Here is a 57,671-nt window from a genome sequence, read left to right as displayed (position 1 = left end):
CGCACTGACCCTGCGCGCCGTCGGCGGCCTGACCACCGAGGAGATCGCCCGCGCCTTCATGGTCCCGCACACCTCGATGAGCCGGCGCATCTCCCGCGCCAAGCAGCAGATCAAGAACGCCGGCATGACCTTCCGCATGCCGCCGGAACCCGAACGCCCCGACCGCACCCGCGCGGTCCTGCACGTCCTCTACCTCATCTTCAACGAGGGGTACACCGCCACCGCCGGACCCGACCTGCTGCGCCCGGACCTGACCGCCGAAGCCATCCGCCTTACCCGCCAGGCCCACCGCGTCCTGCCGGACAACGGCGAAGTCACCGGACTGCTGGCGCTGATGCTCCTCACCGAAGCACGCCGCCCCGCCCGCACCCTGGCCGACGGCACCCTTGTCCCGATGGCCGAGCAGGACCGCTCCCGCTGGAACGCAGACCTCGCGAAGGAGGGCCTGGCACTGGTCGTCGACGCCCTGGCCCGCCCCGGCATCGGCCTCTACCGCCTGCAGGCCGCCATCGCCGCCGTGCACGTCGAGACACCGGAAGGCGGCGAGACCGACTGGCTGCAGATCCTGGCCCTGTACGACCTGCTGGAGCAGATCGCGCCCGGCTCGGCGGTGCGCCTGAACCGCGCGGTGGCGATGGCGATGGTCAAGGGCCCCCGCGAGGGCCTGCGACTGCTGGAACCGCTGGAACAGGACCGCTGGATGACCGCCAGCCACCGGCTCAGCGCGGTGCGGGCCTACCTGCTGGAGATGGACGGCGGTCTGGACAGGGCACGAGAGGCCTACCGGACCGCGGCACGACAGGCCGTGAGCGGGCCGGAACAGCGCTTCCTCATGGAGCAGGCGCAGCGGGTGGGGGCCGCACTGGAGGACAAGGCACGGTAGGGGAGCGCGGCCGGCCGGCTACCGACAGGTGACAGACCGATGACCGGCAGCAGGCGCGCCCCTCCGGCTCGACCGCCACCGTCGCCCGGGCGAGCGGGCCGAGCCTCTTCGAGCCCGCGCCGCCGCCGCTGAGCACTCTGACGGATGCTCGCGCGACAACCCGGCCCGCACCCTGGGAAGGAGAGCCGCCACGCCACCCCCAAGGGGAGTTCATGCCCGACACCGCGCCCATCGCCTTCCCCGGCGACCCCGCCTACGACGCCGCCACCGGCGTGTTCAACCTCGCCGGCCCAGCACACCCCGCCGCCGCACTCACCGCCACCGGCCCCGACGACGTGCGGGCGGCCATCAGCCATGCCTCGGCGCACGGCCAGGGCGTACGCGTCCACACCACGGGCCACTCCGCCGGCGCGGCCCCCCCGATGACCGGCGCCCTCCTGATCCGCCCCCTCCTGTCCGGCGGCGTCGAGATCGACCCCGGCCGCCGCCGGGCCCGCATCCCCGCGGGCACACCCTGGAGCGCCGTCATCCACGCCGCCGCACCCCACGGCCTCGCCGCACCCCACGGCACCTCGGGCACCGTCGGCGCCATCGGCTACCTGCTGCACGGAGGGGTGAGCCTCTACGGCCGCAAACTCGGCCTGGCCGCCAACCACATCCGCAGCGTCGACATCATCCTCGCGGACGGACACCTGCGCCGCGTGAGCGCCGAAGAGGACCCCGAACTCTTCTGGGCCCTGCGCGGCGGAGGAGGCGGCTTCGGCGTCGTCACCGCCGTCGAGATCGACCTGTTCCCGGTGCCCGAACTCGTCGCCGGCGCCGCCTTCTGGCCGTGGGAGCACGCCGAGGCCGTGGTCGGCACCTGGTACGACTGGACGCTGCACGCACCCGAGGAGGTCTCCACCTCCCTGCGCGTGATGAACCTGCCCGACCTGCCGGAAATCCCGCCGATACTCAAAGGCGGCCCGGTGGTGTGCGTCGCCGGCGTCGCCCTCGCCCCCGCCCCCGCACGCGACCTGCTGGACCCGCTGCGCAAGATCGGCACGCCGGTACTCGACACCTGGCAGGACTGCGGTCCCGAACTGGTTCCGGACGTCCACATGGACCCCGACGAGCCCGGCACCTTCATCGGCGACCACCTCCTGCTCGCCGAGCCGGGCCGCGAAGGAATCGCCGCGTTCCTGCGGATGACCGGCGAAGGCTCCGGCTCCCCCCTGATCGCCGCCGAACTGCGCCAACTCGGCGGACGCATGGCCGTCGCCGCCCCGGCCGGCGGCGCACTGAACCGCCTGGACGCACGCCTGGCCTACATGGGCGCCGGCGTCCCCGAACTGCGCGGCACACCGCAGGAGATCACCGAACACTGCGACAGGGTGCGCGCCGCCCTCGGCCCCTGGGACACGGGCCGGACCGCGCCCGGCTTCGTGAAGGGCCTGGACCGGCCGCGCGGGCACCTGTCCGAAGCCGACGTCCGGGCGGTCGAGCGGATCCGGGCACGCGTGGACCCCGAGGGCCTGTTCCGGGGCGACGCGATGCCGGAGACCACGATCGTGCCCTGACCTCGGCACGCACGAAGACGCCCCGCGCCCCCTGCCCTGCCATCGTCGAAGACATGCCCCAGGCGATCGCGGACATCTCCGGCCCCTCGACAGCTTCGTCGCCGGCCCGGCGACAGCCCCGACCGCCACACCCTGGGCAGGGGCGGCGAGCGCCTGCACCGATGGCTCTTCGCGCCCGACCCCCGGCACACCCCGGCCGCGGCGGCGACCGGGCAGGGGGCGCCGGCACCACGGGCGAGTCCTTCACCCGCACCGGCGCGGCCCTCATCGGCCGCCGCGTGCTCGACCACGGCCCGCAGACATGGGGCGACGAACCGTACTTCCCCGTACCGGACTTCGTCGCGACGGTCGCACCGGCCGCTGCCGCTGCCGCCGCGCCCGAGGTCCGGCGGCACCCCCTCGAATGCGCCACCACCACCGGCACCGTCACCGAAACAGTCGGACGAGCCGTCGCAGCGGCCGGAACACCGGGCAAGGACGTAGCGGTGCAGGGCGGCGGACAGACGATCGCCACTGCCCTGGCCGCCGGCGTCCAGGACGAACGGCACCCGCACATCGTGCCCGTGCCGCCCGGAGGCGGCCCCGCCCGCTGTCCGCACAGCCCACGGATCGCGCGATCACGCCCCAGACGACGCGCGCGTACCTCTCGTGGGTGTGACCCATGGACTCCCTCGCGTTCTCCCACAGGAAGGAAGGCACAGATGCTCTCCGACAAGGTGATGCTGGTGACCGGCGTCGGCCCCGGCCTCGGCCGCGAGATCGCGGTCCGCGGCGCCGAGGCCGGAGCCGACGTGGTCCTGGCGGCCCGCACCGGGACGGTCCTGACGTCGGTGGCCGCCGAGGTCGAGTCCCACGGCCGCCGGGCCCTGGCGGTCCCCACCGACATCCTCGACCCCGACGCCTGCCGAACCCTGACCGAGCGCGCCCTGGACACCTTCGGCAGGGTCGACGTGTTCGTCAGCAACGCGTTCGCACCCCCGGCGATGGGCGACCTGGCGACGATGGACCTGGACGCCGTGCGCGCCTCCCTGGAGACGGACGCCCTGGCCGCGCTGCGCCTGGTCCAGCTCCTGGCGCCGACCCTGAGCGGACACGCAGGATCCGTCGTGATGGTCAGCTCGGCGGTGGTGCACCACTCCCGCCCCCACTTCGGCGCCTACAAGGCCTCGAAATCGGCGCTGCACTCCCTGGCCGGCAGCCTGGCCACCGAGCTCGGCCCCAGCGGCGTCCGGGTCAACACCGTGGTGCCCAACTACATCTGGACCGACGGACTGAAGAGCTGGTTCGCGACGCAGGCCGCCGAGCAGGGAGTGACGCTGCAGGACGTCTACGCCCGGACCGCGGCCGCCTTCGACCTGCGCCGGCTGCCCGACCCGGGCGACGTCGCCAACGCGGTGCTGTACCTGGCCTCGGACCTGGCCAGGGCGATCACCGGGCAGAGCCTCAACGTCGACGCGGGCGAATTCCACTCCTGAGAGCGCCCCGCACGACCGTGCCGCACCGTCCCGGCAGGCCGCGAGGCGGTGCGGTGATCCGGCCGCTCGTGCGGGTGGGGGCCCTCGGCCACGGAGCGCGGACACCCGGTCGTGGGCCCCGACAGAGCCGTCACCCCCCGCCGCGGCCGGAGCGGTCGCCCCCACCGCGCGGGGACGGACCGGCCGCGGCCACAAGGCATCCGGTGCGTCCTTTGCAGCGGCGCGGCCCCACAACTCCCGCCCCCCGGGCCCGGGGTTCGGCTCGCGACGGCCACGCCGGCGCCGCACGGCCCCCTGGCAGAAGGCAGGAGCCCCGGCCCACCCCATCCGCCCACCGCCCGGTCACCAGCCGCCGGCCGTGTGCGCACAGCTCCGTGCCCGGCCCGCCCGCATCCCCGACGCCCCGAGCGCCGCCCACCGCACCCGGGACCGCCCGGCTGTGCGGGCCCCGGCGGACACCGCCGGGGCCCCACCCTGGCCGACCTCGGCACGCGAGAAGCGGCCCGACGGCCTTCCCACCCCCGGACCGGCAGGCAGGACTACGCCTCCGGAGCGGGCCGGCCACGCAAGCTCGCCAGCCTGAGCTGGGCGAACCCACGGTTGGCCACGGTAGTGAGCAGCACGGCCGAACTGGCGTGCGTACGACCGGTGGACAGGTCGCGCCAGACCCGTTCCAGACGGGTTCCCTCACGTACCGCCTGGCTACCGGCGGTCGGCTGGAGGATCTCGTCCACCGCCCGCCACGCCAGATCCGTGGCCTCCCGGCAGGTGAGCGCGATCCGCACGTCCTCCTCGGCGGTGAACGCCCCGACCGGCAGCCCGGACAGCTCGTGCCAGCGCCGCGACGCCGCGAGAACCAACGTCTCGGCGGCGTCGATCATGCCGCTGGCCTTCCCGTACCAGAGCTGGAAGTCGGGATCCTCCGCCCTGGGCAGGAACGGCGGGACGATCGTGGTGCGGGAGAACATCAGCTCCGTGTACGCGTCGAGCGCGCCCTGGCACATACCGACCGCGATGTGCGCGCCCTCCAGAGCCATCGAACTCGCCGGTGCGCCACCGTACTGCGGATGCGCGTGCAGCTCCCGCCCCGGAGTGCCCCCGGTCACCGAGATCTCCTCGAAATTGACCTCGATGCCGAAGTGGCCGGGAATGTGCCCGCCGCGCATCCGGATGCTGTGCGAACCGCTGCCCTTGAGACCCAGCTGCCCACCCCAGTCATCGAGCATCTCCCACTGATCGCGGGGCGCGATGAACAGCAGCCGGCGCGGCGGGTCCGCGTCATCCCCGGCGATCACGGTGTTGCCGATCAAGTGGGTCGCGTACGGCGCGCCGGAGCAGTACCTCCACACACCGTCCAGGATCCAGCCGCCGTCCTCGGCGCGCGTGGCCGTCCCGTACGGGGTGTTGACGAGCGGCGCGATGAAGTCGCCGCCGCGGAAGATCTCGGCCTGCGCCTTCTCCTGGAACATGCTGCCGGCGAACAGCGAGTGCGCGGCCCCCAGGCAGAACATCCAGCCCGTGGACGGGCAGGCACGGCACAGGACCATCGCGACCTGCAGGAACGTGTCGAAGCCCAACTCGTAGCCGCCGTACCGTCTGGGCACCGTTATGCGGTAGAAGCCCGCGTCGCGGAACGCCCGATGGGTGTCCTCGGCGTAGAAGGTCCGCTGCTCGGTCTCCTGCTGGCGCGCCACCAGGGCGGGCACCATGGCCTTGGCCCGCTCGATCAGCACGGCCGGGGTGACGTCGGCCTCGGACAGCACGGCCGCGCCCCGCGCGGCGTTCTCGGTGTCGGTCATGGCGCCGGCCCTCAGATCGCCGCGTCCGGGCCGGCGAGCAGATCGCCGATCACCTCGAGGAACCCGGCCGCCTGATCTTCGACCTCGGCCTGCTCGAAGAGGTGACGGCTGAAGCTGAGCCCGCCGACCACCTCGGAGTCGCTCAGGTGCATCGACCAGATCATGCCGTCCGGAGTGTCGGAGCCGAGCGGCTGGGGGATGACCCGCCGCCAGATCGCCGTGTACTCGAGGTCACCGATCCGCTCGCCCTGCGTCAGGTAGGGCGGCTGGACGGCCTGGAACAGGGTGGGCACCGCGTCGGGGCCGGCCGAGGACATCAGCTCGGGCGCCTCGGCGAGGACGTGCAGCAGCGGCAGCTCGTGCGAGAACGCGCCGACGCAGGCCTTCCTGGTGCGGGCGACGACATCACGGAAGGTCCGGCACCCCTCCAGATCGACCCGCAGCGGGGTGAAGTTGAAGAACGACCCGACCGTGGACTGGAAGCGGTGCTCACGCCCCGGCGTGAAGGTGGGCACCACGATGTCCGTCGCCCCGGTACGGCGGTTCACGAAGACGGTGAACGCGGCGAGCAGCACCATGAACGGCGAGCTGCGCGTCTCCTTGGCCAGCCGGGACACCTCCGCGCTCAGGCGCGCGTCGGTGGTGAACCGGTGATAACTCGTCGCGGGGGACTGCCCGGTGCGGTGCACCGGCGCGACCAGGATCTTCGCGCCGCGCAGCGTCTCGCGCCAGTACGCCCGTGAAGCGGCCACCGCCGGCCCGCCGGCCTCCTCCTGCTGCGCGGTGACGTAGTCCCGGTACTGGGCCACCTCGGGCAGCCGCGGCTCGCCGCCGGCCGCGCGCGCCGTGTAGCAGTGCGCCAGGTCCCGCAGGATCACCTGGATCGACCAGACGTCGGCGGCGCTGTGGTGGGCGCACAGCACCAGGACGGAGTCCTGCTCGTCGAAGCGGCCCAGAACGGCCCGCAGCAACGGAACCTGGTCGGCCGGGAACGACCGGGTCTCCGCCTGGATCATGAGCTGCTCGGCGCGCCGGTCCCGGTCCGCGCCCGGCGGCTCCTCCAGGTCGACCAGCTCCAGCTCCGGCTGCACGGCGGGCAGCACGCTCTGCGCGCCCCCGTCCTCCAGACGTACCAGGGTGCGCAGCGCCTCATGCCGCTCGACCACATCGGCCAACGCCCCACGCATGGCTCCCACGTCGACGCGGCCGTGGATCCGCCACGCGAAGACCTCCGTGTAGTGCGGCCCGAACGGGCCGGTTCTGAAGCCGCCCTGGGCGAACATGCAGAGAAACTGCTGCTGCAGGGAGAGCGCCGTGGTTGCCTGCGGGGACTGCGAAGTCGTGGTCATGGGGGATCTCTCCTCAGAAAAGACGGACGCTGCCGTTGCCGGGGGCGTCGATCAGCGCGTCGCGTATCGAATGCGGCGGCCACCGGAGCCATGCCGACCCCACCCCGGCCACCGCGGTCGGCCGGCACGCCGCGCATGCCGGCCGGGAGAAGCGTCGGGTTCGTCGCGACCGGCGTGAGGGCCGGATACCGCACACGTCCGTCACGGACGAAGCGGCCGGCCACGGCAGTTCGCGCCGTGGAAGACTCCGGCACGACCGGGCGCGACGGCTTGGTCCAGCCCTCCGCCACGGGGCCGCGTCTCGATTCTCATCACCGCGTGGAGCCCCGCGCATCTTCGTGATTGCGCCCCCGCCCACCGCCCCGGCCGGCAGATTCGACCCCAGGCCGCCGCCCCGGGTCGGTGTCGGTGGCCTGGGCGAGTCCGGCCCCGGCCCCGGGCGGCGGTCAGTGCGCCGAGCCGCTGCGGGGCATCGGCCTCGGTGGCGGCGTGGCCCGTCCGCACACCGTGGCGGACTGCCACCACCCCCGGCACCGGCGGCCTCGGCACGAGGAGTACACGTGAGACACCGGCAGCTCACAGGGGGCGTGCCGCAAGGGACCGGGGAACGGGCGCCAGGACGCGCCGCACGAGAACGTCGTCGCACCGAAGCCGCCCCCGTCCCGGCGAGCTGCCCGCGGCCGGGGCCGGCGACCCCCCGCACGCGGCCTCACGCTCCCGCCCGGTCCGGCACGTATCCCCGCCGGGCCGCGTCCGGCAGGTCAGTACCCGGGTTTGCGGACGGTGATCACCGCATAGCCGATCCGGTCGGCCCCCGGCGCGAAGAATTCCTCCAGCGTCTGCCGGAGTCCGTCGACGGCCACCTCGCCGAACCGGCCGGCCAGCTCCTCGCGCCGCGTATCCACGGCCTGCAGGTACTTGGGGCCCATCCCGAACACCCGCGGCCCGCACTGCAGGTACTCCGCCGGCTCGAACCCGGCCTCCCGCAACGTCTCCAGCCACTCGGCCACCGACAGCATCCGCTTCGCCCCGAAGCCCGCCGCGAACCGGCCGGCGGCCGCGACATCGAGGCCCTCCCGGGTGGGCTCGGTCAAGCACAACAGGCCGCCGGGGCGCATCGCCCGGTACAGGCCGGCGAGCGTATGCCCGAGGTCACCGACATAGACGAGGGACTCCATCGCCACCACCGCGTCGAAGCCGCCGTCCGGGAAGTCCAGCGCACCGTAGTCGCCGACCCGGAACGTGACCTGGTCGGCCAGCCCGGCCGCCCGGACCCGGGCCCGCGCCTCGGCCACCTGGCGGGTGCTGATATTGACGCCGGTGACCCGCACCCCGTACTCGGTGGCGAGCTGGATGGCCGGCGCCCCCAGACCGCAGCCGACGTCGAGGACCTGGTCACCCTCACGCAACCGCAGCGAGTCCGCCACCTTGCGGGTCAGCCGCCGCGCCGCCTCGATCAGCGGAGCCTCGTCCTCCTCGCCGTACCAGTAAGCCAGATGCACCTGGCCGTCGTTGAACACATTCGACATGTCGGACGACTCGTCGAACATCTCGGCGATCTCATCCGTCTCCGGCGTCCGGCCGGCGGTCGTCGCGCTGTCCATGGCTTCTCCTCTCGCGAGGGGACCAGATCCACCAAGCCCTGCCCCAGCGTCGCAGCGGCGGCAGGGCCGGGCATCTCCCTGCGTGCGCGGCCACCGCGACGCGAGACCCCGCCCCCCCGGCCCCGCTCGCGGCGTGCCACCAGCAGGCACCCGGGGCGGGCCCGGCGCCCGACCGGCCCGCCGGCCCACCGGGGCGCAGGGCCGCCGGGGGCCGTGGTCACAGCACGCCGCCCCCGGCTCCCGTCCGGGAGCCGGGGGCGGCAGTCACCCCGCTCAGGCGTCGCCGTCGGGCTTCGGCGCGAACCCGTCATGCAGGACCGGCCACATCTCGACCGGGCTCTCGCGCGCCCACGGCATCTGCGCCGCGATCTCGCGGGCCCGCTCGGCCGACTCCACCTCCAGGAGGTACAGGCTGCACACGAACTCCTTGGCCTCCAGATAGGGGCCGTCGGTGGAGAACGGAGCACCGTCCTTGTTCCGCACCAGCGAGGCCTCGCTCCGGTCACCGAGGCCGTAGGCCGCGAGCAACTCGCCGGAAGCCCGGTAACGGGAGTTCCAGGCGTCCTGCTCCGCGATCTCCTCGTCCAGCACCTCGGCCGGGATCGAAGCCCACTTCTCCTCGTTGCCGTAGATCATGAGCAGGTACTTCAAGTCAGCCTCAGCCTCCCCGGGCCACGCGCGACGACCCGAACGAATGTGTGAAATCCGGTGGAAGTGATCGGCTGGATCACGTTACTCACCTTACGGAAGGCCACTGTACGAGATCCGGCGCAGGACGCCCGGGCCCCGCACAGGGCGCGCCGGTACACCGTGCCGCAACCCCGCCACCTGCGGTCCGTGCCCCATTCCGCTCCACCCCAAGCCCCGTTGGGACAACGAGCGCACGCCATGTCCGGCCCACGGCCCGCACATCCGGACCACCACCCGCACCGGCCTCACGGCCATCGGCCCCCTCCGGCCGGGAGCCGGGTCCGCACCGTGGAAGACGCCCGCCGCGACGCCCCCGGACACCATAGGAACGACCACTCCTCACCCGCCCTCACAGGAGGCAGACGTGGACGACGACCCGCTCTTCGTCATCGACCCGGCCGGGACCGACATCCACGCAGAGGCGGCCCGGCTCCGGGCCCGCGGGCCGATCACCCGGGTGCTGCTGCCCGGCGGGGTCGAGGCCTGGTCGGTGACCGGCTACCACGCCGCCCGGCAGGTCCTGGCCGACGAGCGGTTCGCCAAGAACGCCCGCCGGCACTGGCCTGCCTACGCCCAGGGCACCCTCGGCCCGGACTTCCCGCTCATCGTCTGGGCCCGGATGGACAACATGTCCACCGCCGACGGTGAACCGCACGCCCGCCAACGCCGCCTCGTCGCCGGTGCGTTCAGCCCCCGGCGGATCGCCATGCTGCGACCGCGGATCCAGCGGATCGTGACACGCGCACTGGACGAGCTGGCCGACCACACGGCCCAGCGGCCGGGCGAACCCGTCGACCTCAAGGCGCGCTACGCACACCCCGTGGCCTCACGCGTCATCGGCGAGCTGCTCGGCGTACCCGACGGCGACCCGGACGGCATCCTGGACCGCGCCGGATACGTCGAACCCGACCCTCGGAAAGCGGCCGTGGAGTTCGCCTCGCTGCGGAGCAAGATCGAGGCCCTGGTCGCCCACAAACGCCTGGAACCGGGGGAGGACCTGATCAGCGATCTGGTCGCGGCCCAGCCGAGCGGGTGCCCGGTGACCGGGGCGGACAGCGGGTCCGACGCCGAACTGGTCGGCCTGGCCCAGCTGATGCTCAACACCGGTGCCGAACCCGCCAGAAACCTCATCACCAACGCCGCGCTCGCGCTCCTGACCCGGCCCGGCCAGCGCGCCCTGGCAGAGGGCGGCGCAGTGGACTGGGACGACGTGGTGGAGGAGACGCTGCGCACCGACGCACCGGTCGCGCACCTGCCGTTCCGGTTCGCGACGCAGGACGTCACGATCGCCGGCGTGACCATCTCCCGCGGCGACCCGGTGGTGGTCGGCTACGCCGCGACCGGCCGCGACCCGGAGCTGCACGGCGACGCCGCGGGGGAGTTCGACGCCCGGCACACGGACAAGCGGCACGTGGCGTTCGGCCACGGCGCCCACCGCTGCGTCGGCCCGGCCCTGACCCGGATGGAGGTGAGCATCGCCGTCGAGGAACTGTTCACGCGCTTCCCCCGCCTGCGGCTCGCGGTGGACCCGGCAGAACTGGCCGGCCAGGGCACCTTCATCATGAACGGCCGACTCGAGCTGCCGGTCCATCTGTGAGGCGCACCGCAGCACCCCGCACGCACTGACACGGCGGCCCTGACCGGCCGCCCCCGCACCCCCGCCCACCACCCCGACCTCGCCGGCACGAAACAACGGCCCGGCCCTCCCGGGACGGGTGAACAGGACAAGTGGCACCCCACGGGCGGCGGCGAACGGCCCGGCGTACGGGGCGACCCCTCGCCACCGCCGGGGGAGAGGCACCCCGCCCCCAGGACGCCGGAAGGCAGCCCCCGAGGGCACCCTCCCCGCACCGAGACCGCCCCCGGCGCCCCCCACGCCAACAACTGACACACCGTCAAAAACACGGCGAGCACCGGGCCGGGCCGAAAGCGCGACGGCACCCGTCCGCCCCCCCCGCCACACCCCCGTCCGGTGCGCAGGACCGGCGATCACACCCGCACTCCAGGAGATGCCGCAGGTGGACGCCGGTCGTCATTGTGTAGTTCAGGAAGCCGCTCGCCGCGAACCGGACCCCCGACGCGCCACGGCGTGCCGGTCGTCCCCTTCCCCTGCAGTGCCGAGCGACCGATGGAGGCTGTCCATGACCGACCCCGCGTACCGGCATGTGCCGGCGACCGACGCACAGCAAGGGCTGTGGCTGTTACGCGCGCTCGGTCACCAGCCGGCACCGCGACACCGGACGTACCGGGTGGTCGGCGACCTGGACGTGGCGGCGCTGGCCGTGGCGTGGCGGACCCTCGTGGACCGGCACGAACAACTGCGCTCGGCACTGGTGCTGCGGGACGGCACACCGGTGCGAAGAATCTGGGCGCGTGCGGGGACACAGGCGTTGTGGCTGCGCGAAGCGGACAGCGCACCGGCCTGCCAGCGGGAGTCGGAAACACCCGGCGGCGGGCCCGATCCCGACGGCGTACCCGAAGCACGGATGACGGTCACCCGTCACAAGCCCGACGAGCACCGGCTGCGCATCACGGTTCCCTGCGCGTTCGCCGACGAGGACTTCCTGGACACGCTGGTCGAGGAACTGACCGAACTCTGCGCCGGAAGAGCCCTCCTGACAGACACCCCCCACGGCGCAGCGACCGCCCCGCAGACCGCCTCCTCACCCGACGCACTGGCCTGGTGGCTCCGTACGCTGACCCCCCTGCCGGGCGAACTCCCCCTGCCCGCCGACCGCCCACGCCCGGACCGCGCCTCAGGACGCTGGGGAACGGTCAGCGCCCCGGCCGACCCGGAACTCGGCCGCGCCGTCACACACCGCGCCGAAGCCAGTCGCAGCAGCCCGTACGCCGTGATGCTCACCGCCTTCCAGATCCTCCTGCACCGCTACACCGGAGCCGACCGGGTCGCCGTCGCGGCACCGGTCCCGCAGGGCGGAGCGCACCCGGCCACCAACACCCTGATCCTGCCGGCCGACATCGAGGCCACGCACCGCTTCGACGACGTCCTCGCACGCGGCACGGCACTGGCCGCCGAGGCGATGGCCCGGCGTACCGTCCCGCTGGCGCGTGTGCTCGGGGCGCTGCCGCTCGTCCGCGACGCGCGACGGGTGCCGCTGGGCGATGTCGTGTTCGACTACCAGGACCGGCCCCGGCCGGCATTGACGATCCCCGGTACCGCCGTCGAACCCTGCCCCGAACACCACGGCCCGGCACCCGCCGATCTGCTCCTGCACATCGACGACAGCGGCCGCGGACCGGCCACCACCCTGCTCTACGACGCGGACCAGTACGAGCCCGAGACCGCGCGGATGATCCTGCGACAGTTCCGTACCCTGCTCCGGCACGCCGCCCGCGCTCCCCACACCACCGTCGGCGAACTGGCACTCGACAGCCCCGGCGAAACCGCACGCGCCGCCGACGAGAACGACCGGCGGGCCGACGACGGCGCGCCCGGGCACACGGTCGTGGACGCGATCAGCAGGCACGCCTCGCAGGACCCGGACGCGGTGGCCGTCGACGGCCCCGACGGCACACTGACCTACCGCGCGCTGCACACCACCGCGACACAGATCGCCCACGACCTGCGGGCCGCCGGGGTGCGGGCCGGTGATCCGGTCGCGGTACGGCTCCCGGTGGGCGTACGGCAGTACGCCGCCCTGCTCGGGGTGCTGTCGGCCGGCGCACACCTGTGCTGGTTCGGGACCGCCGACAACGGGGACCGCGGCCGGGCAGTCCTCGACGCGCTGAAGCCGGTGGCGATGCTGGTGGCCCCCGCACCGACCGCACCCCCGCACACCGCCGCCCCCGGCCCCGACCCACTCCTGGACCGGTACCGCACGACCACCGGCGCCCCCATCGTCACGGTGGGAGAACCCGGCCCGGCGCCGCAGGCATCCACCCCCTCCCCGCCCCCACCGCCGAGCCTCACCGACCGCGCCTACGTCGCCTTCACCTCCGGCACCACCGGCATCCCCAAAGGCATCGCGCACACACACGCCGCCCTCGCACAGTTCACCGCGTGGATGGCCGCCGAGTTCGGCCTCGGCCCCGGCGTACGCGTCGCCCAATGGGTGGCCGCCGAACACGACCCCGCCCTGGCCGAGACGTTCGCGGCACTCGGATCGGGCGCCACCCTGTGCCCCGTCCCCGAGAAGATCCGCGCCAACCCCGAACGCCTCCTGGACTGGCTGGCCACCGAACGCATCGGCGTACTCCAGACCGTACCGAGCTTCGCCCGCGAACTGCTCCGCGTCCTCACCGAGCGCCGCACCGCCGACCGACTGGGCACACTCACCACCCTGCTGCTGATGGGCGAAGCCCTGCCCGGCGAACTCGCCGACGGACTGCTCACCGCACTGCCACTGCTACGCCTGGCCAACCTCTACGGCCCCACCGAGACCGTCGCCGCGACCTGGCACCCCGTCCACCGGCGGCCCGCACACACCACCCGCGCACCCACCGGCCCGCCGGCGAAACCCTCCACCGCACCGGTCCCCATAGGCCGCCCCATCCCCGGCCGCGGCGTCCTCGTCGTCGACGCATCCGACCGCCTCTGCCCCGCCGGCGTCACCGGCGAACTGGTCATCACCGGCCCCTACGTCGCCGACGGCTACCTCGCCGACCCCCACCACACCGCCTTCACCCCCCTCCCGTCCCTCGACGCACCCTGCTACCGCACCGGCGACCTCGCCCGCCGCCGCCCCGACAACACCCTCGAATACCGCGGCCGCAAGGACAGCCAGATCAAGCTCTACGGCAGCCGGCTGGAACTCACCGACGTCGAAGCGGCCCTGGCCGGACACCCCACCGTCGCCGACTGCGCCGTCGTCGCCGGCGCCGACCGCGACGGCCTGGCCGCCCGCCTGGTCATCTGCGTCGTCCCCCGCACCTCACCCGACGGCACCCCCCAAGGCTCACCCGGCGAGTGGCGCACCCACCTGCGCCGGCGCTTCGGCCGCTCACTGCTCCCGGCCCTGTACCGCACCCTGGACCGTCTCCCGCGCACCGTCACCGGCAAGGTCGACCGCCCCCAACTGGCGCGTACCGTCGCCGCCGCCGAACGCGACGCGGCCGCCCGGCGCCCCGCGACCGGTACCGAGACAGACCTCGCCACGATCTGGACCGACCTGCTCGGCACGCCGCCGGCCCACGCCGACCAGAGCTTCTTCGCCGTCGGCGGCACCTCCCTGCTGGTCCCGCAGATGCTCCACCAGGTACACCGGCGCCTCGCGACCGACGTGACCGTCCCCCAGTTCTACGCACATCAGAGCCTGGCGGCTCTGGCAGCTCTGGTCGACCGAACCCGATGAAGGAGTACCCCGTGTCCACCACCCCCACCAGCGAGCCGGCCGTCCTGGACGGCGAAACGCTCGACATCCCCGCCGTCCGCCGCGTGGCCGAGCAACGGGCCGAGGTGACACTGACACCCCAGTCACTGGCCAAGGCCGGCAAGAGCCGCGCCGTCTTCGAGGACGTGGTCCGCGCCGGCACCCCTGTCTACGGCGTCACCACCGGCTACGGCGAGATGATCTACATGCTCGTCGACCCCTCGCGGGAGACCGAACTGCAGACCAACCTCGTCCGCAGCCACAGCGCCGGCGTCGGCCCCTTCTTCCCGCACGACCAGGCACGCGCGATCCTCACCGCACGCCTGAACGCCCTGGCGAAAGGCTACTCGGCGGTCCGGCCGGAAATCCTGGAGCGACTGGCCCTGTACCTGAACTCCGACCTGATACCCGCGATCCCGGAGATCGGCTCACTGGGCGCCAGCGGAGACCTCGCCCCACTGGCGCACGTGGCCTCCACCGTCATCGGTGAGGGCTACTTCCTCGGCCCCGACGGCCCACGCCCGGTCGCCCCGGTGCTGCGCTCGCTCGGGATCACCCCGCTGGAGCTGAAGTTCAAGGAGGGCCTGGCACTGATCAACGGCACCTCCGCGATGACCGGGCTGGGCGCGCTGATCGTCGACCGGTCGCTGGAGCAGGTGCGGCACGCCGAGATCGGCTCGGCGCTGCTGGTGGAGGCGATGCGCGGGTCGATGGGACCCTTCCAGCCCGAAGGCCACGACATCGCCCGGCCGCACCCCGGCCAGATCGACACCGCGGCGAACATGCGGTCCCTGCTGCGCGGCAGCGCGCTCACCGTCGAACACGCGGACCTGCGCCGCCAGGTCGCCGCGGCCAAGGACGACGGGGACGTCACCCGGACCGAGATCTACCTGCAGAAAGCCTATTCGCTGCGGGCCATGCCACAGGTGCTGGGCAGTGTCCGGGACACCCTGACGCACGCCACGGCCCGCGTGCGGACCGAACTCAACTCCGCGAACGACAACCCCCTGTTCTTCGAGGACCACGAGGTCTTCCACGGAGCGAACTTCCACGGCCAGCCGGTCGCCTTCGTCATGGACTTCACCACGATCGCCCTGACCCAGCTCGGCGTGCTCGCCGAAAGGCAGCTCAACCGGGTCCTGAACCGGCACCTGAGCTACGGCCTGCCGGAGTTCCTGGTAGCCGGCGACCCCGGTCTGAGCAGCGGGTACGCCGGGGCGCAGTATCCGGCCACGGCGCTGGTCGCCGAGAACCGGACGATCGGCCCGGCCAGCACCCAGAGCGTCCCGTCCAACGGCGACAACCAGGACATCGTCAGCATGGGCCTGATCGCCGCCCGAAACGCCCGGCGGGTGCTGGCCAACAACCAGTACATCCTGGCCGTGCAGTTCCTGGCCGCCGCCTCGGCGGTGGACGTCTCCGGGCGCTACGACGGCCTGGGACCGGCCGGCCGCGCCACCTACGACGCCGTGCGCTCGCTCGTGCCGCCGCTGAACCAGGACCGCTACATGGCCGACGACATCGAGACCGTCGCCGCCGCACTGACCCGCGGGGAGTTCGCCACCGCCGTCGAGGACTGCGGCGTGCAACTGCGTTGACACCGGCGTCCGCCGCCCCCGGGGCCCGGCGGACCGACAGGAAGGCAGGACAGCAATGCCCACTCGGCCGATGACCGGCGAGGAGTACGTGGAAAGCCTCCGCGACGCCCGCGAGGTCTACGTATACGGCGAACGGGTCAAGGACGTCACCACGCACCCGGCGTTCCACAACCCGGTGCGCATGACCGCCCGGCTCTACGACGCCCTGCACGACGAGCGCTACCGCGACGTCCTGACCTGCCCGGTCGACGGTGGCGGCGACGGGTACACCCACCGCTTCTTCACCACGCCGCACAGCGCCGAGGACCTCGTCGCCGCCCAGGGCGCGATCGCGGCCTGGGCCCGGCTGAGCTACGGCTGGATGGGCCGCAGCCCCGACTACAAGGCCTCCTTCCTCGGCACCCTCGGCGCCAACGCCGACTTCTACGGGGACTACGCCGACAACGCCCGGCGCTGGTACCGCGAGTCGCAGGAGAAGGTCCTGTTCTGGAACCACGCCATCGTGCATCCGCCGGTGGACCGCGACCGGCCGCCGGACGAGGTCGCCGACGTGTTCGTGCACGTCGAGGCCGAGACCGACGCGGGACTCGTGGTCAGCGGCGCCAAGGTGGTGGCCACCGGCTCCGCGCTGGCCCACTACAACTTCATCGCGCACTACGGCCTGCCGATCCGCAAACGGGAATTCGCCCTGGTGGCCACCGTGCCGATGGACGCCCCTGGCGTGAAGCTGATCTGCCGGCCGTCCTACACCGCGACCGCGGCCGTGGCCGGCAGCCCCTTCGACCACCCGCTGTCCTCACGGCTGGACGAGAACGACACCATCCTCGTGATGGACAAGGTCCTGATCCCCTGGGAGAACGTCTTCATCTACGGGGACCTGGGCAAGGTGCAGATGTTCACCGCCCGCTCCGGCTTCCCCGAGCGGTTCACCTTCCACGGCTGCATCCGGCTCGCGGTGAAGCTGGAGTTCCTGGCCGGCCTGCTGTCCAAGGCGCTGCAGGTCACCGGCGTGCGGGACTTCCGCGGCGTGCAGAGCCGGCTGGGGGAGGTGCTGGCCTGGCGGAACCTGTTCTGGGGGCTGTCCGACGCGGCCGCCCGCAACCCGGTCCCGTGGAAGGACGGAGCGGTGCTGCCCAACGGGGACTACGGGATGGCCTACCGGTGGTTCATGCAGGTCGGCTACCCGAGGATCCGCGAGATCATCCTGCAGGACGTGGCCAGCGGACTGATCTACGTCCCCTCCAGCGCCGAGGACTTCCGCAACCCGCAGACGCGGCCCTACCTGGACAAGTACGTCCGCGGCTCCGGCGGGGTCACCTCCATGGAGCGGGTCAAACTCATGAAACTGCTGTGGGACGCCATCGGCAGCGAGTTCGGCAGCCGGCACGAACTGTACGAACGCAACTACTCCGGCAACCACGAGAACACCCGGGTCGAGCTGTACGCCGGCCAACTGGCCTCCGGTCAGCTGGCCGGCTACGAGAAGTTCGCCGAGCAATGCATGTCCGAGTACGACCTGGACGGCTGGACGGTCCCTGACCTGGAGTCCTTCCCGGACCTCAACCACCTCGTCAACCGGCGCTGACACCACGGCACACCGGTACGACCGAAGACGCCACGGCCGACGACCGCGGCCGCATCCGCATCCGCGAAGAGGGGGAGGGGGACGTCCAGGGAGCTCATGGAGGGCACGAACGCGCCGACGCGGTCGAGAAGGTCGCCCAGCTCCACGGCAAGGTCCGGCGTCAGCGGCTCGACCACGCCCACAAGATCGCGCTGAGTCCGGTCCGCGCACACGACTTCATCGCACACGACTTCATCGCGCACGAAGACCTCACGATCCGCACCATGCAAAAGGCACCCGCACCCAGGCCCGACCCCGGCCGGGCAGGTGCGTTTCTGTCCAACGGGGCCGCCGCGAAGGCCGGGCTCAACCGCTCGATCTCCGATGCCGGATGGGGGGGGGGTGTTCCTGACGATCCTGCACGCCAAGGCTGAGAGCGCCGGACGGGAAGTGATCGCCGTGGACCCCCGCAACACCTCCCGGCGGTGTCCCGAATGCGGGCACACCGCGAAGGAGAACCGGCCTACACAGGAAAAGTTCCACTGCGTCTCGTGCGGCCACACCGCGCACGCAGACACAGTCGGAGCCGTCAACGTTCTACGGGCCGGGCTGGTCCCTCGCGACGCCAGCCAGGCATAGCGGGAAACCCCCTCGTTCACCAGGGGGAGGAGTCACGATCCCGGACGCGCAGTGGTCCGCCGTCGAGGTCCGGCCGTTCTTCGAGATGCCCGAGGAGGTCCGATGACAGAGCCGGCGACACGGACACCCGGCGCGACGTGACGCCCCCTCACCCTGCGCAGACGGTGCACCTCACCGTGGGACAAGCCCCCGCAGGACGTGCCCGGACGGTTGTGCCCGCCCGGGCCGCGGAAACCGGTGTGCCGACGCATGTCCTGATCCGCGCTCCGGCTCCGACCGACAGGTATAGGAAGAGGACAGCCCCGACGGGTGCTCCTCAACGGAAGAAGAGAGAACCATCATGAACAGCGACGTGGACCCCGCGGACATCGCCTGCCTGCGGGCCGAAGTCACCGGTGAGGTCTTCGTACCGGGCGACCCCGGATACGACGAACTCACCGATCTGATCGTCCACACCGGGCACCCGGCCGTGATCATCCTGGTCCGCAGCAACCAGGACGTGGCCCGCGGCATAGCGTTCGCGCGCGAGCACGACCTGGAGATCTCCACCCGCAGCGGCGGCCACAGCAACGCCGGCTTCAGCACCAACGTCGGCGGCCTCGTCCTGAACCTGGCACACCTGGACTCCATCGAGGTGGTGGACGAGTCCGAGCGCCTGGTCCGCCTCGGCGCCGGCGCGCAATGGGACCAGGTCGCGGCCGCACTGCAGCCGCACGGCCTGGCCTTCACCTCCGGCGACACCACCAGCGTGGGGGTCGGCGGCCTGCTGGTCGGCGGCGGCATCGGCTGGCTGGCCCGTAAGTACGGCCTGGCCCTGGACAGCCTCGTGGCCGCGGACGTCGTGACGGCCGACGGCCGCATCCTGACGGCCAGCGCCGAGGAGAACCCGGACCTCTTCTGGGCGATCCGCGGCGGCGGCGGCAACTTCGGCGTGGTGACCTCCTTCACCGTGATGGCACAACCCATTTCCCAGGTCTTCTTCGGCCAGATCTCCTTCGCCCCCCAGGAGACCGCCGCCGTCCTGAGCGGCTGGGCGGCACACATGGACTCCGCACCCGAGGAGCTCACCGCCACCGCCATGTGCTGGCCGACCTTCGGCGAGGCCGCCCCGCCCCTGGCCATCATGGTCTGCTACGCCGGCGAGGACGAAGAGGCCGCCAACGCGGCCATCGACCCGATCCGCAAACTCGGCACCGTCGTGGACGACCAGGTCCGCCCGATGCCCTACGGCGACGCCCTCCAGCCCGCGGGCGACCTTCCCCCGGGCTGGCGCCCGCGCGTCCGCAACCGCTTCACCCCGGCCCTGACCGCGGACCTGGTCACCACGATCCTCACCGCCCAGGCCACCCTCGAGAACCTGTACGTCGAGATCCGCAGCATCGGCGGCGCCCTGAACCGGGTGCCGCAGGGTGCGACCGCCTTCCCCCACCGCTCCACCCAGGCCATGGTCATGGGCGTACTGCTCGGCTCCCCCGAGGGGAACGAGCCGCTGCTGCCCGCCTACGAGGCGTTCTGGACCGCGCTGGCCCCCTCGATGTCCGGCGCCTACAGCGGCTTTTTGAGCGACATCCTCCCGGCGGACACCGAGGCGGTCTACCCGCAGCAGGTGTACGGACGGCTGGCCGCCCTGAAGCACGAGTACGACCCCTGCAACGTCTTTCACCTGAACGTCAACGTCCTGCCGGCCGGAGCCGACCAGGACTGACCCCCCGCGGCGCCGTGCATCACGCACGGCGCCGCGGCGCAGCCGTCCTCACACCGGCAGCACTCTCACCGGTACCCCGTTGAACACCGCGTTCCCCGACACCGGGTCCACCACCAGCTCATCGGTCAGCGCGTTGGCGTTGACACCGGCGTTTTCGCGCGCCACGGACTGCCCACTGTCCTGGTGACCCCACCCGTGCGGCAGACTCACCACCCCCGGCATGATCGTCTCGGTGGCCTCCACCGCCACCTCGACCTCGCCCGCCGCGGACCGCACCCGCGCCCGGTCCCCGAGACCGAAGCGGGCCACGTCCCGCGGATGGATCTGCAGCGTGCACCGGTTGCTCCCGCCCACCAGCGACGGCACATTATGCATCCAACTGTTGTTCGAACGCAGGTGCCGGCGTCCGATCAGCACCATCTGCGGGGCCGGGTCCCGCATCCGCTCCAGCAGCCGCGGCACATCGGCGGCCAGCACCGCCGGAGCCAGGTCGACCTTCCCCGACGCGGTACACAGGATCTCCTCCAGCCGCGGCTCCAGCGGACCGAGATCCAGACCGTGCGGGGCCTGCCGCATCGCCTCCAGCGACAGACCGTAGGACCCCATTTTCAGCAGCGCGTCCAATATGCGCTCGGTCCCGTCGGCACCCTCCAGGCCCTCACGCAGCTCCGGAACGGCCGCGAGCATCTGCCCGAGCAGCATCTCCTCGCACACCTCGGGGCCGACCTCGGGGCCCTGACCACTCAGGATCAGCAACAGCTTGGCCAGGATCGCGGCCTCGGAGCGCTGGTCCTCACCCAGCGGCAGCACCGGCGGGGAGAAGCGGGCGTAATTACGGACCATGATGATCTGCACCAGGAAGTCGAAGTGCGGACTCTGCAGGATCCGCGGCGGTGGCAGGATCACGTTCGCGTGCCGGGTCGTCTCGTTCAGGTAGGGGTCGACACAGACCATGAAATCCAGCCCGGACAGGGCCCGCGCCAGACGCGGGGCACCCGGCGCGGACAACGCCGGATTGCCCCCCACCGTCACCAGCGCCCGGACCTGCCCCTCCCCGGGCGTCTCCATCTCGTCGGCCATCGTGGCCACCGGGAACTCGCCGAGGACCTCCGGCAGACCGCGCACCCGGCTGTGCCACGCACCGGTGGCGAACGGCTGCCCGCTGCGGAAGATCTCCAGGCCCGCGGTCTTGGCGAACATGACGCCCCCCGCCCGGTCCAGATTCCCCGTCAGGGCATTGATGACGTCGACCAGCCACTGGGCCGTCGAGCCGAACTCGGCCGTGCAGGTACCGATCCGGGCGTACACGCACGCCGACGGCGCCGCCGCGACCTCCCGCGCCAGCCGCACCGTCGTCGCCGCCGGCACGCCGCAGGCCGCCTCCACCGCCTCCGGAGTGAAATCGCCAGCCAGCACACGGAGTTCGGGGAGACCGGTGACCTCCACGTCCAACGAGACCAGCCCCTCGGCCAGCAGCGTGTGCACCATGCCGAACAACAGGTACGCATCCGTCCCGGGACGGATGAACAGATGCTCGTCAGCGAGCTCGGCGGTGCGGGTACGCCGCGGATCGACGACCACGACCTTGCCGCCGCGCCCCTGCAGAGCCCGCAGCCGGCCCTTGAAGTCCGGCGCCACGCACAGCGACCCGTTGGACTCCACCGGGTTCGCCCCGAGGATCAGCATGTAGTCGGTGCGGTCGAGGTCCGGGACGGCCACGGCCATCGGATCGCCGAACATCAGGCCGCTGGCGACATGCTTGGGCATCTGGTCGACGGTGCTGGCCGAATACACGTTGCGGCTGCCCAGAGTCCGGGTCAGCGGCTGCCGGTAGAGGAACCCGGCCATCGTGTGGAACGTCGGGTTGCCGAAGTACAACGCCACCGCGTCCCGGCCGTGCGCCGCCATGATCCCGCCGAGCCCCCGGTGCACCTCGGCGAACGCCTCCTCCCAACTGGCAGTCCGCAACTGCCCGTCGACCCGGACCATCGGACGCGCCAGCCGGTCCGGATCCTCGTCGAGCCGGCCCAGCGCCGCCCCCTTCGGACACAGGAAACCCTTGCTGAACGGGTCGTCCTTGTCACCCTCGACCCGCAGCACGGAGCCGGCGTCGTCCAGGGTCAGACGCAACCCGCAGGACGTCTCACACAGGGGACACGTCCGCAGTGCAGTCTTCATGCTCGCTCCCGAGTTCGGGGTGGGCCGACGCCCCGGGCCCACCCCCCGGACCACCACCGGCCGGGCCTCCCGGCCATGGAAGCAGAGCAGCGGGACCACACCGGCGTCACACGGTCCGGATCACCCCCAGACGCTAGCAGCGACGCGGCACGCACCCTTCTTGCTGGATGCGCAGGGAGCACACCGGTTGGGCATTCCCGAAGATGTCGGCCACCGCCGGGCAAGCGATCGTGGGGCGGACCGCCGAAGAGAGGACTCGCCATGGCTCCGAACGCCGAGCCGGCCACCGCCGCCGCACCGCTGACCGCCTTCCGCGAAGCACAATCCCCAGCGCTGGCCGAGGCGTTCAGCCGCCTGGTCGGCACCTTCTGGACCGACGGAGCACTCCACGACCCCGCCCGCGCACGGGACGCCGTCCCCGATCTGCTGGACGCCTGGAACGACACCGACACCGCCCACCGCGGCTACCTGGCGATCACCCTCGGCCTGCTCGCCGAAGCCGAGTACCCCCTGCTCGACGGCCCCGTCGCCACCGCCGTACGCCAGGGCATGGACTCCTTCCTCGACGAGATCCGCACCACCACCACCGTCACACCGCTCACCCTGGCACTGCTGTACCTGCTCTCGCACTTCCCCGACGACCGCACCCGCATCCGGTCCGCATTCAACGACGTGCCGCTGGACCCCGACGACCGCACCCGACTGGACCGCGGACTGACCCGGCTGAACCACCTCGACCCCGACCTGGGCCGGGCCTGGCCCTCCCCCTTCGACTGGGACATCGACGAGCACGAACGGGACTTCGACCGGGCCTGGATAAAAACCCTGACACCGGAGCAGATCACCGCGACCTGGGACGACGACACCCGCACCCTCTGGGCCACGGCCGGCGCCAAAGCCCTGTGGTCGATGGCCCACCACATGCCCACCCCGGTCGTCGACCACAACCCGTACTGGTCGGCCCCCCACGAGCCCCCAGGAACCCCCGACAGCACCACATTCGCCCGGCACCGATCCGCACTGTGCTGCACCTCCTGCCACAGCACCCTCACCTTCCAGGACAAGGGAGCCCGCTGTCAGGGCTGCGCCACCTTCTACCCCCTCGCCCCCGGCGGCATCCTCGACCTGTCCCGCCGGGAGCGCCCAGGCGCCGGCGTGAGCGACGCCACCGAAGACGTCGAGGCCGACGTACTCCAGAACGCCGCCGTCATGAGCACCGTCGGCCGGCACTACGAGGCCGGACTGCGCCCCGCCTTCCTGCGCATCATGGGCCAGAACTGGGACGGCACCGTCACACCGGCGATCGAGGACGCCTACATCGCCGACCGGCTGCGCACCGCCGCCACCCGCACCGACGCCCCCGTCCTGGACCTCGCCGCCGGCGCCGGCCGCTGGACCTGGGTGGTCGCCGACACCGTCGGCGCCGACCGGGTCATCGCCCTCGACCTCAACGACGCCATGCTCCACTGGCTGCGCGGCCGACTGCCCCACGTGGCCGCCGTCCGGGCCAGCGCCCTGGAACTCCCCGTCGCCGACAGCAGCCTGGCCGCCGTCAACTGCTGGAACGCCCTGCAGGCGATGCCCGACGCGGCCCAGGCGATCGCAGAGATCGGCCGCTGCCTGAAGCCCGGCGGCACCTTGACCCTGATGACCTTCCGCTGGGCCGACGACCCGGTGTACCGCTACTTCCAGCGCTCCCACATCTTCCCCGCCCGGCCCGAGGGCTACCTGCTGTTCGAGCCGCAGGAGATCCGGTCCTGGCTGGCCGCCGCCGGACTGGACGTGGTCGAGGAGTCCGGACCGGGGACGTTCGTGTTCCTCACCGCGAAGCGGGAGGGCTGAGGCATGGGAGACGACGGCCGGATCGTCGTCGACATCCTGCTCGCCGACCACCCGTTCGAGGGCTTCCTGGACCCCGTGCGCCGACGGGCCGCGGAGTTCGGGGCGGCGCATCCCGACTACGAGATCCGCATCTCGACGTACCGGTACTGGACCGGGACCGGCCGCGAGGACTTCATCCACCTCCTGGACCAAGGCCGCGTCCCGGCGCTCGTCGACGTCTTCTTCACCGAGACCCAGCACGCCCGCGACGCGCTCGCCGCGACCGGCGGCCCACTGTTCACCCCGGTGCAGCGAGCGGTCGGCGCACGCCGGCAGATCCTCGGCGAGCCCGTGGTCATCGACGACCTCGTCGACAGCGCACGCCGCTACTACAGCTACGACGGCGAACTGGTATCGATGCCCTTCAGCGTCTCCACGGGCCTGCTCTACACGAACATGACGATGCTGCGAGCGGCCGGAATCACCGAGGTGCCGCAGGACTGGGACGGCCTGGAAGCCGCCTGCCGGGCCGTCGTGCAGACCGACGGCGGCCCTTCCCACGCCATCACGTGGGCCGTCGACGGATGGTTCTTCCAGGGCGCCGTGTGCCAGCAGGGCGGCCTGCTGGCCGACCACGCCAACGGCCGCTGCGGCCGGGCCCGCACAGTGAACCTGGCCTCCGAGGAAACCTTGGCCTGGGCCACGTGGTGGCAGCGGCTGCACAAGGACGGCCTGTACCTCCACACCGGCGCGGCCCAGGACTGGGCCGGCACGTTCGACGCCTTCATCGAGGGCCGGGTGGCATTCCTCTGCAACTCCTCCGTGATGGCCCAGCCCGTGGTGACGGCCGGAGCGCAGGCCGGCATCGAGGTCCTCACCGGCGGCCTGCCGCACAACAGCGCCGTGCCGTACTGCGGCGACGTCCTGGGCGGCGACTCCCTGTTCCTGGCCGCCGGCCTGCCGCCGGAAGTGCAGGACGGCGCGCTGGCATTCCTGCAGTACCTGCTCAATCCGCGAAGCGCCGCCGCCTGGCACAGGTCGAGCGGCTTCATCCCGGTGACCCACGGTGCGCACCGCCTGCTGGAAGCAGAAGGCTGGTTCGCCGAGAACCCGCACCACCTCCAGGCACCGAAACAGCTCGACGCCTCCGACGGAACGCCGGCCGCGACCGGCGCGCTGGTCGGCGAACTGGCGACCATGCACGCCGACCTGGTCCAGGCGATGAGGGACGTACTGGAGCGGGACGCCGACCCCGCCAGGCGCTTCGCGCAGGCGACCGTCACGGCGCAGCGACGGCTGGACGACTACAACCGACGGCACGCCCCGCACCGGCCCGAAGCCGCCGAACCGCCACCCCGCACGCCGGACCGCGATTCCGGCACCGCCTGAGACACCACCCCGGACGCGACCGGGCAGAACGACCCATCCGCTCCGCGGCCGATGCCGGCGCCGACCCGTCCACGGCCGCGCGGACCGCGGACCACACACCGCTCCCGCGGCCGGGCCGGCGGCGCCCCGCACCGGCGCCGCCGACCCGCCGACCACCCGCCCACGCACCCCCCGGGGGCACCCCCGTGAGCACTGCCTCGTACGGCGCCCCTCTCTCACCCCCGCACAGCCGCCTCGCTCTCCGTCTCTCCCGACGCCGGACCAGCGGCCGAGGCGTCATACCGGCGCAGCGCCGGGAACGTGCAGGCCAGGAGCACCGCACCCACGACGCAGGAGATACCGCCGCTCACCACACCGACGACGGGGGAAGTGAACTGGGCCACCGCGCCCGCCCGGAGATCACCGAGGCGGGGGCCGGCCGCGCTGACCACGAAGTCCAGGCCGCTGAGCCTGCCTCGCAGACGGTCCGGTGTGCTGACCTGGAGGACCGTTGTGCGGAAGACGTCACTGACGACGTCGCACGCGCCCGCAGCCATCAGCATCAGCAGCGCCACCCACAGGGCGGTGCTGAGCCCGAAGCCGATCAGGACCAGCCCCCAGAGCGCGCCCGCCACCATCATCGCCCTGCCCTGGCGGCGGGTGCGGCCCAGCCACCCGGAGAACACCGAGGCGAGGATGCCTCCCACGGCCGGGGCGGCGTAGAGCAGGCCCAGCGTCTGCGAGCCGCCGTCGAAGCGAGTCTCGGCGAGGGCGGGGAAGAGGGCTCGCGGTGCGCCGAGCACCATCGCGTTCAGGTCGACCAGGAAGACGGCGGCGATCAGCGGGTGCCTGCGGGCGAAGCGCAGCCCGTCCACCACCGCGGCGACGCCGGGGCCCTGGCCGCCGCCCTCGGGGGGCATCGCGCGGAGCCGGAGCACCGCGTACAGACCCAGGAGGAAGGTGGCGGCGTCGAGCACGTAGGCCGCTTCGAGGCCGGCGGTCGCGATGACGACACCGGCCACGAGTGGTCCGACGGTCATGCTGGCCTGGAAGGAGAGCTGGGACAGTGCAGCGGCGGCAGGGAGGTGTTCCGCAGGCAGCAGCCGCGGGATGAAGGCCCGGCGGGCCGGCTGGTCGAGGGCGAACAGGCAGGAGTGCAGAACCGAGAGCGTGTACAGCAACGCCAGGCTGTGCAGGCCGAGTACGGCCTGCACAGCCAGCAGGAGAGCGACGGCACCCAGGCCACTGCTGGTGATCAGCACGAGTTTGCGCCGGTCGATGGCGTCCGCCAGCGTGCTGCCCAGCACCCCCAGGACGACCAGAGGGACGAAGGTGGTCAGGCCGAGCACCCCGACCGCCAGGGTGGAGTGTGTCAGGGCGTACACCTGGAAGGGCAGGGCCACGGCCGTCATCTGACTGCCGATCGCCGAGAGCGACTGCCCGGCCCACAGACGGCGGTACTCGGGGGACACCCTCAGGGGACGGGTGTCGGCCAGTAAACGTCGGCGTGGTGCGCGCTTGGAGGGTCGGACTTCGTCCACTTCGGCTCCGTCTATCTGGGGTCATGCGGCTTCCGGGGCGGCTCAGGCACTCGGCGGTGCCCCGCTCGTGCCGCCCTCCGGTCCGACGAGCGGGGCGGCGCCCGCCATCGCACGCTGGATCAGCCGCTCACCCGAACCATGATCGAGTACGTAGTTGTGCAGCAGCCGCACATTGTCCCAGACGGCGATGTCGCCCTGCTCCCACTTCCAGCGGACGGTCCGTTCGGGGACCAGGGTGTGGGCGAGGAACAGCTCCAGCAGGGTGTCGCTCTCCAGCTGGGAGAACCCGTCGATGCCGGTGACGCAGTTCGGGTTGAGGACGAGGGTCCTGCGGCCGGTGCCCGGGGTGAGGGCCACCAGGGGGTGGGTGACGACGGGCAGGGCGAGCAGCCGGTCCCTGCTCTCCTCGTCGCTGCCGGGGAGCAGCCAGTCGGCGTACAGCAGTTTGGCGTCGTGCGAACAGCTGAGCCGGGAAGCGAGGTCCTGCAGGGGACGGGCCAGACAGCGGTAGGCGCCGGCAAGGTCCGCGAAGAGGGTGTCCCCGCCGAACGGCTGCACGGTCACGGCCTGAAGCAGCGAATAGACCGGCACGTCCCGGAGAAAGGTGCAGTCCACGTGCCAGTTGGTGGCGTGCCGGTTGTAGCGGTCGCGGCAGCGCATGTCGTCCGCGGTCACGCCGCCGGTCTGGTTGGCCAACACGTGCGGATGGCCGGCGAGTCCGGGTTTGAGGGGGTGCGCGGGTTGCAGAGGGCCGAGCAGGGAGGCGAGGCGAGTCAGGTCCGCCGGGTCCGTCGACTGGCCACGGAAGAACAGCACTCCGTGTTCTTCGACGAGCCGGGCGACCGCCCCGGCCGTCGCACCGTCCACTGCGCGGACGTCCACGCCGGCGACCTCGGCGCCGATGCTGCCCGTGAGGCGCCTGACCCGCAGGCCGGTCCCGTGTCCGATCACGCTTCGCGTCACCTCGGCACTCCTCTCATCACGGCGTTCTCCATGGCGCCTTGCCCGTAGACACTGACCACACCGCTCTCCCCGGAGGGGAAGTAGCGGGCGTAACAGCCGCCCGGCCGGTGGCCGAACACCATGGGGCTCAGGACGGGCGCGACGGCGACCCGTTCGGCGTGGGTGCCCGACGCTTCACACATGTCGAGTTCGTAGGGCACCGACTCGGTGTACTCCTGGACGATCGTGTCCCCGTCACCGAGGGCGCGTTCCACCTCGGCCGCCCACTGCGCGGGAGTGCTCAGCCGGCCGATGAGAACTTCGCGGCCCATCATGCCGATGGCCTTCTTCAGGACGAGCCGTTCCCGGGCGGACACGAGCAGGTCGGGCAGGTCGACCCGGCGTCCACGCCATTGCGCCTTGACGTCTCCCACGACTCTGCTCCAGGGGACGTACCGCCGTGTCAGCGCGTGGTCCGCCTCCGTCATCCAGGGCAGCCCCTCGGAGAGCCAGGCGAGCACCTTCTTGTTGGCCAGCAGATAGCTGCTCTGGGGCGGAAGCAGGAGGCATCCCGCGTCCAGCACCGAGCGCACCGGGTCCAGCGACTGTCCGCGGTTGATCCAGTCGGCGGTGGCGAAGTAGCGCAGGCCGACGGGGAAGTCCAGCCGCTCCGGCGGGCCCAGGCCGTGTGGCAGCCGGTCCGGTTCGAAGAACTCGGCGCGCAGACCGCGGCGACGCAGGACCTCGGCCTCGATGTCGTAGTAGCGCGAGGTTGCCGCCTGGTCCTGTTCGTACGGGCTGCCCACCAGGGCGACCGCCCGTTCCAGCCCCAGCTCCTCGCAGACGTTCTCGAAGAAGGCGGCACGCGCCTCCAGGGGGTCGTGGCCGGTGAACGGAGCTTCGTCCTGACCGCCGTACACCTCGGTCCAGAAGCGGGACAGCAGGTGGGTCTCGGTGGGGCCGCCGAACGCGCCGCTGACGTTGAACTCGATGAACTGCGGTCCGTGCGGGCCGAGGATCACGTCCGGGCGGGCCATCGCGGCGCAGAAGCGTTCCTCGAACAGGTCGTCGTCGGTGAAGAGCGGGTAGTCGTCGCCGTCAGGTGCGAGGCCGAGCGCCGCGAGTCTCCCTGCGCGGGTCGGCGCCGACTCCAGAACCGCGCGTCTCAGCAGGGCCAGGAGCCCCGCCGCGGCGACGAACAGCTCGTCGTACACGGGGCCGGGCAGGACGAACGGCTCCAGGGGAGCTCGCTCGGTGTCGATGCGGGTGCCACAGTCGCGCAGTTCGTACCGGAGCATCCGCAGTACCTCGGGCACCGGGTGGCGGCGGACGAGGGTGGGGCGGCCGATGCCGGGCCGTGCGAGTGGCCGTTCGGTCACTGGTACTACCTCCATCGGGTCGGCCGGGCATGGGGCGTGCCCGCGAGGAACTGGTCGAGGTCGACGAACCGAGGTTCGGCCAGGCCCGGGGTCCGCCAGCGCAGTTCGGTCCGGGGTGGCCGGTCGTGGTCGTGGAAGTAGACGGGCCTCAGCAGTCCCCGGCCGTCGACGGCGACCGGTGGATTGCTCACCAGGAAATCGCGCAGCGGCTCGCTGTCGCGGCGGGCTCGAAGCCAGACCCGTTGCCCGCCCCAATGGTTGGTGGGGAGCGAGACCTCGGGGTGGATCTTCCGCTTGAACTGGAAGGTGCCCTTGCTGAGGAACGGCTCGCAGCCCCCCAGGTCCACGACGTCCGCACCGTGGCGGGCCGCCCAGTCGAGCACTTCGATGTACAGAGCCATCGAGACGCCGGAGCGGTAGTGGGCGGTGTCGCCGTTGAGCACTCCGGCCAGCCGAATCACCAGCTTGCGCCGGGCCGGCTCCCATCTGCAGAGCATGCCCGCCACGCGAGTGCCGGAGTCACGCAGGAACAGGAGGGCACCCTGGCGGAAGATGCAGGAGTAGGCGCTGCGGCGAGGCTCGGAGCGGGCGGCCGCACCGTGTCTGTGGGCCATCGTCGGCCGGTGCATACGGTCGTAGAAGAAGGTGAAGTCGGCCGCACTGGTGGAGCGTTCCAAGACCCATGCACGGCGGGTGCGCTGGCGGCGGTAGTGGCCACGGTCCTTCGCCGACACACGTGCCAGCGGCGCCGTGCCCCCGCCGACCGGGACCTGGAGCGAGAGGCGCAGCGGCAGCAGCAGCGCCCGGTGGTCCGGGAGGCGCCGCGCGCCGGCGGCGGTGCACGCGATCACCAGCAGATCAGGGGTGCCGGCGTGGCCCGCGGCACCGGTGGTCCGCCGGGCGGCGGGCCCCGCGTGCGGCTCGCGTCGTTCCTCCAGGAACGGCAGGGTCAGCCCGACGCTCGCCGCAGGGCCCCGGCAGCCAATGGCCAGTTCCCCCTCGGCCGTGTGGGAGACGAGGCTCGCCGGGCGTATGCCGCGCAGAGCGTCGACGGCGCGGTGGGCACCGAGGACGACGCGGCCGTCGCCGTTTCGCCAGCGGTAGCCGAGCCCGTCCCACAGCGCGCTCACGGTCATCGTTCCTCCAGCCGAGGCGGTGGGGTCTGGCGGTCGGGTCGCGCGGCGCGCCGACGCAGTCGGTCACGTACGGCCTTCAGTTCGGCCTGTGCCTCGTCGAGCACGGTGGCCGCGAAGCCCTCCGCGAGGGCGGGGGCGTGCGCGGTGACGGCGGCCGGGGCCGGTCCGGTGAAGCGGACACGGCCGTCCTCGACGATCACTCCGTCGCCGGCCCCGACGCGGACGTTCCACGCGATGGCCTCCTGCTCGGTGAGGCCCGGCGGAAGGACGAGCGTCACCGCGCTGTCCCGGACGGCCACGGGGTAGCCGCCGGGTAGTCCGTGCGGACCGGGAAGCGAGGTGTGCAGGGGTAAGCCGTGCGCCAGCGAGGTGATCAGGAGGGCCGCGGTGTGCCCGGTGACGAGGTTCAACCGCTCCCGGTCGGTGGCGCGCTGGCGCGTCAGCAGCGCGGTCACGTCGGTGAGGGGCGCGTCGTCGAGCCAGGCTCGCGCCTCGTCGGCGGGGTGGAGGGGTGCGTGCAGGTGAACGTGGTGGGCGAGGACCTTGAGCCGGGGGGTGGGGCCGAGGCTGAGGGCGTGTCCCAGGGACGCCGCCACCAGGCCGGTGTTGCCGATGCCGCAGAGCACCGGTAGATCCAGCGCCTTCAACAGGGGGTTCACCGCGTCGGGGAAGCAGGCGTTGACCAGCAGGGTGTCGGGGGCGGCGTCGGCTACGGCGCGGGCAGCCCGTACCGGTATCTCCGCCTGCAGCGGCAGGGTGAGGCCGAACCCGGCCTCGGCGATCAGGTCGGTCCAGCCACTGGGCTGCCGGGTACGTTCCCAGGGCGACTGGACGGAGGCGCACACGAGGAGCATCCGGGGGCTCGTGCGAGCCAGCAGTGCCTCGACATCGTGGCTGCCCGGATCGATGCCCGCCGCGTCGAAGCGGACGGGTGCGCCTGACGTGAGGGCTCTGCTTCCGGCGAGGTAGGCGATCTCGTCCGCCGCCCGGGCGTCGCGGCCGGCGACGGTCACGCGCAGCGGCCCCGACCGGGTGCAGGCCAGTGAGCAGCACACGGAGCGAGCCAGGCCCCCGGTACCCAGCACGACCAGGTGGGGCGCGCCGCTCAACGCTTCCACACCGCGGCGGCTACGTCCTCGACCGAGCGCACCACGTGACAGTCGGCGGCGTCGACGGCGTCGTAGTCACCGCGCGCGTACGTGCCGCTGCCGTGGACGACGACGGGGCCGTCACGGACGAGGTCACGGTCGATGGCGTTGAGGACGCCGGTCAGTGCCATGACGAGCGACCACTCGGTGAGTGTGCGCGGGTCGTCGGGGAGCCGGGCCGCAGAGCCCCCGAGCAGCCCGGAGATCAGGGGGTAACGCTCCAGGCATTCCTGGAGGGAGACGACGATGCCTGCCCCGCCGTGTCGGTCGATCAGCTCGTTCATGGCCGGGGAGGTCGCGGGCCGGTGGGTGTAGAAGGTCGGGTCGAGTACTTCGTCGAGGTGGTGCACGGTGCGCGGGAAGGCGGGGTCCTCGTGCTGGAAGTGGAGCCCGGTGGCCGGGTCGAGGGTGTAGTGCGGCAGGTGGGAGCGGTCGAAGCTGCCGTACTTCCATCGGAGCACCATGTCGGGGGTGCTGAGCTGCTGCACGAGGAGGGAGGCGGGCCGGCTCTCGGGCGAGGACTCGCCCGCCTCCTCCAGGACCGAACGGCCCTGGTGGTAGCCGAGCAGCCCGAAGGCGCTGGAGACCGCGTGCGCGTGCAGCCTCTTGGGGCCGTGGTCGCAGGGGGCGACGCGGTTCTCGAAGAAGGCCCGGGCGGCGTCGGCGACCAGGTAGTTCTCGAGTTCCAGGGAGAACCACAGCCGTCCGCCGGTCTCCCGCGCCCAGGCCTGCGCATGGGCGTCGGCGAAGGCGCGGGCCAAGGGCTTGACGTCCTCGGCCCGCTCCGAGTCGAGGAGCAGCAGGGGGTTGAGTGCCTGGAGTTCGCTGTCCGTGGACAGCCGGGAGCGGCGCAGCTTGTCGTGGCTGGACAAAGGGGCCAGCGTGGTGATCCGCAGTTCGTGTGGTTCGGCCAGGCCGGCGTCCAGGGCACGCAGGACGGCGTCGCGCAGTGCGGTGCCCTTGTTCCCGGAGGTCGGGGTGCAGAGCATGACGGGTGTGCCGGTGCGCCGGATGTGTTCGACGGCCCGCGCGACGATGAGGAGAGAGGCGAACGTCTTCGTCGTCCCGGTTTCCGGGTTGCCGGTGAGGTCCAGGAGGGTGAGCGGGTGGCCCCGGTAGTGCCCGAGGGGCTGCCAGCGCGCCGTGGCCGCGGAGTAGTACGCGCGGGTGGCCGGGTCGAGCGCGGGGAAGGCGAAGGCCGGGCGGAACCCCTCGGCGCCGGGGCGGGCGACCGGGTCGGTCACGCAAGCGGCCACCACTGCCGGCAGGCGCTCGTAGTGGTCGGTGATCAGGTTGCCGGCCGCGGTCCCGGTGCCGGCCGCCGGAAGTGGGGGCGACGTCATCGGCTGGGTCCTCCCCTGCTTGGTGGTCATCCTTTGACGCCGACGACGAGCGCGTGCTCGTACGGCAGCCCGGTGTACGAACGGACGCTGCTGCAGCCGACCTCCGTGAGCCACTGCGCGTAGTCCTTGGGCGGATAGGCCATGCCCTCGCCGCTCGCCAGGACGTTGAGGAAGAGCGAGAGCCGGGCGGAGAGCAGTCCGCTGTTCTCGTCGTCGGGGGCACACATGTTGTAGAGGAAGATCTTCCCGCCCGGAGGGAGCGCCTCGTAGGCCTTCGTCAGCAGCTTGACGCCGTGCTCGGGGGAGAAGACCTCCATGGAGTGGCTGAACAGGATGCCGTCGAAGCCGCGGGGGAAGTCGTCCTCGAAGAGGTCGCCGGGGTGCGTCAGCACACGGCCCTTCACATCGTCCGGGAGTCCGCTCTCCGCGTGTCGGCACACGCTGGGCATGTCGAAGATGGTCACCGTGGAGTGCGCGTACTGCCGGACGAACTTGATCGCGGTCGTACCGTCACCGCCGCCGACGTCCAGCAGCCGGCCGACCTGGGCGATCTCGGCGTTGTCCAGGAGGGCGTGGGCGAAGAGATGTGTGAAAGGCCCGATGGAGTCGTGATAGCTCTCCACCAATTCCGGGTCGTTCGCCAGCCGGTCGTAGAGCGTGTTTCCCGGCCCGGGATAGGAAGCGAGTGCCGCCTCGTTCGTTCCAGCCCGCAGGGCAGTGGTCAGGTGCGGAAAGGCAGGATACTGAAACCTTCGCCAGCCGAGAAGTGTGTCCCGCCACCCCTCGGGGCGGTCCGTGACCAAATGCTCCTCGGCGACCTGAGAGTTCACATATCCGCCGTCGCGCCGTTCCACCAGTTCGGTGGCGCATAACGCCAGCATCAGCACGCGCAGTTTGTGCGGCTCGATTCCGACGTGTCGGAGCAGTTCCTCGAAGGTGGCACCCGGGTGGCGCGAAACGAAGGGGAGGACGTCGAGCTCAAGCGCCGTGACGACGGCATTGAAGAGTGCCGGCCCATTGACGATGAGCTGAAATCTCTCGTATACGCGGTCGAATTCTTGCGAATCGCTCATCAGCTATGCAGCCCCTTTCAAGGGTGTGACTGATGTGAAATCGAGCAAGACCTCAGGGAGGCTACACGCCGTCTCGGACAAGGTCAACGGCGCTTCCGGCGGCAAAGAATGACCGGATTTCGGCTTTCGCGGCCGAAAGTAATCCGGTGCGGGGTCCGGTGGTGGTTGAATCAAGCCATTCCCGAGGGAACTCCAGCCAGGGGAGTGGGCGGGGTTGACATCGAGATCAAGCCCCCTTGAGCATGTGGAAATAACGCGAAGCCTGCGACTCACCTTCATTTGAACGCTTTCCGACGCTTGATGCGAGGAGCGCGCGTGACAGGTTCCGAAGAAGATCGCAAGACCATCATTTTCCTTGTGCAGCAGGGCGTTTGGGAAATGCCCCTGGAGTCGATGCCGCTAGCTTCCGGGTATCTGAAATCGACCCTCATGGCCGACGAGGACATCAGCCCCCACGTCGATGTCTCCATCAAGAACTTCCGGGGCGGCACCACGAACGCGGCCATGGCCGAGAAAATCTTCAGCGCCGGCTCGCCGGACATTCTCGCCTTCTCCGTGCTGGGGTGGAACTACCAGTCCTTCGGCGCTCTGGCCGCCACCTTCAAGCAGCTCAACCCGGCCGGCCTCGTCGTATTCGGCGGCACACATGTGGCCAACCAGGCGGCCCGCGTCTTCCGGATGTTTCCCGAGGTGGACGTGGTGGTCAACGGCGAGGGAGAGCTGACGTTCAGGGAGCTGGTCCGGGCCCGCCTGACGGACGTGGACCGGCACGCCCTCGGCTCGGTCGCCGGGATCTCCTACCGCGGACCGGACGGCGAGACCGTCACCACCGAAGAGCGCCCGCGCCTCGACGACCTCGAACAGATCCCCTCGCCCTTCCTCACCGGGGCACTGGAGCTGACCGACGAGAAGGGCGAGTTCCGGTACGACGTAGCCCTGATGGAGACCAACCGGGGCTGCCCCTACAAGTGTGCCTTCTGCTACTGGGGCGGCGCCGTCGGCCAGAAGGTCCGCGCCTTCTCCCTGGAGCGGCTCCGTCGCGAGCTGGAGCTGTTCGCCAAGCTGAAGGTACACACCATCGTGGCCTGCGACGCCAACTTCGGGCTGCTGCCCAACGACCTGGAGTTCGTCGAAGCGCTGATCGAGACCCGGAATGCCTACGGCTTCCCGCGAGCCCTGGAGACCTCCTGGGCCAAGAACAAGTCCAAGACGTTCTTCAAGATCGTCCAGCGGATGAAGGAGGCCGGCATGCACAGCTCCTTCACGCTGGCCCTCCAGACCCTCAGCGACAGCGCCCTGGAGACCATGAACCGGCGCAACATGAAGGTCAACGAGTGGGAGGACCTGGCGGCCTGGCTCGACCGGGAAGGGCTGGACTGCTACGCCGAGCTGATCTGGGGTGCTCCTGGGGAGACCGTGGAGTCCTTCATGGAGGGCTACGACCGCCTCGCCCGGCGTGTGTCCAGGATCGCCGTCTACCCCATCCTCCTGCTCCCCAACACCGACTACATGGAGAAGAAGGAGCTCTTCGGGATCAAGGCGATCCGCGGAGACCACGACGACTTCGAGTACGTGCTCGCCCACGACACCATGACCTTCGCCGACAACCAGTACATGCAGCGGTTCCTCTTCTGGGCCCGGGTCGTCGCCGAGAACGCGGTGTTCCGCTACATATGGGGCTCGCTCCGCCACTTCGCCGGCCTGACCCAGTCGCAGGTGCTGACCAAGCTGAGCGACTGGATGGCGAGCGTCGACGATCCGGCGGCCGTGCCGCTGCGGGAGTACTGCGCGACCGCCGCCGGAGGCACCGAATCCTTCGGCGCGGCGATCAGCTACTTCTACACCGAGCGAGAGGCCGTGCGCCTGCTGCACCGGTGGTGGGACGAGTCGATCCGCCCTCTCGTCCCCGAGCGGTTCCGGCCGGTCCTCGACGAGGTGTTCCGCTACGACCTGCTCACCCAGCCGGTCTTCCGCCCGGAGCGGTCCGCCACCGCGGACGAGGAGCTGGCGGTCGAGGAGATCCGCGACGAGCAGTACTACGTACGCAGGGACGTCCGGCTGGCCTACGACGTCCCCGCGATCGTCGCCGCTCTTCGCGCGGACAGGGAACCGGACCTCTCCCCGTCACCGCGCGTCCTCGACCTCTACTACCGGACCGGGTCGGAATCCGCGGTCACGTCGACCAACCACGAGATCGTCATCCACTTCATGGGGATGACGAAGGAGCACATCCTCGCCAACGCCAACGCCAACGCCAACGCCAACGCCAACGCCACCAACGCCACCAACGCCAACGCCGACGCCGACGCCGACGCGGGCGGCGCGACCGCCGACGCGGCCGGCGAGGAGGACAGCCTCCGGAGCGGCTGACCCCCCAGGACACACCGAAGCGTCTCTACGGAGGGAACGCCTTTGACACGGCTACTCATCGGCAACGACTTCAACGAAGACCTCTTCACCCGTATCGCGGCCTCCTGGTCGGTGCAGCGGCTGGCATGGTTCGCGCAGGACGGCGATCTCCTCGTCCTGCCCGTCCACCCCGAGGAGGACTTCCTCGCCTACGTCACCTCGCACACCGGCACCCGGCGCTCAGCCATCGAGGTGGTCGTCCCGGCGGCCGGGCGCGCGGGGGAGGACCTGCTGACCGCCGACCGGCTGGCGGCCCCGGCCTTCCTCACCGCACTGCGCCGGGCGCTGGCCGGCCGTCCCGTCACCGACATCCTCGCCCTGTGGCCGGACACCTCGGTGGCCACGCTGGCCCGCGCCCTCGGTGCCGAGCACGCGCTCCCGGGCTTCGGCTTCGCCGCCCAGAGCGGTGGTGCCCTGGTCAACAGCAAGGCGGTGTTCCGGGCAGTGGCTGCGGGCGCCGGCGTGCCGATTCCCGAGGGCGCGGTCTGCGCCACCCCGCAACGCGCCGAGTCCGCGATCACGGGACTGCTCGACGCGAACGCCACGGTCATCATCAAGCAGGACTACTCGCTCGGAGGCAAGGGCAACGAGATCCTCAGCCGCACTCCCGGCATCCAGCCTGTTGGCGCCCGCCGGACACTGACGCTCACGAGGACGTCCGAGGTGCGAGGCTACCTTGACGAGCGGTGGGCGGAACTGAGCCGGAACGGCCGCGATCCGGTCATCGTCGAACGCTACTACCCGGACAGCACGTCTCTGTTCGCCGAATACCTGGTCATCGACAACGCCATCGAGTTCGGCGGCACCGGAGAAATGATCATGGCGCCGCTGGCCACGGCGCAAGTGGTACCCGCGCAGGGACTCAAACCCGACGCCGCCGCCGAACTCATCGAGCAGGGGCGGCGATTGTGCGCCCCACTGCACGCCATGGGGTACCGCGGACGTCTCAGTGCCGACGCCGTCCTCACACGTGACGGCGAACTGTTCTTCACCGAGTACAACGGCCGCGTCACCATGTCGACCCACACCTACGCCGTCGTCGGCGCCCGGCTGGCCGGCCTGGACCGCACGGACGACCGGGTCGTCGTCGAGCGCATCTGGCCCGGCGGCTGGTCGGCCCGCTCCTTCGCCTCCGCCGTCTCGGCACTCACCGAGGCCGGCCTCGCCTACGACCCCTCGACCCGCACCGGGGTGGTCTTCAGCAGTGCCCTCGACCTGAGGGACCACTCGATCATGCAGTGCGTGATCGCCCAGGACCTGACCCGCGCCGCCGCCTACGAGCACCGGCTCAAGGAACTGTTCGGCCCCGGCGGCACCGCCTCGTACACCGACCCCACCGGCAAGGAGAACACAGCATGCGGTTGAACAGCTTCGACGAATGGTCTCCACTCAAGGAGATCATCGTCGGATCGGCCGTGAACTACACCTCTCATGAACGGGAGTTGTCGTTCGATCTGTTCTTCCACGACAACCTCGGCCGCTCCGAGTGGTACTACCCGCGCCTCAGCGCCGGCGGCTCCGCCGGGACCGGCCAGGCAGCCGCCGACCGCTCACCCATCAAACAACGGTACGTGGACGAACTCATCGAGGACGTCGAAGGCATCGTCTCCACCCTGGAGTCCCTGTCGGTGAAGGTGCACCGCCCGATGGACATCGACACGTCCACCGGGCAGATACGCACCCCAGCCTGGTCGGCGGCCGTCGTCCCCCCGTTGAACGTCCGGGACAACACCCTGGTCCTCGGGAACGAGATCATCGAGACCCCGCCCATGATCCGATCCCGCTACTTCGAGACCCAGTTCCTCACCCCGGTCTTCGCCGACTACTTCCGCCAGGGCGCCCGATGGACCGTCATGCCCCGGCCGCTGATGACGGATGCCTCCTTCGACCTGTCCTACGCCCGGAGCAGCAACGTGGGCGGTCCCACAGAGCCGATCGAGGACCCCAAGTCCTCCGTCTACGACGTGGGCTTCGAGATGATGTTCGACGCCGCGCAGTGCCTGCGCCTGGGCCGAGACGTCATCGTGAACATCTCCACGGCCAACCACGCCATGGCCTGTGACTGGCTGGAACGGCACCTGGAGGGCCGGTTCCGCATCCACCGCGTGCACCGGCTCAGCGACAGCCACATCGACAGCATGGTGCTGGCGTTGCGGCCCGGCACGCTGCTGGTGCGCAACAAGGAAGTGCTGGACTTCCTCCCCGACGCACTGCGCAACTGGGAGCTGATCGTGCCGCCGCCGCCCGGCAAGAACAACTTCCCGCAGTACGAGGACGACGACCTGGTGCTCACCAGCCCGTTCATCGACCTCAACGTCCTGTCGGTCGACCCCTCCACGGTGCTGGTCAACAGTGCCTGCCCAGAACTCATGCGCACCCTGGAACAGCACCGGTTCACCGTCGTCCCCGTACGTCACCGCCATCGACGGCTCTTCGGCGGCGGCTTCCACTGCTTCACGCTCGACACGGTCCGCGACGGCGGCCCCGAAGACTACCTCGGTCTCGGCTGACACCGGCAGGAGCAGACCATGACACAGACCAGCGGTCCCCTCGCACGGATCATGTCCGTGGGGACCGCCGTGCCGTCGACCTCGTACACGCAGGAGGAACTGCTCTCGGTCTTCGACGTGACCGATCCCAGGATCCGGTCCGTCTTCCTGAACAGCGCGATCGAGCGCCGCCACCTCACTCTGCCGCCCCGCGACCCGGACGGCACCCCGCACGCGGAGACGCAGGGCGACCTGCTCCGTAAGCACACCTCCAGCGGGCTCGCCATCGGCCGCGAGGCGATCGAGGCGTGCCTGAGGCGAATGGACGCGGACCCGGACGAGGTGGCCTTCCTGTGCTGCGTCTCCTCGACCGGGTTCCTCACCCCAGGCTTCAGCGCGCTGTTGATCAGGGACCTGGGGCTGCGGCCCTCGTGCGGGCGGCTCGACGTGGTCGGCATGGGCTGCAACGCGGGGCTCAACGCACTTGCCGCGGTGACCGGCTGGGCGAGCGCGCACCCGGGACGGCTCGCCCTCGTGGTGAGCGTCGAGGTATGTTCGGCCGCGTACGTCTTCGACGGCACCATCGGAACCTCCGTCGTCAACAGCCTCTTCGGGGACGGCGCCGCCGCCGTCGCCGTAGTCGCGGACCCCGGGCCGCCGGCGCCCAGAGCGCACGCCGACACGGAGCCGTCATCCGGTGAAGGCCCCGCCGTGCTCGGCTACGCGAGCCGCATCATCACCGACGCGATCGACGCGATGCGCTACGACTGGGACGAGGACCACGGACGGTTCTCCTTCTCCCTCGACCCGGAGGTACCGTACGTGGTCGGCGCCCACGCGGAGGAAACCGTCGGCCGGCTGCTCGACGACGCCGGCCTGCACCGCTCGGACATCTCGCACTGGGTGATCCATTCGGGCGGCAAGAAAGTCATCGACGCGGTCCGCGTGAACCTCGGCCTCACCCGCCACGACGTGCGCCACACCCTGTCGGTGCTCAGCGACTACGGAAACCTCTCCAGCGGCGCCTTCCTGTTCTCCTTCCGGCAGCTGTGGGAGGAGGGAACCGTGCGGCCCGGTGACCACGGCGTGATGATGACCATGGGCCCCGGCTCGACGATCGAGACCGCACTGCTGCGCTGGTGAGACGCGCCCACCGCCACGACCCCGTGACTGCCACGGGAGCGCACGAGATTGGGGAAGCATGAACGAGCATGTCGCCCGGGACGCAGCCGATTCCATCGACGGGCTCGGCCTCCTTCTGACGGTCGACGGAACCCGCCCCCTGGACGAGCTGACCGCGTCGGTGAACTCCGTGTGCGCCCGGGCGGAAGAAGACGGCGCCCAGAACGTGGTCGTCCTGCGCCTGCGGTCCGCCCCGCCCGACCGGTCCTGGCCGGGCTGGGTGCGCATCGGGGAGGTGAACCGGTGGGAGCGCGCGGTCCGCAGAATCGAGCGGCTGGCGGCGGTGACCGTCGCGGCGGCGGAGGGAGTGTGCGGCGGTCCTGCACTGGACCTGCTCCTCACCAGCGACTTCCGGATCGCCTCCCCCGACTTCCGGCTGCTGCTGCCGGTCAACGACGAACACTTCTGGCCAGGCATGGCGATCCACCGGCTCGTCGGCCAGCTGGGAACCGCCCAGGCCCGCCGACTGGTGCTGTGGGGGCACGAGATCACCGCCGACCAGGCCGTGTCCCTCGGCCTGGTGAACGAGATCGGGCACACCATGGAAGAGGCGCTGCGCGCCACCGTCGTCATGCTCGGCCGTCTCAGCGGTGCCGAGGTCGCGATACGCCGCAGTCTGATCCTGGAAGCCTCGGCCACCCCCTACGAGGAAGCCATCGGCACGCATCTGGCCGCCTGCGACCGCGAGTTGCGCCGACTGGCCCGCAACGAGGAGACCGCCACATGGTCATGACCCCCGACCGAACGACCGCCGGAACCACCTCCTCGCCCGCAGCCCCCCCGCTGGGCGGCACCCTCGAGGAGGACGCCTCGGTCCTGGCGGAGCAGACGGAGCGCGCAGAACGGATCCTGGCGCGCCTGCCCGCCCCGGCGGACCGTGACGCCGGGCAACGCAACCGGACGGCGGCCGTGTTCGACTCCTGCCGGCACATCCGCGAGCAGTTCATGCGCCGCCACACGGACGCGGTCTACGACGCCTTGACGGACGGGCGCACACGCCGGCACCGGCTGACAGAGCTGGTGTTCGCCGCCGCCGAGCGCTTCCCCGGTCTGGTCCCCGACCGTGGGCAGATGGACGAGGAGAACGCCCGCCCCCAGGCACACAAGGAAGGCAGGGAGATCGATCAGGGGATCTTCCTCCGCGGCATCCTCCGCTCTCCCACGGCCGGCGCGCATCTGACGGACACCATGCTGATGGCCTCGCCCCGCGCCCTCGCCCTCATCGACCGCTACCGCCGTGACGGACGCGCCGATCTGGGACCGGTACTGCTGGAACGCCGCGCCGCGGCCGGACACCTCACCGTACGCAACCCGCACTGTCTCAACGCCGAGGACAACGCGCTGGTCGACGCGATGGAGACGGCCGTCGACCTGGTCCTGCTGGACGAACGGACCCATGTGGGCGTCCTCAGAGGCGATGTGATGACCCACCCCCGCTACGCCGGTCGGCGCGTCTTCAGCGCCGGGATCAATCTGTCCGACCTGCGCGACGGCCGGATCTCGTTCCTCGAGTTCCTGCTGCGCAGGGAGCTGACCTACCTGAGCAAAATCTTGCGTGGTCTGCTGCTTCCGCCTGCCGAGGCCACCTACGCAGTGCCCTCCGTGCAGAAACCATGGGTGGCCGCGGTCGACTCGTTCGCCATCGGCGGAGGCATGCAACTGCTGCTGGTCTTCGACCGTGTCATCGCCGCCGACAACGCCTACTTCAGCCTTCCGGCCGCTCAGGAGGGCATCGTGCCCGGGGCGGGCAACCTGCGCCTCGGCCGGTTGACCGGTTCCCGGCTGGCACGCCGGGTCATCCTCTCCGGCAGGAGAATCCGGGCGATCGACCCGGAGGCGGCTCTCGTCTGCGACGAAGTGGTGGCCGAGGACGCCATGGACGCCGCGGTCGAGGCCGCCGTGCAGGACCTGGACAACTCCGCCGTGGTCGCCAACCGTACGATGCTCGCCCTCGCCGAGGAGCCGGCGGACCAGTTCCGCCTCTACATGGCCGAGTTCGCCTTCACCCAAGCACGCAGGCTCTACAGCGAGGACGTCATCGGCAAGGTGGAGCGGTCCCGGCCCCGCCCGGTCGCCCGGAGGCAACCTCCTTCCTGAGGAACCCCGCCAGCCGGGCCGTCCCTTCCTCGATCCGGTCCGGCTCCAGGTAACTGCACGACAACCGCAACTCGTTGTCACCCTTGCCACTCGCGTAGAAGTGCGACATCGGCGTCCACAGCACACCGTGCTCCGAGGCGGAGGTCTCCAGCAGGGCGGTGTCGGCCGGCACCGGAAGCCGCATCCGTACGAAGAAGCCCCCGGCCGGACGCGACCAGCTCACCCCCGGTGCCGGCCCGGACTCGGGTGGCAGGTGCCGGTCGAGCGCGTCCAGCAGCAGCGCAAGGTTACGGCGGTACAGCTCGGACTTGCGCTGTGCGAGGGCCTTCAGCGACCCACCGTGTTCCAGGAGCATGCCGCCCACCACAGCCTGGCAGATCGGCGAGGTGTTGACGGTCACCATGCTCTTGCTCACCGCCAGTTCGTCCGCGAGCAGCCGCCGGCTGCCGTCACCGGTCCGGATCACCTGGTCCGCGACCACGTAGCCGACCCTGGTACCCGGCAGACACACCTTGGCGAAGGTGCCCAGATAGACCACCCGGCCCTCGGCGTCCAACGCCTTCAGCGGGGGAATCTCCTGCCCCGGCGGTGCGGTGAAGCCGTAGGCCCCGTCCTCCAGCAGCAGCAGGTCTTCCTGTCCGGCCAGGTCCAGCAGGCGCCGACGAGCGGCGAGACTCGTCAGGCTCCCCGACGGATTGGAGTAGTCCGGGGAGATGTAGAGGGCCCGGATCCGCCCGCCTCGGGACCGCGCGGCACGGCACTGCGCCCGCAGCGCGTCGACGTCGACGCCGTCCTCGGCCTCGTCCACGCAGACCACCGGGACGTCCAGCAGACGGGCCGCGCCACGCATGCCGACGAAACAGGGGTCGACGACGGCCAGCAGGTCCCCTGGCCGGGAACACAGGGCATGCAGCGTGAGCACCATCGCCTCCTGCGCACCCACCGTGACCACCACAGCGTCCGCCCCGGCCTCGATCCCGTGATCACGGCGGAGCGCGTCCGCCACGAGTTCGTTGATCAGCCCCCGGCTGGGTCCGTACTCGTACAGCAGACTCCGAGCCTGCTCCCGGCTCAGAGAGCGCTCTGCGACCTGGTGGGCGACCCAGGTGTCGACGTGGCGGGCTACGTCGAGGTCGTCGAGGAAGGCGAGATGTGGGGCGCCGGGAGCGAACGAGATCGCGTCGGGATACCGGCTCATGATCTCGTTGAGAAAACTGATCGAGCCGAGCACCGGATCGCCGAACGCACCGTGCAGATCGCTCTGTCGGAGCTCGAGCACGATCCCTCCTCACGCCGCTCCTGAGACCCTCCCTACCCTCGGACAGCCGTGGACAAGCGAGCAGGGCGACGCTCCCTGACATGAGCATCGCACCCTTGCCCCCCCAGAGGAACGAGTGCTGAGAACCGCCCCCGTCCGGTGCTTCGGTGCACGGCTCCCTGCCCAGCGGGCAGAGCCGAGGCCGGGGCGGGCTTCTCCTCACCGTCGAACAGGAACGCCGAAAAGAAACCAACGACATCGCGTGGAAACCGGCCCCTGCCCGGACCGGCAGTCCGGCACCTGGCGAAAAGGATCCGCCGAAACCTGATCCGGCCGAGAACCGCTGCCCGGGGACCGGCTGCACTCCGGCCGGGCGAAGACAGCCGGCACGCCCCCGGGAAATCCGGACGACGTCACCCGGTCATCCGGCCGCACCGGCTCAGTACCCGTCCACTTTCAGCTCCGTGATGCCGGCGTAGAGCCAGCTCCACACCGTGCCCGTGGCAGTGTCCCGGTCGGACAGGTCCGGGGACAGCTCCGCCAACTCCGCCAGGAAAAGCTCCGTCACGTCTTCCTGGTCACCCTCCACCGGGTACGGGTGCCAGCAGGCGTTGCGGTAGCGGTCCACGGCCTCCAGGGCACGGGTGAAGACGTCGAGGTCCGGGGCGAGCGGCACCAGTACCTCGCCGCAACGGCGGGTCAGATTGCTCTGGATGTGCACCGTGCCGTCGTGACGGTGCAGGTACAGCTCGCCGTACTCGGTGGCACCGAAGCCGATCAGGTCGGCGGCCACCACCCCGCCGGGCAGGCTCCGGTCCGGCAGGGCCTCCTCCTCCGGTGGGCGCATGGCGTCGACCGGGTAGGTCTCGTACTGAGCGCTGTGGCACACCCACCAGGCGGGCAGACCGACCTCCCGCAGATACCGCCTGCTGCCCGCGTGGACGAGCCCCTCGGGCAGATCACTCTCGGCAACGCGCACCACCTGCCGCGCGCCGCCGAAAGCGTCGTCGACCCGGGCCGCGGTGAGCGGACCCGTCGGCCGCCGCACGGCGGGGGCCGGTCCCGGCGGTGCCTCCTGTGCCGACGTGGGGTCCAGGCCCGCCCCGGACGGCCAGTCCCGCAGCGCGTCGGCGTCCGTCTCCACGACCGCTATCCCGTGCACACTCTCGACGAGATACCGGGTCCCGCCCCCGTCCGTCGCGAAGGCCACGGCGTCCTCCCACTCCTGCGGGAGAAACAGGTCCAGGTCGTACATCGCGGGGGCCCCGGCGGCCCCGATCCCGGCCGGTGCGTCGGTCAGTATCGCCCCGTCCACGCCGGTCACCCGGTGACCGGTCGCCGCGTCGAGCCAGACAGGGCCACGCTGGTCGGTCACCTCGACGAGTTCCCGGCCCCCGCCCACACACCGGCGCACCCGGAAGTAGTCGCCGTTCAGGCTCGGACGGACCGGGAACCAGCAGGCCGGCCGCCACCACGCCCACACCGTCCGCCACGGCATGCCGGTACCGGCCGCCGCGATCCGGTCGGCGTACGCGTCGTGACCGGTGGCCTTCGCCGCGAAGTGCAGCCAGGAGGCGAACTCCGCGGGCGTCACCTCCTCGCCCCCGAAAATCGCCTCGGCCTGCAGGAAGACCTCACCCCCCACGCCACGGGCCCGGTCCTCATGGCGCAGGTGGTCACGCAGCGCCGCACGGTCGGCGGTGAGCAGCCGTACGGGATCCGCAAGTACGCCGTCAAGATCGTCAGTCATGCGCCCATGCTGCCAGCCGGCGCCGACAACCGGACACACCCCCGACCTCCGACCCCTCCCCGCGCGCGAACTCGCGCCACGATCTCGCCGACAGCAGCGCTCCGTACAGGAGTTGACCACTCCCGGGAAGGGACCACCGCCAGGACCGACTGCCGAAACACGCGTGTCGCGAGGCAACGCATTGTGCGATCATCACGTGCGCCCTTCACAGGTCCCACACGCACGACAGGTACGCGCCCAGCACGCCGAGCCCGCCCGTCGTCCGCGGACGCTCCAGCGCACTCTCCACTTCACCGCTCCGGGGGGAACGGAATGTCTCATCGCTCGTGTACGGCCGCGAGATCCGCGACGTACACCGCTCTGCTGATCGCACTGGCGGTCATGCTCGCATCGGTACTGCCCACGGGGTCGGCACAGGCATACGCCACCGGCACCACGACCACCACCACCACGGACTGTTCCGCCCTTCCGCTCTCCTCCTTCGGCGAAGCCGCACCCGACGAGGGCACGGTGGACATCCCCGCAGACGGGACCGTCTGCTTCACCTTCACCGTGCAGCGGCCCGGACTGCACCGGCTGCTCCTGAACGGAAGCGGCAGTCACCACACCTACCCCTCGGTGTTCGACGGAGAGAACCCGGTCGACTGCTACGACCCCGAGTGGGGCGCCGGCTGGTGCGACCTGACCCGTCAGGGCACCTACACGCTCCGGCTGCTCAACAACTGGGCGGATCCGAGCAGACTCACGCTCGCCGTCGTCCCCCTCGCCACCGACGAGGGCTGCGCCCCCGAGACAGGCACCCGCTGGGACACGCCGCCGCTCACCGGATCGGCGGCCGGGCCCACGGCCGTCCAGTGCCAGCCGTTCACGGCGAAGCCCGGAGAGCGGATCACGAACGACCTCAGGACCGTCGTGTACGGCCAGGGCACCTCCTGGATCACCGACGAGACCGGTGCCCGGATCTGCCCGCACTTCAACGAGGACGACAGCGACGGCTGCGTCCTTCCCGGTGACGGTCCCTACCGTGTCCTGTCCCAGGTCAGCGAGTCGGAGAACACCTTCCCCGCCGCGTACACCCTGAAGATCCGCAGACTCTCCGACCCGGCCGGGTGCGCCCACGTCCCGCTGAACGCGTACAACTCCGCGCCCACCGCGGCAGGCGCCTCCACCGGATGCAAGATCTTCACCGCCCCGGCCGCCGGACGTCACGACGTGTACGGCGTCGCCTCCGGCGCCCGCACCGTGCTCGGTGTGTACGACCAGGCGGGAAAGACCGTCTGCACCACGTGGTCGGGATGCGACCTGCCCTCGGCCGGGGACTACACCGTCCTCACCGACGCCCCGACCCTGATCATCGACCGGGCCTCCACGACCGGCTGCGTGCCCGCCGAACTCGGTCTGTACACCGGCGCGTTCACGGCGGGCGGCGAAATCGACTGCCTCTCCCTGCCGCTCCCCGCAGGCGCCCGCATGGCTGCGCTGAAGGCTCTCAACGGTCCCGAGCCCCGGCCTGACGTGACGGTCGTCGACGCCGACGGAGTCCAGCGGTGCGAGGCTTCCGCCCTGTCGGGCGGTACCTGCGAACTCACCGGGAAGGCGCCCTTCAGGGCCCTGGTCTCGACCGATGACACGGATCCGCCCACCGGTGCGTACACCCTCGCCCTGCACCGGACGGACGTGGCGAGCCGCTGCCCGGCCATCCCGGCCGGCGACTTCTCCGCCACCAGCCCCACCGCCCGTCTCTCCACAGGTGACGGTGTCTTCTCACACTGCCTGAGCATCCCGGCCGACGACCACAGCGCGCAGGAGAACCTGCAGCTCCAGGCCGCCCCGGGCACGGCGTCCACCGCCCAGTTCTCCGTGCTGGACGCCACCGGCGAGGAGGTCTGCTCGATCTACTCGTCGCTCTCCACCTGGACCACCTGCGAGCTGGCCCCGGGCATCGCTCACACCGTGCTCTTCACCGGCCGCGACACCGACGCCGACTACACCCTGACCCGACGGGACGTCACCGCCACCGCGAAGGGCTGCGTCCCGAACCCGGCGAGCCGGGTCGGCGGCCCGTCCACCGGCGGCGCGCTGGGCGCCCCGGGCACCCTGCTCTGCCGTCAGGTCACCACAACCGACGCGAAGGACACCCTGCACCTGAACGTCCGTGACGCCCTGGGCACCGCGAACGTGGTCGCCTACGGGGCGGACGGGGAGGCCCTCTGCAACAAGAACGCGGCGTGTGCGGTCTCCGGCTCCACCAGCTACCAGGTCATGGTCACCGTGCGGGCGGGCCTGAAAGCGGCCCCCGCGTACCGCTTCGACGCCCTGCGGGTCGCCACCGCGGCCGGCCCGGCCGACGAGTGCACGAAGGTGCCCAACGTCAGTTACGGGTACGGCCCGTTCACCGGGACGCTGGAGGAGTCGCACAGCGCGGCGTGCGCGGTGCTGCCCACCGCGTCCAACGACCGCTTCGACATGAAGATCAGCGATACCGAGGGCGCGGCGGCGACCGCGGTCCCGGCGCTGTACGACGCGAGCCTCGACAACGGCTGCATGCGCTTCCTGCCGGACGGCTACGAGTGCTACGTCAACGAGCCGCGCAGCACGGAAGTGACTCCGAGCATCCTCGTGCTGTCCCTTCCCGAGACCGCCTCGCGGACCTCCTACGAGGTCGAAGGGGTCTGCACGTCCATCCGCTGCGGTCCGGAGAAGGTCACCGTCGGTCAGGTGTCCCCGCTCACCGGCGTCACGGGCACCAAGGTCACCGTGCAGGTCTCCGGCACGGCCCTGCACAAGGACGACAAGGTACGGATCTACAGGTCCGGCAGGACCGTCGAGGCGGCCACCACCTCGGTGTCGGCCGACCGCAGGACCCTGACGGCCGTCCTCGACCTGACCGGGCTCGCCGCCGACACCTGGGGCATCAGCGTCGTCACCCACAACGCGTGGGAGTACGGCCAGGGCTCGTTCACCGTCACCGAGGCACCGCTCCTGAACCGCACGCCTCCGGTGGTCTCGGGCACCGCGAAGGTCGGCAGCACGCTGACGGCGAGCACGGGCACATGGTCGGGGCACCCGACGTCGTACGCCTATCAGTGGAGCGCCGACGGCAAGGCGGTGGCCGGGGCGACCGCGTCGGCGTACACCGTCCCGGCGGCGCTGCTCGGCAAGAAGGTCGGCGTCAGCGTCTGCGCCCGCAGGGCCGGGACCCCGGACGTGGTGGGCGTCTCGGCGCCGGTCATGGTCGCGCAGGGCGTGGCGCCGAAGGCCACGACCGCTGCGAAGATCAGCGGCAGCGCGAGGGTCGGCTCCACGCTCACGGCCGTGCCCGGTGTCTGGTCGCCGGCCGCCACCTCCTACGCCTACCGGTGGAAGGCGGACGGCAAGGCGGTCGCGGGGGCGACCGCGCCGGCGTACACCGTCCCGGCGGCACTGCTCGGCAAGAAGATCTCGGTGAGTGTCACGGCCCGGCGCACCGGACACGCCAGTGGCAGCTCGACGACGGCGGCGGCGAAGGTGGCTGCCGGTGTCGCACCCAAGGCCACCAAGGCACCCACGATCTCGGGCACCGCGAAGGTGGGCAAGGTGCTCACGCTCGCCCGTGGAACATGGACGCCTGCCCCGACCTCGTACACCTACCGGTGGTACGCGAACGGCAAGGCGATCGCGGGGGCGGCCAAGACCTCGCTGACACTGAAGACCGCCCAGCGGGGCACGAAGATCACGGTGAAGGTGACCGCACGCCGCACCGGCCACAGCAGCGGTTTTGCCGTCAGCAAGGCCACCAGGGCGGTCGCCCGCTGACTCTGTGGTGCCTTCCGCCGAGCGCAGCGGCCGGGCCCTCCATCCCTGTCCCCGTGGGCCTCTTCGATGACGAGGACCCCGCGGCCGATCACCCGCGGATGGGGGGCCGGCCGCGTCTCTCCGGTGGCGCCCCGCTGGCGCCGGGACGGTGACATGCGGCATGAAGAGTCCTCTTGTCGTCGCGCGGGGTACCGTCACCGCGTTTGGCCACGCTGGCCGGTGCGGCGCTGGCCGGCGACGAGGAGAGGGAGGGCAGTCACCGGCACCGGCCCTGCGGCCGTCCTGGCCGACCTGGTGGCGGACCTGCGCTCGGTGTGAGGCCGTCACGGCGGCCGGCCTCACGTGACGTGCCGAGGCGTACCCGCGCTTGCTCTCCCGCGGGCGCGGTCGCACGTGCCCCGGCCCCGCCGGGCAGTGAGACCCGGGTGCGGTGCAGGGGCACGTGGCGGTCCGACGCCGGCGACCGGGCCCTGCCCGATGCGCCCGCCGATACGTGATCCACGAGTTCTCGGCGCGCTCCGGCGCAGAAGCCGGCCAACTACCGCAGGAAGGCCCGGTCCGCCACTCCCTTCGCGGACACCCCCAGACCGCCCAGATACTCCACCCTCTCCAGCCCCCGGCCGGGTACCGGCCCGATATTCTCCCCGGATGCCGCAGCAACCGATGTCCGACGGGAGAAGCTCAAGCCCTGGTACCGCTACGCCTGCAAGCGCCCGACCTTCTCCGACGCCTACCTTCAGGCGTTCAACCCGGGACAACGTCACTCTCGTCGACACCGCCGGGACCCACGGCATCGAGCGGATCACCGGGCACGGCGTCGTGGTCGGCGACACCGAGTACGAACTCGACTGCCTGATCTTCGCCACCGGATTCTCCGTCGGTGTTTCCGGCGTCCACTCCGGCCGGCTGCCCGTCCGCGGCAGCGACGGCGTCCACCTCCAGGACGCGTGGCGGCAGCGGGGACCGCGCACGCTGCACGGGTTCACCTGCAACGGCTTCCCCAACCTCATCCAGCTGGGCGGAACGCAGAGCGCCAGCAGCGTCAACTACACCCACGTCCTGGACGAACACGCCGTCCACGCCGCGGCACTCGTCGCCGCCGCGGAAGCCGATGGTGCGGTCATCGAACCGCCCCGCGAGGTGGGGGACGCCTGGACCGCCGTGTGCCCCCAGGACGCCCCCGACCACGAGTGGTTCCACGCCGAGTGCACCCCCGGCTACAACGCGGAAGGCCGTGGCCGGCTCAACGGCCCGACCTCCTACCCGCACAGCGCGGTCGCCTTCCACGAACTGCTGAAGCGCTGGCGGGACGAGTCCCTGGACGAGGTGCTCCGCACCAGGACCGCCGCACGCCACTGAGGAGGCGGCCCGCTGCCCCTCACCGGGAAACGGGCTCTCCGCCCGGCGCCTGCTGCGATGCCGCGCGGTGTGCCGCCGGCCCGTGGACCGTGAGGCTGCCGAACCGGCCCGCTCCCGGCTGCGGCGCTGCGGCGTTCGCGACCGCCCTCATGCAGCAGATCACCGCCTCCGACAACGTCGCCGAAGCCGTCGCCGCACGCTTCGCCCGCTTCCTCCAGGAGGGCGGCCACCGCTACGCGTCCTCGTGGAACAGTCCGTCCCGCGCTTCAGGACCCCACCGAGGCACCAGTGGCGCGAACCCGCGGGTGTGCCCCGTGACTCCGGGCGATGAGCCCGCAGGTTCGTACTCAACTCACCGAGGGATGAGGCTGATCGCACCACCCCGCTCGGCGAGGAGTCAGCCCTCCTCCTCGAGTTCCCGAGCCGGAGTACGGGCGGCGGGTGTTCCGGCTCGCGGGGCAACGGCGTCGTGCCGGTGCGATGGAGCCGAGGTCTTCGCGCCTTCCCTCCGGTCGATCAGGGCGGCGAAGGCGTCGAGGACGCGTTGCAGACCGAAGGCGTAGACGTGCTCGGGGTTGTGGGCGCTGCTGTGTGCGGCGCCTGCTGCTGCGCCGACGCGGACGGCTGTGGGGTAGGCGTTCTCGTCGAGGACCCGGGCCAGGAGTGGGGCGTTCAGCTCCCACCATTGCTGGTCGTTCAGGGCGCTGTCGTGCTGTGCGGCGCGGGCGTCGGCGTCGGCGCGGGCGCATGCCTGTACGAAGGTGAGCAGGTGGGTCAGGCAGTCATCCATCTCGACGTCGCTGAGGCCGAGGCCGTCGAGCCCAGCCAGTTCGTGCTCGTACTTGGCCATCTGCCCCGGCCCCAGTGGAGGCCTGACGGTGGAGACCGCCGCGGCCCATGGGTGGCGTTCGAAGAGGGCCTTGTTCTCCTCGGCGACAGCGGTGACGCGTTGGCGCCATGGCTGTCCGGTGGTGTCGGCGCGGGGCATGCGGGCGTAGGCGGCGTCGAGCATGAGATCGAGGAGCTCGGCCTTGCCGGGGACGTAGGTGTACAGCGTCATCGGCACCACGCCGAGGCCCTTGGCTACCCGGCGCATGGTCACCGCGTCCAGGCCTTCGGCGTCGGCGATGGCGGTGGCAGCCTCGACCACCGCATCGATACTCAGCCCCCGCCGCGGTCCTCGGCGACCTCCGGAGGGGGAGTCGCGCCACAGCAGTTGCAGGGTGCGGGCCGGGTCGCCCGAGCTGGTTCGTTCCTTCGACACGGAGGCATCCTCTCGCAACCGAACTCCGTACGATGTACATTGTACGTCGTACGGAGAATGTGCTCCGTGTGACTGAGAGGAGCTTGCATGAAGATCACCTCTAGTTCCGTGTCGCTCAACGTCGACGATGTCCCCGCCTCCAGCGCCTTCCTCGTCGAGCACTTCGGGTTCCACGAGGAGATGGCCGCCGACGGCTTCGCCTCCCTGACGCGCGATGACGTCGGCATGAATGTCATCTTCTTGCGGCGAGGGCTACACACCCTCCCGGCAGACCAGCGCAACGAGCACACCGCAGGCCTGATCCTCGCCTTCGTCGTCGAGGACCTCGAAGGCGAGCTGGCGCGCCTGCGCTCCGAGAACGTCGCGATCACCATGCCGCTGACCGACGAGGAGTGGGGCGAGCGCGCCTTCCAGGTCCGCGACCCCAATGGCGTCATCGTCCAACTGGTCGACTGGAACGCGCCGACCAGCCGCTGAGACGACCGGCGGCGCCGCCCGAAGCGATGACGCCCAGCCAGGACCACAGGAGCGCCGCGAAGGTGCCGACGCGGTGCCGTCGGGCCCCAGGATCCGCCGGCGGCCCGGTTGCCGGACGCACCTCGGCCGCGCCGGCCCGCCCGGCTCCACGGTGCCGGGCCCCGCCGGGACGTGCTCCGGTCCCTGATGACGGCGCGGCCGGCCCGGACCAGCCGGGGAGCGGGCGTGTAGCCGCCCGTATCGCGTACAGGGTCTGCGGATCTTTCGGGGTGATTGGCCCCTGGCCTGGTGGCGTACTGGTGGGGCGTGCTGATTCCGCACTCTGCCGTGCTGTCGTCGTAAGCTCTTGAGGACTGCGCAAGTCGAGGGAAGTGTCTGGCGTGTGGGCCTGGCACGATGGGTGGATGACTCTGCAACGTCCTGGCGGATCGTTCCTTTCCTTTTGGTCGAAGGATTCGGTCCTGTCCGTCGGCTCTGTGGGATCTGTTCTCTCGGTCGGGTCTGTCGGCAGTGTCCTGTCACTCGGCTCGGTGGGCAGTGTGCTGTCCGCCGGGTCGATCGGTTCAGCGCTTTCCCTGTTGTCCACCGCTTCCTGGCTCAGTACCGGTTCGCTGCTCTCCGCGCGTTCTCGCTGGTCTGTTTTGTCCTGGGGTGCTCGCCATGGCTTTCGGACCACGATGGCGCACGCTGGCTCCGCCGCGCACTCCTCGCCCTCTGTGTCGTGCGCGTTTCGCGCCTATCTGTCAATGGAACCGGGACCCTTCGGGCGTCCGGACACACCGTGGTGAGCGCACCACCTCGTCGTGGTGTCCTTGTCGGTGGGGGTGGGGCTGGTGCGGGCGTCGGCCGGTTTCGCGGGGCTGCGAAGCCGGCAACCTGCGCGTGAGCGGTTACGGCCGGGGTGGTCAGGACGCGCTGGGGGCTGCTGGGTCAAGGCCGCGGGAGGTGACGAACTGGGCGCTGCCGTCGGCCAGGCGGTAGGACAGCCCCACCACGGCGGTCCGGCCGGCGGCTACTGCGTCGGCCAGGACGCGGGAGCGTTCCAGGAGGAGGTCCACGGTGTGTTCGATGTGTTCGGCGAGGATTTCCTCGGCGCTGTCGCGTCCGGCGGCGCGGGCGGCCAGCACGCTCGGGGTGACCCGCTCGACGATGTCGCGGACGAAGCCGCCGGGTGTCTGCCCGTTCTCCAGGGCGGAACAGGCTGCGGCGACGGCGCCGCACGAGTCGTGGCCGAGAACGACGGCCAGTGGCGCGTTCAGGACATTGACGCCGAACTCGAGGGAACCGAGGACTTCGGTGCCGGCGACGTGTCCGGCGGTGCGTACGACGAACAGGTCGCCCAGACCGCGGTCGAAGATGATCTCGGCGGCCAGCCGGGAGTCGGAGCATCCGAACAGCACGGCAAAGGGCTGCTGGGACGGCGCGGTCTTTGTGCGGCGGGCGGCGTCCTGGTTCGGGTGCTCAGGAACGTCTGCGACGAAGCGCTGGTTACCGGCCATGAGCAGATCGAAGGCGTCGTGGGGCGTCAGGGTCTGGGTCATGGACGCAGCCTACGAGGCGGTGTCTACCGAGGCAGCGACTGGTCCCGCCGTGGCTCCGGGGCCGACGACATCGCCGGCCCCGGCGTCAGGTCCGGGCGCTGGGTTCGGGCTGTTTCGATGTGGGGTCTCGGTGCGTGGCGAGGCTGCCGGTTTTAGGGGTCAACGGCTCGCGTTGTGGGTCCGCTCCCGTGGCGGAGGTCGCCCGGTATGGTGCGGGCGGCGCCGTGTTCACCGGCCTATGAATCCCGAATCGCCGATGCTGCTTCCGGGCTGCGCTCGACCGTGCGGCTGCTCACAGCACCTCGTGCAGTGCCCGCCATTGCGGAGGCCGGCACGCACCGGTGTTGGGCGAAGGGGCCCGGCATCCAATATCGGGCGCTTTCCCCTACGCCCATTCGATGCCCAACTTCCGGAGTGCGTCCAGTTGTTCTTCGGTGAGCTTGTCTCGCCTGGCCTTGGTGTTGCTGTACCAGATGCCAAGCTTGGTTTCGGTCCCGTCGGGCAAGTTCTCCACCGCCTTCCGGGGTACGGGCCGGTGGGCGCCTTCCCGTTCCACCCACTGTGTGAGGGCTGTCAGGCCCCGCTGGAATGCCTGCTGCGCCTTGCCTGGGTCCTTCGCTGCCCGATCGGCCGCCGGGGCGGGAGACGTCTCCTCAAGCGGCTTGATGCCCAGTTGGGACAGCCGCTGCTGCTGCTCGGTGGACAGCTGCGCCCAGGTGCCCGGGTTCTTCTGCCGTTTCAGCCATGTGCCCAGGTCGTCGCTCTCGAACAGCACCCCCGGTTCGATGGCCGGCAGAAAGCCGTCAGCGTCGACCAGGTCCGCCAGCACGCGGTAGTGGCGTTGCCAGTTCAGGGGCCATGGGCAGTTCCAGTCCTCATCGACTGCGGCCAGCTGCTTCGCGCGTACGGTGGCCCGCTCCGCGTTCTTGCCCAGGCCGCCCTTCCGCCGGAGGTTGGCCATGTGCTGCCCGATGGGCATCATCGCCTCGTGTTCGCCCCATACCGCGTCCTGCCGGGGTGCGAGGTGCCCGGTGGCCCGCCGGTAGGACCGTAGTGCGGCGAGTTTGTTTTCCCATGCCTCTTCGACCGGTTCCCAGACCATTCCGGCTTCCGGGGCGTCCAGCAGGGTCTTGCGCCGCTCCTCCAGCTCACCCGCCCGCAGCGCCTTCCGCTGCTGATGGACCCATCGGCCAAGCGGAAAACCCTTCGTGACCCCCACTTCGACCTCGACGTCGTAGGCAACGGCATGGACGCCGGTGATCTCGTTCTCTGCCCGCCACCGGATGAGGGCCTGGTAGCCCTCCAGCCATACCAGCGACTCGGGCCGGTAGACCCGGGTGCGCAGGAAAGCCGCGATGGTCGCGGCGTCGCGCGGGCTGGAGAAGTGCAGCAGGGCGGCTTCGGCGGCGGCCTGCGTGTCGTCCTCCTGGTCCTCGCCGTCGCCCTCGCCGCCAACCCCGATGATCTGGCCGTCGTCGTCTCGCCGGACGTGGATCTTGCGCTTGCCGCTGGTGAGCGCGCGGGAGGCGAGCTGCTCGACCAGGCGTTCGTCATGCGAGCGCAGGCCCTGGAGTACGGCTACGAGGGGGCGGAAGGAGGCGCTGGCGATCATGTCGGTGGGGTTCTCGCCGGGCTCCAGGAAGACCGGGACGATGATGCGGGCGACTTTGGTGGAGCCGTCGCGGTTGAGCCGGAGCGCGCGGCCGATGTTCTGGACGATCTCGACCTGGGAGCCGCGGGTGTCGGCGAAGCAGATGGCTTCCACGCCTCGCTCGCCGGTGATGTCGACGCCTTCCCCGAGCACGCGGCAGCTGGCGAGGAACGCGCGGTGGACCCGGCGCCCGGCTGTGTTGATGCCGCCTGCGAACTGGCGCAGGACCTCACGCCGCTCACTGACGAGGTGGTCGCCGCACAGCCACGCCGACCACACCCGGTCCGGCGGAACATGGCGGCCGGCCTCCAGCTCGTAGAACGCCGCGTCGATCGACGACTTCGGCAGCCGGTCCGCAGCCGCCAGGTCCTCGTTCGAGGCATCGTTCACGTACAGCTCGGCTGCGGTCTCGGGCAGCTTGTCCGCGAACGCTGCGGCTTCTTCGACCTTCTGGTGGAAGGTCATGACCGTACGCAGGTTGTACGCGGCGGCGTGCTCCAGGAGGGCGGTCTGCAACAGGGCCAGGCGCCGGCCCCGCCGCGCCTCCTCCGACTCCCGGAGAACGGGGGAGGGGTCGCGGATCTCCAGGACGTCGATCTCGAACCCGGCGAGGATCTCCCGCTCGATGGCCTCGCTCAGCCCGAGCTCTGCGAGCCACGCGCCGTACGTGCCCTCCGGGTCGTCGGCCATGGTCGCGATCTCCGCCTCCTGGCCGCCGGTGCCCTTGTGCGGGCGGGGTGCGGTGAGGATGCGCGGCGTCGCGGTCAGGTAGAGCCGGAAGTCGGCGGGGATGCGGGCGTTGTCGTGGATCGCCGCCCATGGCCGACCAAGATCACCAGCGGTTCCGTGGGCCTCATCGACGATCGCGAGGTCGAACGGGGCCATCTGCTGTCCGTAGAGCCGCTCCCCGCCCGCCAGAGCGGCCTCCAGCGGCCCGCGCACCTTCCGCCGGCCCTTGGGTGCATCGATGTTCTCGCGGTTCACGAGAGAGGCGTACGTGGCGAACACGACGACCGGCCCGTGCCCGGCCCACAGGGCGAGCTGGATCGGGTTGGTGGTGGTGCGCACCCCCAGCGAGTTGAGGACCGCGTCGTTCTCCAGCGAGCACACCGCGACCATCGGCGCCCGGTGGCCCACCGCCCGCCACGCCTGGGCGGTCTGCGCGAGCAGGTCCAGGGTCGGCACGGTCACGAGGATCCGGCCGTCCGCGAACGACTCCAGCGCGCACGCGGCGGCTGTGATCGTCTTACCCGAGCCGGTCGCTGACACGATCGTGCCCCGGGCACCCTGAGGGGGCACAGATGACCTTGCAGGAAATCCCACCCAATTCCTAAACGCCGACTTCTGATCTACTTGGTGTTCTTTGAGATGAATCACAAGATCCCCTTACTTATCCATGCTCGACGATCAGGAATCCTCAGTGGAGCTTCAGATGTGATGGCGATGCACGATGGCGCGAACAGCAGCTTCGAACTCGCGCACAGCTAAGCCGTGTTCATCGCGAGCAGCATCCCAGGTCGACTCTTTCCCGTATGAATCCTGAAGTCGGTTGTATGCGTCGATCAAACGGGAAGCGTGGGAGCGAAGTTGTTCGCTACCAGGAGTCATGAAGAACTGGGTTGTTATTTCGTAGCGGAGCGGATCTGCAAAGGCCAGATTTGACGCCGCTACACCAGCTATAGCAGCGTCAAGGAGCTGCCCACACAGCCGGTTGTACATGGAAGAGAGCCGTGAACTCACTTCTACGAGCCGATTCACTTCCTCCTTTCGCTTTTCGACTCTGCGCCGAATGAAGTCACCTAAGAGAACTAGAGTTCCACCGAGAATTGCTCCTAGAAGTGCCAGTAGACCTTGCACTTCCATCACTCCAGGGTAGGGATGTCCCGCGTTTCCACCAATGCTACATACTGCATCTACCAGATGCGCGGGCTACACTGGAATCCGCACGAACGAGCCCCCCGCCCTTCGTAGCTGGCCAGGCCCGCGCCAGCGGGCCCCAAGGTCCTGAAAGCGCAGCCGGAAGGACCGTTGAGGCGGGGGAGCGCAGCGGACCCGCCGGCCCCGGGCTGGAGCGAAGCGGAAACCCGGGGATCGGGGCGAAGCCCCCAACTCCGGGAGCGCAGCGGACGGAGCGTCACCCCCGTTGCGCAGCAACGGGGGTGCGCGGGACGCGCAGCGTCCCGCCAGCGCTCCCGCGGAGCGGGAGCGCAACCACCGTGCGCAGCACGGTGGTTCGCTTGCACATCGCGCAGCGATGTGGTACCCGCTCCGCGGG

General features: G+C 71.0%; 37 protein-coding genes and 2 pseudogenes (1 of these 39 running past the window's edge). 21 read left to right on the top strand and 18 right to left on the bottom strand.

Translation table 11 applies throughout. The features are described 5' to 3' along the window. The 3 genes from ACH4VO_RS09225 to ACH4VO_RS09215 all read left to right on the top strand — a co-directional run. A protein-coding gene (locus ACH4VO_RS09225; RefSeq protein WP_360988706.1) for a sigma-70 family RNA polymerase sigma factor crosses the window boundary here: on the top strand, nucleotides 1-883 show its 3' portion. It extends 383 nt beyond the left edge of the window; only the last 883 of its 1,266 coding nucleotides appear in the window; its start codon lies off the left edge, out of view; the stop codon is at nucleotides 881-883. 212 nt (nucleotides 884-1,095) lie between these two features. Continuing rightward, nucleotides 1,096-2,442 carry an FAD-dependent oxidoreductase gene (locus ACH4VO_RS09220; RefSeq protein ID WP_360988710.1) on the top strand — a complete coding sequence of 449 codons (1,347 nt, stop codon included), beginning with the start codon at nucleotides 1,096-1,098 and terminating at the stop codon, nucleotides 2,440-2,442. 701 nt (nucleotides 2,443-3,143) lie between these two features. Further along, nucleotides 3,144-3,917 (top strand): SDR family oxidoreductase, encoded by a 774-nt coding sequence (locus ACH4VO_RS09215; protein ID WP_360988712.1) that lies wholly within the window; start codon nucleotides 3,144-3,146, stop codon nucleotides 3,915-3,917. Nucleotides 3,918-4,456: 539 nt separating this feature from the next. On the opposite strand, the gene ACH4VO_RS09210 is transcribed toward ACH4VO_RS09215, so the two are convergent. The 4 genes from ACH4VO_RS09210 to ACH4VO_RS09195 all read right to left on the bottom strand — a co-directional run bounded on the left by ACH4VO_RS09210 (nucleotide 4,457) and on the right by ACH4VO_RS09195 (nucleotide 9,320). Continuing rightward, nucleotides 4,457-5,716 (bottom strand): acyl-CoA dehydrogenase family protein, encoded by a 1,260-nt coding sequence (locus ACH4VO_RS09210; protein ID WP_360988714.1) that lies wholly within the window; start codon nucleotides 5,714-5,716, stop codon nucleotides 4,457-4,459. Between the two features lie 11 nt (nucleotides 5,717-5,727). Then, nucleotides 5,728-7,065: a condensation domain-containing protein gene (locus ACH4VO_RS09205; RefSeq protein ID WP_360988716.1), complete on the bottom strand. Its 1,338-nt coding sequence runs from the start codon at nucleotides 7,063-7,065 to the stop codon at nucleotides 5,728-5,730. Nucleotides 7,066-7,826: 761 nt separating this feature from the next. Then, nucleotides 7,827-8,669 (bottom strand): class I SAM-dependent methyltransferase, encoded by an 843-nt coding sequence (locus ACH4VO_RS09200; RefSeq protein ID WP_360988718.1) that lies wholly within the window; start codon nucleotides 8,667-8,669, stop codon nucleotides 7,827-7,829. Nucleotides 8,670-8,942: 273 nt separating this feature from the next. Further along, entirely contained in the window at nucleotides 8,943-9,320 is a 378-nt protein-coding gene (locus tag ACH4VO_RS09195) for a YciI family protein (protein WP_360988721.1), read from the bottom strand. Between the two features lie 403 nt (nucleotides 9,321-9,723). Between ACH4VO_RS09195 and ACH4VO_RS09190 the strand changes: the two genes are divergently transcribed. The 6 genes and pseudogenes from ACH4VO_RS09190 (at nucleotide 9,724) to ACH4VO_RS09165 (ending at nucleotide 20,195) form a co-directional block, all read left to right on the top strand. Next, on the top strand, nucleotides 9,724-10,956 hold the full coding sequence (locus ACH4VO_RS09190; RefSeq protein WP_360988724.1) for a cytochrome P450: 1,233 nt from the start codon (nucleotides 9,724-9,726) through the stop codon (nucleotides 10,954-10,956). A gap of 544 nt (nucleotides 10,957-11,500) precedes the next feature. Next, nucleotides 11,501-14,671, top strand: coding sequence for an AMP-binding protein (locus ACH4VO_RS09185; protein WP_360988727.1), 3,171 nt, complete (start codon nucleotides 11,501-11,503; stop codon nucleotides 14,669-14,671). Between the two features lie 11 nt (nucleotides 14,672-14,682). Then, entirely contained in the window at nucleotides 14,683-16,287 is a 1,605-nt protein-coding gene (cmdF, locus tag ACH4VO_RS09180; protein WP_398440909.1) for a tyrosine 2,3-aminomutase, read from the top strand. A gap of 70 nt (nucleotides 16,288-16,357) precedes the next feature. Next, nucleotides 16,358-17,872 (top strand): 4-hydroxyphenylacetate 3-hydroxylase family protein, encoded by a 1,515-nt coding sequence (locus ACH4VO_RS09175; RefSeq protein ID WP_398440908.1) that lies wholly within the window; start codon nucleotides 16,358-16,360, stop codon nucleotides 17,870-17,872. 119 nt (nucleotides 17,873-17,991) lie between these two features. Continuing rightward, nucleotides 17,992-18,490 (top strand): annotated as a pseudogene (locus ACH4VO_RS09170) (RNA-guided endonuclease InsQ/TnpB family protein); the annotation flags it as partial. Nucleotides 18,491-18,830: 340 nt separating this feature from the next. Beyond that, nucleotides 18,831-20,195, top strand: a complete 1,365-nt coding sequence (locus ACH4VO_RS09165; RefSeq protein ID WP_360988735.1) for an FAD-binding oxidoreductase — start codon at nucleotides 18,831-18,833, stop codon at nucleotides 20,193-20,195. A gap of 48 nt (nucleotides 20,196-20,243) precedes the next feature. On the opposite strand, the gene ACH4VO_RS09160 is transcribed toward ACH4VO_RS09165, so the two are convergent. Further along, nucleotides 20,244-22,373, bottom strand: a complete 2,130-nt coding sequence (locus ACH4VO_RS09160) for a molybdopterin oxidoreductase family protein (RefSeq protein WP_360988738.1) — start codon at nucleotides 22,371-22,373, stop codon at nucleotides 20,244-20,246. Nucleotides 22,374-22,634: 261 nt separating this feature from the next. Here ACH4VO_RS09160 and ACH4VO_RS09155 point away from each other — a divergent pair, with 261 nt between their 5' ends. Together ACH4VO_RS09155 and ACH4VO_RS09150 are read left to right on the top strand one after the other, a co-directional pair. Then, a complete protein-coding gene (locus ACH4VO_RS09155) occupies nucleotides 22,635-24,215 on the top strand; it encodes a class I SAM-dependent methyltransferase (RefSeq protein ID WP_360988741.1) in 1,581 nt (526 codons plus the stop codon). Nucleotides 24,216-24,218: 3 nt separating this feature from the next. Beyond that, entirely contained in the window at nucleotides 24,219-25,583 is a 1,365-nt protein-coding gene (locus tag ACH4VO_RS09150; protein ID WP_360988744.1) for an extracellular solute-binding protein, read from the top strand. 215 nt (nucleotides 25,584-25,798) lie between these two features. Here the strand turns inward: ACH4VO_RS09150 and ACH4VO_RS09145 are convergent, their stop codons facing one another. The 7 genes from ACH4VO_RS09145 to ACH4VO_RS09115 all read right to left on the bottom strand — a co-directional run bounded on the left by ACH4VO_RS09145 (nucleotide 25,799) and on the right by ACH4VO_RS09115 (nucleotide 34,124). Beyond that, nucleotides 25,799-27,034, bottom strand: coding sequence for an MFS transporter (locus ACH4VO_RS09145; protein ID WP_360988747.1), 1,236 nt, complete (start codon nucleotides 27,032-27,034; stop codon nucleotides 25,799-25,801). 111 nt (nucleotides 27,035-27,145) lie between these two features. Further along, entirely contained in the window at nucleotides 27,146-28,066 is a 921-nt protein-coding gene (locus tag ACH4VO_RS09140; RefSeq protein ID WP_360988749.1) for a TauD/TfdA family dioxygenase, read from the bottom strand. After that, complete coding sequence (locus tag ACH4VO_RS09135) at nucleotides 28,063-29,424, bottom strand: hypothetical protein (protein ID WP_360988752.1); 1,362 nt, start codon at nucleotides 29,422-29,424, stop codon at nucleotides 28,063-28,065. Before ACH4VO_RS09135 ends, ACH4VO_RS09140 begins: the two co-directional genes overlap by 4 nt. A gap of 5 nt (nucleotides 29,425-29,429) precedes the next feature. Next, nucleotides 29,430-30,554, bottom strand: a complete 1,125-nt coding sequence (locus ACH4VO_RS09130; protein ID WP_360988755.1) for a hypothetical protein — start codon at nucleotides 30,552-30,554, stop codon at nucleotides 29,430-29,432. Nucleotides 30,555-30,556: 2 nt separating this feature from the next. After that, complete coding sequence (locus ACH4VO_RS09125) at nucleotides 30,557-31,678, bottom strand: hypothetical protein (RefSeq protein ID WP_360988758.1); 1,122 nt, start codon at nucleotides 31,676-31,678, stop codon at nucleotides 30,557-30,559. After that, the gene (locus tag ACH4VO_RS09120) at nucleotides 31,666-33,051 is read right to left on the bottom strand and encodes a DUF6002 family protein (protein WP_360988761.1); all 1,386 of its coding nucleotides are present in this window, start codon (nucleotides 33,049-33,051) and stop codon (nucleotides 31,666-31,668) included. Before ACH4VO_RS09120 ends, ACH4VO_RS09125 begins: the two co-directional genes overlap by 13 nt. A gap of 26 nt (nucleotides 33,052-33,077) precedes the next feature. Then, the gene (locus tag ACH4VO_RS09115; RefSeq protein WP_360988764.1) at nucleotides 33,078-34,124 is read right to left on the bottom strand and encodes a methyltransferase; all 1,047 of its coding nucleotides are present in this window, start codon (nucleotides 34,122-34,124) and stop codon (nucleotides 33,078-33,080) included. A 300-nt stretch (nucleotides 34,125-34,424) separates the two neighbouring features. Between ACH4VO_RS09115 and ACH4VO_RS09110 the strand changes: the two genes are divergently transcribed. Genes ACH4VO_RS09110 through dpgC form a run of 6 tightly spaced genes read left to right on the top strand, consistent with a single transcriptional unit; the run spans nucleotide 34,425 to nucleotide 42,301 of the window. Next, nucleotides 34,425-36,494 carry a KedN5 family methylcobalamin-dependent radical SAM C-methyltransferase gene (locus ACH4VO_RS09110; RefSeq protein ID WP_360988766.1) on the top strand — a complete coding sequence of 690 codons (2,070 nt, stop codon included), beginning with the start codon at nucleotides 34,425-34,427 and terminating at the stop codon, nucleotides 36,492-36,494. Nucleotides 36,495-36,536: 42 nt separating this feature from the next. Next, on the top strand, nucleotides 36,537-37,898 hold the full coding sequence (locus ACH4VO_RS09105; protein WP_360988769.1) for a peptide ligase PGM1-related protein: 1,362 nt from the start codon (nucleotides 36,537-36,539) through the stop codon (nucleotides 37,896-37,898). Beyond that, nucleotides 37,889-39,043, top strand: coding sequence for a glycine amidinotransferase (locus ACH4VO_RS09100; protein WP_360988772.1), 1,155 nt, complete (start codon nucleotides 37,889-37,891; stop codon nucleotides 39,041-39,043). Before ACH4VO_RS09105 ends, ACH4VO_RS09100 begins: the two co-directional genes overlap by 10 nt. A gap of 18 nt (nucleotides 39,044-39,061) precedes the next feature. After that, nucleotides 39,062-40,165 (top strand): 3,5-dihydroxyphenylacetyl-CoA synthase DpgA, encoded by a 1,104-nt coding sequence (gene dpgA / locus ACH4VO_RS09095; RefSeq protein ID WP_360988775.1) that lies wholly within the window; start codon nucleotides 39,062-39,064, stop codon nucleotides 40,163-40,165. 58 nt (nucleotides 40,166-40,223) lie between these two features. After that, complete coding sequence (gene dpgB, locus ACH4VO_RS09090; RefSeq protein WP_360988778.1) at nucleotides 40,224-40,937, top strand: enoyl-CoA-hydratase DpgB; 714 nt, start codon at nucleotides 40,224-40,226, stop codon at nucleotides 40,935-40,937. Then, nucleotides 40,934-42,301 (top strand): (3,5-dihydroxyphenyl)acetyl-CoA 1,2-dioxygenase DpgC, encoded by a 1,368-nt coding sequence (gene dpgC, locus ACH4VO_RS09085; protein ID WP_360988780.1) that lies wholly within the window; start codon nucleotides 40,934-40,936, stop codon nucleotides 42,299-42,301. The genes dpgB and dpgC overlap by 4 nt, the downstream gene beginning before the upstream one ends. Here dpgC and ACH4VO_RS09080 read toward each other — a convergent pair. Then, a complete protein-coding gene (locus ACH4VO_RS09080; protein ID WP_360988783.1) occupies nucleotides 42,240-43,580 on the bottom strand; it encodes a PLP-dependent aminotransferase family protein in 1,341 nt (446 codons plus the stop codon). The genes dpgC and ACH4VO_RS09080 overlap by 62 nt on opposite strands. A 418-nt stretch (nucleotides 43,581-43,998) precedes the next feature. Next, on the bottom strand, nucleotides 43,999-45,309 hold the full coding sequence (locus ACH4VO_RS09075; RefSeq protein ID WP_360988786.1) for an SUKH-4 family immunity protein: 1,311 nt from the start codon (nucleotides 45,307-45,309) through the stop codon (nucleotides 43,999-44,001). A gap of 312 nt (nucleotides 45,310-45,621) precedes the next feature. Here ACH4VO_RS09075 and ACH4VO_RS09070 point away from each other — a divergent pair, with 312 nt between their 5' ends. Both ACH4VO_RS09070 and ACH4VO_RS09065 read left to right on the top strand, forming a co-directional pair. Then, nucleotides 45,622-49,104: a hypothetical protein gene (locus ACH4VO_RS09070; protein ID WP_360988789.1), complete on the top strand. Its 3,483-nt coding sequence runs from the start codon at nucleotides 45,622-45,624 to the stop codon at nucleotides 49,102-49,104. Between the two features lie 674 nt (nucleotides 49,105-49,778). After that, nucleotides 49,779-50,463: pseudogene (locus ACH4VO_RS09065) on the top strand (monooxygenase); the annotation flags it as partial. A gap of 397 nt (nucleotides 50,464-50,860) precedes the next feature. Here the strand turns inward: ACH4VO_RS09065 and ACH4VO_RS09060 are convergent. Further along, nucleotides 50,861-51,727: a TetR/AcrR family transcriptional regulator gene (locus ACH4VO_RS09060; protein WP_360988791.1), complete on the bottom strand. Its 867-nt coding sequence runs from the start codon at nucleotides 51,725-51,727 to the stop codon at nucleotides 50,861-50,863. Between the two features lie 87 nt (nucleotides 51,728-51,814). Between ACH4VO_RS09060 and ACH4VO_RS09055 the strand changes: the two genes are divergently transcribed. Together ACH4VO_RS09055 and ACH4VO_RS09050 are read left to right on the top strand one after the other, a co-directional pair. Continuing rightward, nucleotides 51,815-52,204 (top strand): VOC family protein, encoded by a 390-nt coding sequence (locus ACH4VO_RS09055; RefSeq protein ID WP_360988794.1) that lies wholly within the window; start codon nucleotides 51,815-51,817, stop codon nucleotides 52,202-52,204. A 404-nt stretch (nucleotides 52,205-52,608) separates the two neighbouring features. Then, on the top strand, nucleotides 52,609-52,992 hold the full coding sequence (locus tag ACH4VO_RS09050; RefSeq protein WP_360988797.1) for a hypothetical protein: 384 nt from the start codon (nucleotides 52,609-52,611) through the stop codon (nucleotides 52,990-52,992). Between the two features lie 117 nt (nucleotides 52,993-53,109). Here ACH4VO_RS09050 and ACH4VO_RS09045 read toward each other — a convergent pair whose 3' ends face one another. From ACH4VO_RS09045 to ACH4VO_RS09035, 3 genes are all read right to left on the bottom strand, one after another. After that, the gene (locus ACH4VO_RS09045) at nucleotides 53,110-53,745 is read right to left on the bottom strand and encodes a carbonic anhydrase (RefSeq protein ID WP_360988800.1); all 636 of its coding nucleotides are present in this window, start codon (nucleotides 53,743-53,745) and stop codon (nucleotides 53,110-53,112) included. A 385-nt stretch (nucleotides 53,746-54,130) separates the two neighbouring features. Further along, a complete protein-coding gene (locus ACH4VO_RS09040) occupies nucleotides 54,131-56,773 on the bottom strand; it encodes a Helicase associated domain protein (protein ID WP_360988803.1) in 2,643 nt (880 codons plus the stop codon). Nucleotides 56,774-56,824: 51 nt separating this feature from the next. Then, on the bottom strand, nucleotides 56,825-57,259 hold the full coding sequence (locus tag ACH4VO_RS09035; RefSeq protein ID WP_360988806.1) for a hypothetical protein: 435 nt from the start codon (nucleotides 57,257-57,259) through the stop codon (nucleotides 56,825-56,827). Nucleotides 57,260-57,671: the final 412 nt, after the last annotated feature.

Origin of the sequence: Streptomyces sp. NPDC020780 (assembly GCF_044334475.1) — a bacterium.
GTDB lineage: Bacteria > Actinomycetota > Actinomycetes > Streptomycetales > Streptomycetaceae > Streptomyces.
This window is presented reverse-complemented; position numbering and strand designations above follow the sequence as displayed.

What these genes read in the sequence shown, in the direction of transcription:
- ACH4VO_RS09220 (WP_360988710.1), top strand. Translation starts at nt 1,096, where the DNA reads ATGCCCGACACCGCGCCCATCGCCTTCCCCGGCGACCCCGCCTACGAC.
- ACH4VO_RS09215 (WP_360988712.1), top strand. Translation starts at nt 3,144, where the DNA reads ATGCTCTCCGACAAGGTGATGCTGGTGACCGGCGTCGGCCCCGGCCTC.
- ACH4VO_RS09210 (WP_360988714.1), bottom strand. Translation starts at nt 5,716, where the DNA reads ATGACCGACACCGAGAACGCCGCGCGGGGCGCGGCCGTGCTGTCCGAG.
- ACH4VO_RS09205 (WP_360988716.1), bottom strand. Translation starts at nt 7,065, where the DNA reads ATGACCACGACTTCGCAGTCCCCGCAGGCAACCACGGCGCTCTCCCTG.
- ACH4VO_RS09200 (WP_360988718.1), bottom strand. Translation starts at nt 8,669, where the DNA reads ATGGACAGCGCGACGACCGCCGGCCGGACGCCGGAGACGGATGAGATC.
- ACH4VO_RS09185 (WP_360988727.1), top strand. Translation starts at nt 11,501, where the DNA reads ATGACCGACCCCGCGTACCGGCATGTGCCGGCGACCGACGCACAGCAA.
- ACH4VO_RS09175 (WP_398440908.1), top strand. Translation starts at nt 16,358, where the DNA reads ATGACCGGCGAGGAGTACGTGGAAAGCCTCCGCGACGCCCGCGAGGTC.
- ACH4VO_RS09165 (WP_360988735.1), top strand. Translation starts at nt 18,831, where the DNA reads ATGAACAGCGACGTGGACCCCGCGGACATCGCCTGCCTGCGGGCCGAA.
- ACH4VO_RS09160 (WP_360988738.1), bottom strand. Translation starts at nt 22,373, where the DNA reads ATGAAGACTGCACTGCGGACGTGTCCCCTGTGTGAGACGTCCTGCGGG.
- ACH4VO_RS09155 (WP_360988741.1), top strand. Translation starts at nt 22,635, where the DNA reads ATGGCTCCGAACGCCGAGCCGGCCACCGCCGCCGCACCGCTGACCGCC.
- ACH4VO_RS09150 (WP_360988744.1), top strand. Translation starts at nt 24,219, where the DNA reads ATGGGAGACGACGGCCGGATCGTCGTCGACATCCTGCTCGCCGACCAC.
- ACH4VO_RS09120 (WP_360988761.1), bottom strand. Translation starts at nt 33,051, where the DNA reads ATGACGTCGCCCCCACTTCCGGCGGCCGGCACCGGGACCGCGGCCGGC.
- ACH4VO_RS09115 (WP_360988764.1), bottom strand. Translation starts at nt 34,124, where the DNA reads ATGAGCGATTCGCAAGAATTCGACCGCGTATACGAGAGATTTCAGCTC.
- ACH4VO_RS09110 (WP_360988766.1), top strand. Translation starts at nt 34,425, where the DNA reads ATGCGAGGAGCGCGCGTGACAGGTTCCGAAGAAGATCGCAAGACCATC.
- ACH4VO_RS09100 (WP_360988772.1), top strand. Translation starts at nt 37,889, where the DNA reads ATGCGGTTGAACAGCTTCGACGAATGGTCTCCACTCAAGGAGATCATC.
- dpgA (WP_360988775.1), top strand. Translation starts at nt 39,062, where the DNA reads ATGACACAGACCAGCGGTCCCCTCGCACGGATCATGTCCGTGGGGACC.
- dpgB (WP_360988778.1), top strand. Translation starts at nt 40,224, where the DNA reads ATGAACGAGCATGTCGCCCGGGACGCAGCCGATTCCATCGACGGGCTC.
- dpgC (WP_360988780.1), top strand. Translation starts at nt 40,934, where the DNA reads ATGACCCCCGACCGAACGACCGCCGGAACCACCTCCTCGCCCGCAGCC.
- ACH4VO_RS09075 (WP_360988786.1), bottom strand. Translation starts at nt 45,309, where the DNA reads ATGACTGACGATCTTGACGGCGTACTTGCGGATCCCGTACGGCTGCTC.
- ACH4VO_RS09070 (WP_360988789.1), top strand. Translation starts at nt 45,622, where the DNA reads ATGTCTCATCGCTCGTGTACGGCCGCGAGATCCGCGACGTACACCGCT.
- ACH4VO_RS09055 (WP_360988794.1), top strand. Translation starts at nt 51,815, where the DNA reads ATGAAGATCACCTCTAGTTCCGTGTCGCTCAACGTCGACGATGTCCCC.
- ACH4VO_RS09050 (WP_360988797.1), top strand. Translation starts at nt 52,609, where the DNA reads ATGACTCTGCAACGTCCTGGCGGATCGTTCCTTTCCTTTTGGTCGAAG.
- ACH4VO_RS09045 (WP_360988800.1), bottom strand. Translation starts at nt 53,745, where the DNA reads ATGACCCAGACCCTGACGCCCCACGACGCCTTCGATCTGCTCATGGCC.
- ACH4VO_RS09035 (WP_360988806.1), bottom strand. Translation starts at nt 57,259, where the DNA reads ATGGAAGTGCAAGGTCTACTGGCACTTCTAGGAGCAATTCTCGGTGGA.